Raw genomic sequence first — 54069 nt, 5'->3', positions numbered from 1 at the left:
CTGCAGCCGCCCATTGCCCCCGACGATGCGCCCGTGCGGCGCCTCGGCGAAGAGGATGCCCACCGGCACCGAGTCGAGCACGGCGCGCAGCGAGGCCTCGCTCGCGAACAGCGCCGCTTCGGCCCGCCGCAGCGAGGTGAGGTCGAGCATCGCCCCGATCATCCGGGTCGCGCGGCCCTCCGCGTCGCGGGCGACGTAGCCGCGGTCGTAGACCGGGGCGTAGCTGCCGTCGGCGCGCCGGAAGCGGTACTCGTCCGCCCAGACGCTGCCGGTCCCGTCGACCACCGCGTGGATCGAGGCGTCGATGCGCGCCCGGTCGTCCGGATGGATCTGGCCGATCCACCACGCGCTCGTCGGCTCGACATCCTGCGGCGTGTGGCCGTAGGCTGCCGTCAGCGCCTCGTTCCAGAGCACCTGGCCGGTGGCGATGGTCCAGTCCCAGATCGCGTCGGTGGTGGCCCGCGCCGCCAGCCGGTAGCGCTCCTCGGTGCTCCGCAGGGCGCGCTCGGCCGCCTTGTCGGCGCTGACGTCCCGGACCGTGCCGACCAGCCGGACAGTCCGGCCCGCCTCGACGACCGCCTGGCCGCGGGCGGCGAGCCAGCGCTCCGCGCCCGTATCGGCGGCGATCACCCGGTAGAGCGCGTCGAACCGGCCCGGTCCGGCGGGATCGAGGGCGCTGCGCAGGTCCGCATCGGCCCGGGCGCGGTCATCCGGATGGAGGTTGGGGAGGACGCCGCCGGCGTCGGTCGCCGGCCCGGGCTCGGACAGGCCGAACAGCGCGCGCGTGCGGGCATCCCAGCCCAGCGACCCGGTCTCCGGATCGTAATCGAACACCCCGATCCCGGTCGCCTCGACGGCGAGCCGCAGGCGCTCCTCGGCCCGCGCCCGCGCGGCGAGCGCCTGATCGCGGTTCTCCAGGGCCCGCCGCAGCTCGAGCAGGCTCATCACCTGCCGGGCCAGCGCCTGAAGGCCTGTGCGCTCCTGCGGGGTCAGCCCCTCGGGCCGCGGCTCGGTGTCGATGACGCAGAGGGTGCCCAGGCCGACGCCCTGCGGGTCGCGCAGCGGCGCGCCGGCGTAGAAGCGGATGGCCGGGGGCTCGGTCACGAGGCGGTTGCGGGCGGTGCGCGGGTCGCGCGTCAGGTCGGGGATGACGAGCATGTCCTCGCCCGCGAGGGCGTGGGCGCAGACCGACTGGTCGAGGGAGGTCTGGCAGAGGTCGAACCCGATCCGGGCCTTGAACCATTGCCGGTCGCGGGCGACGAGGCTGACCAGGGCGATCGGCGTGCGGCAGAGCTGGGTCGCGAGCAGCACGGCGTCGTCGAAGCCCTGCTCGGGCTCGGTGTCGAGGATGCCGTAGGCGTCGAGGGCTGCTAGCCGCAGGGCCTCGTCCTGCTCCGGCAGGCCGTCCGGATCCGCGCTCATCGGCCTGTGAGGAAGCATGGGAGGGGGCAGGTCCAGGGCCAGGTGCGGGGGCATGTCCGGGATGCGCGGAAGCCGGACCCGCGTCCGGACATCCCGCGGCCCGGGCCGGGCCGCGTCCTCCACTGGTCCTCGCTTGTCAAAGACCCCCGGTCCCTTCGCTCGCCCGTTCGGCCCGCCCGCGCCGGCCGGGGCCCGACCGATAGCGCAAAGCGCGTGCGGGTTGTGTCCGCACGCGGGGCCTCCGCGACGTTCTCACTCGATTGTTACGGCGCCCCGATGCCGGTCAGGCGGGTTCCGAGAGCGCGGCCGCCTCCGCGGGCGCCGGCCGGCGCCGGGCGCGCAGGGCGGCGGCGTAGCCCGACAGCACATCGTGCCCCATCCGCTCCATCGAGAAGCGCTCGCGCACGCTGGCGCTGAGGGCCGCGAACCGGGCGCGGCAGCGCTCCGGATCCTCGTCCAGCACACCCGCGATCGCCCGCTGCAGCGCAACGGGGTCGCGGGCGGGCACGAGGTCGCCCGCGGCGTCGCCGAAGATCTCCGGGATGCCCCCGACATTCGTGGCGACCATCGGGCAGGCGGCGGCGGCGGCTTCCAGCACCACGTAGGGCAGCGATTCGGCGAAGGAGGGCACCACCATCACCCGCCCGCGGGCGAGGACCGGGCGGATCGGCTGGGCCGGCTCGAAGGCGACGGCGCCCGTCAGCCCGAGCGCGGCGGCACGGGCCTTCAGGGCCTCGGTATCGGGGCCGGATCCCACCATCAGGAGCCGCAGGGCGCGGCCCTCGGCGCGCAGGCGGGCCAGGGCCTCGAGGAGAACCGGCAGGCCCTTGGCCTCGCGCAGCTCGCCCACGTAGAGCAGGTCGTAGGGGTCGGCGGCCTGCGCGACCGGCGCGAACTCAGCCGCGCCGATCCCGTTATGGACGATCCGGGTGACCGCGCCGGCCGCGCCCACATAGGCGCGGTGGCGCCCGGCCACGTACTCGCTCTCGAACAGGAACACGTCGGTGCGGCGGGCGAGAAGCCCCTCGGCGGCCATGTAGAGGCGGTGCAGCGGCGTGCCCGGCTTGTAATTGTAGCTGCCGCCGTGCGGCGTGTAGGCGCGCACCAGCGGCCGGGCCGCGGGGGCGAGGCGGGCGTAGACGCCGCCCTTGGCCCCGTGCCCGTGCAGGACGTCGGCGCCGACGCGGTGCGCCTGCCGCGCCACCGCGCGCAGCGCCGCGAGGTCGCCCGGATGGGGGTTGCGCCGCATCGGCACCCGGATCACCCCGAGGGAGAGGCAGCTCCCGAGCTCGGCCAGCGCCGCCTCGGCGCGCTCGCCCCCGGTGGTCGAGTCGCAGACGATGCCGACGGCGTGGCCTGCCGCGGCCTGGAGCCGGGTCAGGTCCACCACGTGCCGGAACAGGCCGCCGACGGGGGCCCGGAACACGTGCAGGATGCGGCGGGGCGCGGCGGCGTCGAGGGGACTGGCGGCGACCACGGGCGGACTCCAGGTAGGCGGCGCGACGGCCGGACCCCGCGGTTCTCGCGCGTCTTCGGTGGGCGCCCGGTTAATCCGCGGGGACGCCCCGCCTCCGCGCGGAGGGTTTTCGGAACAAGGGTAAGCGGCAGGCTAACGCCGCGCGGCGATTCCGGCCCGGCGCCTCACGGCGGCGCCCGCGCCCCGCTCGGGCTCGCGGCCGTGCCGGGGACCGGCGCCCGTCAGGGCGTTCCGCTGCGCGCGGGCGGCGTCGCCGGTTGGGGCGATGGCTGATTCGCCGTCGGCCCGGTCCGCAGGAAGGTGATGATGATTCCGGCGACCGCGAGAAACAGCGCGGCGGCGAAGAGAGCGAACATCCAGCGTGGCATGGGCCTCAGCTAGCGCGCGCCGTGCGGAAGGGGATGGCGGCCGTCGGCGAATTCGGCGTCCGGGCGGTTTTCACGCGGGGCCGCGCGCTGGCTCGTCCCCGAAGGCGCTGCCCGGCCGCGGGGGCCATCCCCGCGGGCCGGGCCTGCCCCGGTCAGGCGGCCTCGCGCCGGCCCTTCGCGGGTTCGCGGCCCGCATCCTTCGTCGCGGCCTGCTGCTCCTGCCGCTCGGCGAGGGCGCCGGGACGGCCGAGGCCGATCTGCTTGGCGAGGGCCGAGCGCTGCGCGGCGTAGCCGGGCGCCACCATCGGGTAGTCGTCCGGCAGGCCGAAGCGCTCGCGATAGCTGCGCGGATCGAGGCCGTGCGTGGTGAGGTGGCGCTTCAGCGTCTTGTAGGTCTTGCCGTCGAGGAAGCTGACGATGCCGGAATCGCTCACCGAGCGCCGGATCTGGGCCGCGCTCGGCTTCTCGACCTCCACGACCGGGGCGGCGGGCGCCGTCCCGCTGCCGAGACCCGTGAGCGCGGCATGCACGCTGCGGATCAGGACAGGAAGCTCATTGGCCGGCACGGAGTTGTTCGAGACGTAGGCGGAGACGATATCGCCCGCAAGCTCGACCATATCGGGGTCCAGGCCCGAGGTGTTTTCTGTCATTGTTGGTTTCCGAAACGATGCCCCTCACGACTAGAAAACACAGATCCTGTGCGAAGATCAAGTGTGTAGGGTAGCAGTGCATACGCACGCTGCGTCCACAACATGAAGTTCTATAAAAGCCGCGCGCAATATGCAGAAACATGGGGCGCCCCTGCGGGCTTCCACCGACGCGTCCGGCCCGCAACCCGGCCTGTCCGGTCCCCTCGGCAGGCGCGGATGTCGAAAGCGTGAGGACCGCCCGGCCGTGTCGCCGGCCCTGTCTTAAGCATTCGGATAGCTCGGTCTGGGAGAGTCGCCGCAGCGTCGGCGAGAGCCGGATTCCCGCAGGGGCTGTGGCGTTCGATGAGTGCGTTCGATGTCCGCGATGTTCTGAAGGCCGCCGGAGGTCCCGGGGCGGCGGACGCCAAAGCCGCGATCCCGGTCGCGCCGGCGCGCGCGCCCCTGGCCGAGACCACCGTCCCGGTGGCGGCCGGTCCGATCTCCCCGGTGGTGGTCGCCGGGCTGGTGCGGATCGGGGAGTTCGGGCTGATCTGCGGCCTCGGCGCCGGCCTCCACCTGATGATGCTGCGCGGGATCGTGCCGCTGGGCGCCCGCTACGGCCTCGCCATCGCCGGGGTGGCGCTCGTCTCCGTCGCCCTGTTCCAGGCCGCCGGCGCCTACCGGATCACCGCGTTCAGGAGCTTCTTCAAGACGGCGATCAAGCTGAGCGCCGGCTGGTCCCTGAGCTTCCTGGCCGTCGCCACCGTGCTGGTGATGGCCAAGATCGCCGACAACTACTCGCGGCTCTGGCTCAGCGTCTTCTTCGCGGCGGGCCTCGGCGGCCTCCTCGTCGGGCGCTACGCCCTGATGCTCGCGATCCAGGCGCAGACGCGCAAGGGCCGGTTCGACCGGCTCACCGCCATCGTCGGCGGCGGACAGGCGGGCGAGGAGCTGATCGCCGCCCTGGAGACCCAGGCCGAGGGCGGCATCCGCATCGTCGGCGTGTTCGACGACCGCAACGACGACCGCTCCAGCACCGTGGTGGCCGGCTACCCGAAGCTCGGCACGGTGAGCGACCTCGTGGCCTATGCCCGCCACACCCGGCTCGACCTGATCGTCTTCACGATCCCGATCTCGGCGGAGGGCCGCATCCTGGAGATGCTCTCGAAGCTCTGGGTGCTGCCGATCGACATCCGGCTCTCGGCCCACGCCACCAAGCTGAAGCTGCGCCCGCGCAGCTACTCCTATCTCGGCTCGGTGCCGGTGCTCGACGTGTTCGACAAGCCGATCGCCGACTGGGACGTGGTGACCAAGGCCCTGTTCGACCGCTGCGTCGGCGCCCTGATGCTGATCGGCCTCGCGCCCGTGATGATCGCGGTGGCGCTGGCGGTGCGGCTGACCTCGCGCGGGCCGGTGCTGTTCCGGCAGAAGCGGCACGGCTTCAACAACGAGCTGATCGAGGTCTACAAGTTCCGCTCGATGTATGTCGATCAGTGCGACGCCACGGCCAACCGCATGGTGACCAAGGGCGATCCCCGCGTCACGCCCGTCGGGCGCTTCATCCGCAAGACCTCCCTGGACGAGCTGCCGCAGCTCTTCAACGTGCTGAAGGGCGACCTCTCCCTCGTGGGGCCCCGCCCGCACGCGCTCCAGGCCAAGGCCGCCAACACCCTCTACGACCAAGTGGTCGACGGCTATTTCGCCCGCCACAAGGTCAAGCCCGGGATCACCGGCTGGGCCCAGATCAACGGCTGGCGCGGCGAGACGGACACCAGCGAGAAGCTCCAGCGCCGGGTCGAGCACGACCTCTACTACATCGAGAACTGGTCGGTCCTGCTCGACCTCCAGATCCTGATCACCACGCCCTTCGCCCTGCTGAAGACCGAGAACGCCTACTGATCGGGCCGCTGACGGGGACGGCGCGGCGGCGGGTTCCGCATCCGGGACCCGCCGCGCGACCGATCAATCCTTGAGGTCGGCCGGCACCTTGCCGCCGTTCTCCTCGAGCTTCTTGATCACCTGCTTGTGCAGCCAGACGTTCATCGTGGCCGAATCGTCCTTGTCGCCGGTGTAGTGCAGCTCGTCGGCGAGCTGCTTGCGGGCGGTGAGGCTCGAATCGAGGTCGAGGAGCTTCATCAGGTCGACGATCGAGGTGCGCCAGTTCAGCTTCTGGCCGTTCTTCGACGCCATGTCGTTGAGCACCTTCTCGACGTCGACCGGGCCGCCCGCCGGGGCGGCGGACCCGCCGGAGGCCGGGCTGCCGGTCGTGGCGGTGGAGGTCGGGTTGCTCGAATCCGACGTCCCCGAGGTGGTCGACGGCGCGGCTTCCGCGCTGCCGCCGCCGAACGGGTGCAGGATCTTGCTGACGATGCTGCCGAGCAGGCTCATGGGACACTTCCTTCCTGTGCGTCGCCGCCCCCCGGAGGTTGCGACCGCCTGACAACGGAAGCCGCGCGCGAGACGTTCCCGGCCCCGGCCGACGGGCGCGGCCGATCCTCAGCGCCCGCGCAGGGCGAAGCCGAGGAGCCCGAGCCCGGCGATCAGGCAGAAGCCGCTCCAGCGCTCGAGCGCCGCGGCCTGCCGGGCCGGATGGCGCAGCGAGAGCGCCGCCAGACCAATGCCGGCGCTCAGGGACGAGAGACTGATCAGGGCAAGCATGCCGGTCCGCGGGACTGAATTGGTGTGACGCCCATACAGGCGATGCTCTCCGATCGGAACGCAGTCCCGATCGAATCCTGACGATAACATACAGGATGCCACATTCGTGATGATTTCGGCCCGACCGGTTTGCGATCGGCGCGGGCTGTGGCATGGGGGCGCTCTCCGTCCCCCCGATCCGTCCCGGGCCCGCTCCCCGGTCCGGCGTCCCGGGGGTCTCCCGATGCCGCGCCCCTCCCGCCCCGTGCCGGCCGGGCGCCTCCCCGGATCAGACCATGCGCCCGGCGCTCACCGCCCTCGCCACGCTCGTCGCGGCCGCCCTCGTCTCGGCCGCCGCCGCCCTGTTGCCGGCCGACGCGCGCGCCCAGACCCCCGTGCCGGTGCGCATCGGGGTGATCCCGGTGATCGGGGCGGCGCCGATCTTCGTCGCCGACCGCGAGGGCGGGCTGAAGCAGGCGGGGCTGAGCCCGACCTTCACCACCTTCGAATCCGGTCCGAACATGATCCAGGCTTTGGCCTCGGGCACGATCGACGTCTACGTCGCCGGCATCGCGCCGCTGGCGGTGGCGCGCTCGAAGGGCATCGACGTGCGGGTGGTGGCCGCCACCGCCGTCGAGGAGATGGTGTTCGTGGCCGGGCCGAAGCTCGCCCCCTACCTCGCGGCCGCGCCCGACAAGGCCGAGGCGTTCCGCCAGTTCAAGGCCAAGGAGGGCCGGGCCGCGCGCCTCGCCACCCAGCCCCTCGGCTCCGTGCCCAACACCACCCTGCAGCACTGGCTCTGGCAGGTGGCCAAGGCGGAGAAGGCCGACGCGCAGGTGGTGCCGATGGGCATCGACGCGACCCAGCAGGCCCTGCTCGCGGGCGCGGTCGACGGCGCCTCGATCCGCGAGCCCGCGCTCACCATCGTGCAGGGCCGCAACCCGGCGATCCGCCTGATCGCCACCGGCGCCGAGATGTTCCCCGACCAGCCGGGCACGGTGGTGGCGGTGTCGGGCGCCTTCGCCGACCGCAACCCGGCCGCGACCCAGGGCCTCGTCGACGCCCTCGTCAGCGCGACCGCCCTCCTCAAGACCGATCCCGACCGGGCCGCCCCCGCGGTCGAGCAGGCCCTCGGCAAGGGCATCACCGATCTCGCCACCATCCGGCGCGCCCTCACCTCGCCCGCCGCCAAGTTCACCGCGGACCCGCGCGTCATCGTCGAGGCGACCAAGGCGATGCAGGCCTACCAGCTCAGCATCGGCGCCCTCGACAAGGCGGTGCCGATCGACGGCCTGTTCGTGCCGACCTATTACGAGAAGGCCGAGAAGCGCTGAGCCGGCCCGTCCCGACCCCATGACCCGCGTCCGCTCCACGCTGCTCGCCGCCGCGGGGCTCGCCGCCTTCCTGGCGATCTGGGAGGCCGCGCCCCGGCTCGGCCTCGTCAACCCCGCCTTCCTGCCGCCGCCGAGCACGATCCCGGCGGCCTTCCTGCGCGAGATCACGCTCGGCGTCTGGGGCGAGGCGGTGCTCTCCAGCCTCGGCCACTACGTCGCGGGCCTCGCCTGCGGCGCCGGGATCGGCATCGGCCTGGGGCTCCTCGCCGGCATGTCGCGCGGCTTCGAGGCCCTGACGGCCTGGGTGGTGCGGCTGCTGCGGCCGATCCCGGGCCTCGCCTGGGTGCCCTTCGCCATCATCTGGTTCGGGGTCGATTCGCCGGCCGCCGTGTTCATCATCGCGATCGGGGTGTTCTGGATCGTGTTCTTCGCGACGCAAGGGGCGGTGCGCGGGGTCGACCGCGACCTGATCGAAGTGGCCCAGGCCTTCGGCTTCCGCTCGGGGCCGGCGCGCCTCGCCAAGATCGTCCTGCCGGCGGCGACGCCCGGCATCCTGGTGGGGCTGCGCACCGCGCTCGGCCAGGCCTGGATGGCGGTGGTCGCCGCCGAGATCTTCGGCGTGCAGGGCGTCGGCCAGCGCATGATGCAGGCCTCCTCGCTGCTCTCCACCGACATCGTGGTGGTCTACATGCTGACCATGGCGGGCCTCTACGGCCTGTTCGACACCGCCTTCGTCGCCCTTCAGGGCCGTCTCCTGCGCTGGCGCCCGTGACCCGCATGACCCCCGAGACGGACGGGACGGCGCCGGCCGGGCCGATCATCGCGATCCGCGGCCTCAGCCTCGCCTACGGGTCGGGCGACGGCCGCACGGTCATCCTCGACGCCCTCGACCTCGACATCGCCCGCGGCGAGGTCGTGGTGATCGTGGGCGAGTCCGGCGTCGGCAAGTCGACGCTGCTGCGGGTGCTGATGGATCTCGCCCGCCCGAGCGCGGGCACCGTCCGCATCGCGGCGCGGCCGGAATGCCGCACGCCGGTGGCGATGGTGTTCCAGGACGCGCGCCTGCTGCCCTGGCGCCGGGTGGTCGACAACGTCGCCTTCGGCCTGGAGGGCTCGGGCCTGTCCCGCGCCGAGCGCCGGGCCCGGGCCCGCGCGATGCTGGCGCTCGTCGGCCTGCAGGAATTCGGGCAGCGCTGGCCGCACCAGCTCTCCGGCGGCCAGCGCCAGCGCGTCGCCATCGCCCGGGCGCTCGCGGTCGAGCCCGACGTCCTGCTGATGGACGAGCCGTTCTCGGCCCTCGACAGCTTCACCCGCGAGGGCCTCCAGGACGAGGTCCAGCGCATCACCCTGGAGACGGGCAAGACGGTGCTGTTCGTCACCCACGACATCGACGAGGCGGTGACGATCGCCGACCGGGTGGTGGTGCTGGCCGGCCCTCCGGGGCGCATCGCCGCCGAGATGCGGATCGACCTGCCCCGTCCCCGCACCCGCCGCGACGCCGCCCTCCAGGCGATCGCCCGGCAATTGCGGGCCGAGCTGTCCCGGCGCTCGTCGGACCTGTAGGGCCCGTCGCCTCGGCTCTCCGCGCTCGGAGGCGCGAGGCGCGCGGCCGGAGGCATCCGTCCACCCTATCCCGACCTGCGGTTGTCCAAGCGGTCACCCGGAGGCATCCGGCCGGGTCGGCGCGGATATTGATCCCTCCGGCGCTGGCTCCTATCGTCGCGGATCCGGGGCCGCTGTCGCGGGGGCGCGGGCATGTTCACGCGGGACTTGGTCGAGCGGCTGCTCAGGGCCTCCGAGGGCGCCGTCTCCCTGGCGGGCGGCAGGGCGAGGACCGGGCATACCGGCGAGCGGCACAGCGCCATCACGAATGCGGACCTCGCCCTGAGATCCGGCGGCGACTTCATGCCCACCGCCTTCGTCGACTTCAAGCAGGCCGTCGATGTCGGGCTGAAGCTCTTCAACGTTCTCGGATACGCGGGCATCGATCAGGCGCGGAGCAAGCGGACCGGCGAATCCACCGCCTTCACGGCGGTCGATATCGGGTGCGCCTACGACGTCCGGCTCGCCAACCACCGCGGCACCGTGAAATGCGCGCATTTCACGATCGTCTTCGTGAAGAATCCGGCCATGCCCCACAACCTCATGGTGCTCACCTTCTTCCCGTGCGGCATGGACAAGGCCAGGGGGGAAGCCTACCTGCGGCTCCCCTGATCCGCGCCGGCAGGCGAAGGCGAGCCCGGCGCCGGGCTCCCCGCCTCAAGGGGCCGCGAGCCAGCGCAGCGCCGCGAGCCAGAGCCCGCCCGCCAGCACCGCGCCGCCGAGGAAGCGGCGCCAGGGGTTCACCCCGCGCAGCACCTCGTCGAGGGACCACCACGCGAGGCTGAGCGCGGCGCCGAGCCGGACCACGCGGCCGGGCGTGCCGTCCGGATCGAGCACCCAGCCCGCCGCCGTGAAGGCGAGGAACAGCCAGAGCGGCAGGTTCGGCCATTGCCCGATCGTGATCGCGCCGGTCTCGCGGCTGCGGAAGGTCCAGTCGATGGCGCGGCGGAGCCCGCCGCCCGTCTCAGAGCCGGTCGCCATCGGCTCGCCGGATCGGGGCGCAGAGCTGCGGGCTGATCCGGTCGAGATGCGCGCAGGCATTGTCGCGGTACCACGCCCGCAGGCCGGGCTGGTTCGGCGCCACGTACATCCCGACGAGCAGGAAGCCCGCCCCGCACAGGACGATCAGGAGGAGGAGGTTGCGCATCGTCTCGGCCGGGTCTCGCCGGGCGCCACGCGCCCGCTTGCCCGAAGGCAACGCGGCTCGGCCCCAACCGCTCCGCCGCTCCGCCGGCCCGCCACCGGCATCAGCCCGCCGGGAACACCCGTTGCAGGGCGAGGAGGGCCGCGCTCGGCGGCGCGTCCTCCGGCCCGGTCCGGTCGCGAACGGCGTCCCGCTGCGCCCGGGGCACCATCCGGATCGCTTCCCGCGATTCCCAGGCGCGCAGCGGCGCGGCCAGGATCCGCAGCGGCCGGCCCCACCACCGGGGCGGCGCCCGGCGCGGTTCGACCGGGCCCGCGCGCAGGACGGTCTTCAGGCCGCTGGTCCGGGCGCGCTCCTCCGCGTGCAGCCGCCACAGGCCGGCGCCGCGGCACAGCAGGCCCAGCCCCGTGAGCCAGAGGGCGATCTCGTAACCCGGTGCCATCTCGGACCTCTGGGGTGCCTTCGCGGGTGGTCTGCGGGGCGCGCCGTCGCGCGCATCCGGGCCGGGCCCGCGCCGGGCGGCGCGGTCCGGACAGGCGTGCGGGCGGTCGTGCCGTGCGGGCGACGCGCGGGGCCCGTCCGCGCGGAGGGCCGGGACGGATGTCGCGCCCGAGGAGTATGCGGCGCGGCATGGTTACCGACGCGTTAACGGGCGGCACCCCGCCGGGAGCGGCGGGATGACACGGCCCCGAGAGGCGCTATCGTCGGGCGCCGTCGAGTCGCGAGGCTTTCCGGATCGCCGAAGGCCTGACGGCTGCCAAGTCCCGGCGATCGCAAAACCAGCCCGTGAGGTGCGCCCCATGAGCCACGATTCCGAGAGCCCTCCGGGCGCCGTCCCGGTCAAGGGCGGCCTTGTCACCTATCTGCAGGTCGACGGCGCGCTGGAGGCGGCGGCCTTCTACGGCCGGGCCTTCGGGGCGGAGATCGCCGCCGCCTTCCCGCCGGACGCCCAGGGACGCACCATGCACGTCCATCTCTACCTCAACGGCAGTTCGCTGATGCTGGGCGACGCCTATCCCGAGCACGGCCACGCGCTCCGGGCGCCGCAGGGCTTCACCCTGACCCTGACGGTCGACGACATCGACGCCCGATATGCCCGCGCGGTCGAGGCCGGCGCGACCGCCGTGATGGCGCCCGCCGAGATGTTCTGGGGCGACCGCTACGCGCAGCTGCGCGACCCCTACGGCATCCTCTGGGCCATGAACCAGCCCAAGGTCCGGGCATGAGCGGGCCCCCGGATGCCGGTGCGCCGGAGGCGGATCGCGATCTCGTCCTCACCCGGTGGATCCCCGCCCCGCCCGACCGCCTCTACCGGGCCTGGACCGAGCCGGACCTGCTCGCGCGCTGGTTCGCGCCCGCGCCCTTCACCGTCTCCGCCGTCGACCTGGACCTGCGGCCGGGCGGCGCGAACTGCATCGTGATGCGGGCGCCGGACGGCACCGAGTACCCGAACGCGGGCGTCTATCTGGAGATCGTGCCGGGGGCGCGGCTGGTGTTCACCGACGCCTACCGCGCGGGCTGGGAGCCGGGCCCGAAGCCGTTCATGACGGTGATCGTCACTTTCGAGCCGGAGCAGGGCGGCACCCGCTACACGGCGCGGGTCCGCCACTGGACGGCGGAGGACCGCGACACCCACCTGCGTATGGGCTTCCATGCGGGCTGGGGCCTCTGCACGGACCAGCTCGCCGCCCTCGTCGCGGATCTCTGATCCGCCCTCCCCGCGATCGACGCGGATGGCGGGCCCGACGAGGCTGCCCGGCGCCCGGGCCGCGCACGGATCCACCCGCCCGCAGGGATCGGCCGGATCCGGGATGACGGAGTCCGGGCGCGCCGTGCGGGCGTGCCCGGACCCGAGCGGATCAGCGCATCCGGCGGTGGTGGCGGCGCTTCTTCATCGGGCGGCTGCGCATCGGGGCGGCCATCGCCGCGTCGCCGGCGCCGGGCGCCATCGAGGGAGCGCCGCCGGGAGCGCCGGCCCTGCGCGCCTGCCCCGCCAGCGGGCCGCCCGCCTGCGACCCGGAGGTGTTGTAGGGCGAGCCGCCCTGGGCGAGGGCGGTCCCGGCCGTCAGCAGGGTCAGCGAGGCGGCGATCAGAAAGGCTTTGGTCACGGGAAGATCCTCGGTCGAGAGCGTGCAGGTGGAGCCCGCGGAGGCGACATCGTCCCCGGGGGCTCAACCGAGAAAGGAACCGTTTCTCAAGGCGCAAGTTCCGCGTGTGGGATCGGTCCCGATCCCGGCCGCGACGGGTCGCGCTGAACCCGGTCGCCGCCCGAGCGTTCTCGAACCCGGCGGATCCGGCTACCCTGGAGACCGACCCGCAGCCCGGACGCTCCCGTGACCCCCTCGCCGCCCGTTACCGCCCCCGCCCCGTCCCATCCGACGTCCGCCCCGGCTCCGGCCCTCGCGGGCGCCTATCTCCTGCTCGACGTGGCGGGCACCCCCTGCGCCCTGGCGCGCGCGGAGGCGGCCGAGATCCTGCCCCTGCCGGACCTGTTCCGGCCCCCGGCCTGCGGGGCCTGGCTCGCGGGATTCCTCAACCTCGGCGGCGACGCGATTCCGGTGATCGACCTCGCCCAGCTGCTCGGCCTGCGGGACGCCCTGCCCGAGACCCTGTCGCCCGGGACGGACCGCGCCGAGATCACCCGCGCGGCGCTCCACGCTCATCTCGTCCTCGTCGCGGACCGGTCGCTCGCCTACCGCGTCGACCGCGTCACCGACGTCGTCGCGGTGGCCGCCGCGGCCCTGCGGCCGGTCGGGCCGGGCCACAGCCTCAACGGCTGCGTCTCCGCCGAGATCGAGCGGGCGGGCGCCCTCGTCCACGTTCTCGATCCGGCGCGGCTCCTGGGCACCGAGGAGCGGATGCGGGTGGAGGCGGCGCGGCGGGCGGCCGAGGCGCGTCTCGCCGCCCTGCCCGACTCCTCGCCCGAGTCCGTTCCGGAGCCTCCTGCCGAGTCTCTCGCCGCGTCCCGGCCCGCGCCCGGCGCGACCGCCGCCTGACGCCCGGGATGCGCCGACCGGCCACGACCCTGCGCGACGATCCGGGCTACGCGGCGCTGAAGGCCCGCCTCATCGCCCGCACGGGCCACCATTACTACGCCGACAAGGACGACCTCCTCGCCGACCGCCTGCGCCGCCGCTTCCGGGCGCGCGGCGTTCCGGGCGCCGAGGCCTACGCGGCGCTCCTCGCGGCGGACCCGGCGGAGTGGACGGCGCTGGAGGCCGAGATCACCATCGGGGAGACCTTCTTCTTCCGCTACGCCGAGCAGTTCGCCGCGCTCCGCCGGATCATCCTGCCGGACCTGATCGCCGCGCGCGGCGGGGAGCGCACCCTGCGGATCTGGAGCGCCGGCTGCTCCACGGGGGCCGAGCCCTATTCGCTGGCGATCCTCGCCCACGAGCTGCTCGGGCCGGCGCTGCCCGACTGGCAGGTCGGCATCCTGGGCAGCGACATCAGCGCGTCGGCCCTCGCCGCGGCCCGGGCGGCGGAATACGGGCCCTGGGCCCTGCGCACCTCGCCGCCCGAGGAACGGGCCCGCTACTTCCGCCGGGTGCCGCCCCCGCCCGGCGAGACCCGCGAGGCGGCCTACGCGCTGCGTCCCGAATATCGCCGCCTCGTCCGCTTCGAGCGGCGCAACCTGCTCGAGCTCGTGGACGGCCGCGCCCCGCCCCATCTCGACGGCTTCGACCTGATCCTCTGCCGCAACGTGCTGATCTACTTCGAGGCCGAGACCGTGGCGGCGATCATGCGCGGCCTCGGGCGGCGCCTGCGCCCGGGCGGGTGGCTGCTGATCGGCCATGCCGAGCCGAACCCGGCCTTCGCCGGCTGGCTCGATCCGGTCGCCCTGCCCGGCACCGTCGCCTACCGCCTGCCCGGCGAGGGCGGCGGAACGCCCGCGCCCGCCGCCGGGCCGTGGCGCCCGCTGGTACCGGACGCGGCCGATGCGGAGGCCGCGCCCCTCGCGGGACTGCCGGGATCGGGCTCGGCCCTGGCGCCCGCGAGCCTCCCGCTTCCCGCCGCGGCGCCCCGGCCCGACCGGGCGCCCGCGCCGCCCGTCCTCGCGGAGGCGGACGAAGCGGCCCCGCGCGCGATCGCGGTCGCCGGCCCGTCCGACATCGCGGCCGCCGCCGGCCCGTCCGACGCGGAGATCGTCGACCGGGTGCGCAGCCTCGCGGATGCGGGCGAGACCGGGGAGGCGTGGCGCGCCCTGCGCGACGGGCTCGCCGCCCGGCCGACCGATCCGACGCTGCGCTTCTACGAAGGGCTGATCGCCGGCAGTCTCGGGCGCGAGGCGGAGGCGGAGCGGGCCCTGCGCGCCGCGCTCTATCTCGAGCCCGGCTTCGTGATGGCCCACCAGCATCTCGGACTGCTCCTGGCCGGGCTCGGCCGCGGTGCCGAGGCGCGGCGGGCCCTCGACAACGCGCTCCGCCTGAGCCAAGCCCTGCCGCCGCAGACGATCCTGCGCGAGGGCGGCGGCGCCACGGCCGCCGAGATCGCGCGCGGCGCCGCCGCGGCGCGCGACGGGATCGGGTCCGGCGGCCGAGGGGACGGATGAGCGCGCGGATGGCCCGGACGACACCCGAGGGACAGGCGCCGGCCGCGTCCGGCAACACAGCCGGCGAGACAGCCGACAAGGCCGCCGCGCGCGCGCGCGCCCTGCGCGCAGCCCGCACGGCCGCGCTCGCCCGGCGGGGCGGCGGCGCGGTTGCGGCGCCGGGCCGGGCCTACCTCGTCTGCGCCTGCGGCGAGGACCGCTACGGCATCGCGCTGGAGGCCGCGCAGGAGGTTCTGCCGATGCGGCCCTGCACGCCGGTGCCGGGCGCCGTGCCGGCCCTCGTCGGCCTCGCCGCCCTCTCCGGCCGGATCGTCAGCGTGCTCGACCTCGCCCGCGCCTTGAACCGCCGGCCGGGCGGCCCCCGCGACGGCGAGAGCGGCCATCTCGTGGTGCTGCGGGCGGGCGGCTCCGCCTCCGGTCCGGTGGCGCTGGCCGTCGACCGGGTGCTCGGCCTCGCCCATCGCCCGGATGCGGAGGCCGGGGATCCGGTATCGGGCGGGATGGGCGACGCGGCCGTTTCGGGCTATGCCCCGGCCGGGTCCGATTCCGCTGCCGACGGCGGCTTCGTCGTCCTCGACCTCCCGCGCCTGCTGCGGCGCGCGCTGCCCTGACGCCCGCTGCCCCGACGCGCGCCCGGCGCCCGCCGGAATCCGCCCCGTCCCCCGAGGAGCCCGAACCCGCCTTGCCGCTCTCGCTGTCGCTCTCGATCGGAAAACGGATCCTGCTCGGCTTCGTCGCCGTCACGGTGGTGATCGTCGCCATGGGGCTCTACGCCATCGGGCAGATCGGCGCGGTGCGCGACACCACCGACGCCATCGTGGCCCGCGACCTTGCCATCGCGCGCCAGTTCGACGATCTCGCCAACAAGGCCCGCGACATGGGCCTCCTGCGCCGGAACGCGGTGATCGGGGTGCTCGCCCGCCGCACCGACGCCCAGGAGATCGCCCGCTCCCTCGACGGCTGGCGCGTCGCCGCCGCCGATTTCGAGACGATCATCACCACCCTGATCCGTTCGGCCGGCGAGTATTCCGAGGCCGCGACCTCGCCCGCGCGGGCGGCGATCTGGAAGCGGCTGAGCCTGAACGCCGGCGAGACCGCCAACCTGTTCCGCCAGCTGCGCAGCGCCAGCGAGGCGCAGATCACCGCGATCTCCGCCCGGGACACCGATGCCGTGGAGGCGCGCAACGACGACATCAACCGGATGCAGGCGAGCGTGATCCGGGGGATCGAGCAGGGCCGCAATGTCCTCGACGAGGGCATCGTGGCCGGCCAGCGCGCGGTGCAGGGCGTCTACGACGCCAGCCGCCTCTCGATCCTGCTGACGCTCGCCGCCTGCGTGCTGCTCAGCGTCCTCGTCACGGTGCTGATCAGCCGCGCGGTGGTGCGCCCGCTGGAGACCGTGATGGCCTTCGTCGAGCAGGTCGGCGCGGGCGACCTGTCGGGGTCGCTGACCGAGCGCGGCAACGACGAGATCGCCCGCCTCGGCCGCACCCTCAACCGGATGGTGGCGGGACTGGCCGAACTCGCCCGGACCAACCGGGCCGCCACCGCCGACCTCAACGCCGCCGCCGCCGAGATCCGCGCCTCCGCGCAGGAGCAGGCCGCCTCGGTGGAGGAGCAGTTCGCCGCCGTGCAGGAGACCGCCGCGACGGTCGACGAGATCACGCATTCGGGCGCGCAGATCTCGAAGCGGGCGGGCGAGGTGATCGCTACCGCCCAGGCCACCGCCCAGACCTCGCGCCAGGGCCTGCGCGCGGTCGCCGACACCGCCAAGGCGATGGACGCGATCCGCGAGCAGGCCGAGGCGGTGGCCGGCAACATCGTGTCGCTCTCGGAGAAGACCCAGACGATCGGCGACATCATCGAGACCGTCAACGACATCTCGGAGCGCACCCACCTGCTGGCGCTCAACGCCGCGATCGAGGCGGCGGCGGCGGGCGAGGCCGGGCGCAGCTTCGCGGTGGTCGCCGCCGAGATGAAGCAGCTCGCCGACCAAGCCAAGGCCGCCACCGTGCAGGTGCGGGCGATCCTCGGCGAGATCCAGCGCGGCATCAACACCTCGGTGATGCTGACCGAGGAGGCGGTGAAGCGGGCCGCCACCGGCAAGGCGCGCTCCGACACCACCCACCGCACCATCGAGGAGATCTCGGCGCGGGTGGAGGAGAACGTGCAGACCTTCCAGCAGATCGTCGCCTCGACGAACCAGCAGCAGCTCGGGATCGAGCAGGTGATGGGCGCCCTCCAGAACATCCGGCAGGCGAGCCAGCAGACCGCCGTGGGCACCCGCGAGGTCGAGACCGCCTCCGCGAACCTCACCGAGCTCGCCCAGGCCCTGATGGCCCTGGCCGAGCGCTACCGGCACTGAGCCGGTTCCGGATCCCGTGGCCGACATCCGCCAGCTCCTGCTCGCGGCCTTCGAGGTCGAGCACCGCGAGCACATCGAGGCGATCCGTGCCGCCCTCGGCGCGGCGATCGAGGGCGGTTCGCCCGCCCGGGCGCCGGACTGGAACGACATCTTCCGCCGCGCCCACAGCCTGAAGGGCGCCGCCCGCGCGGTCGACCTGCCGGCCGTCGAGGCGCTCGCCCATCGCCTGGAGACCCTGTTCGAGCGGGTGAGCCAGGGGGCCGGCCTCGGGCGCGAGGCGGCCAGCGCCACCCAGCTCGCCCTCGACCGGATCGAGGCCTACGTCGCCGCCATCAAGGCGGCCCCCGACGCCGCGATGCCGGGCGACGCGCTGTCGGCCCTCGATCGCGCCCTCGGGCGGGCGGATCCGTCTGAGGCTCAGGCGGCGCTCGCGGGCCAAGGGCTGCCTCCGGGCCAAGGGCCGCCCCCGGGCGAAGGGCCGCCGCCGGGCTCGGAACCGGCGCCCGGGGAGGCCCCGCGCCGGCGGCCGGGGAACGCCCCGGCTGCCCGGTCCGAGCCGCCCGCCCCGTCCGAGCCCGTCCCGGAGACCGCCCCCGAAGTCGCCCCGGAGGCCGCCCCGGACATGGCGCACGCGCTCCTGCGCGTCCCGGCCGAGGCGGTCGCCGCGCTGGCGCGGGCGAGCCACGATCTCGCCAGCACGCTGGGTGCCGGCGCGCCGGTGGCCGAGGGCCTCGCCCGGGTCGCCCACCTGTCGGAGGACCTGCGGCGCCGCGCCACCGCCGTCGCCTCCGGGCTCGGCGGCGCGCGCAGCGAGGGCGCGCAAGCCGAGCGCGGACGCGGCCCGGTGGGCGCCGCCCGGGCGGAGGCGGCGCGCCAGGAGGTGCTCGGGCTGGAGGCGGCGCTCGCCGGCCTCGCCCGCGAGCTGGGCGATCTCGCCCGGCGCCACGCCGCCGCCGCCGGCGCCGTCGAGGGGGCGGCGGCGCGGGTCCGGTCCGAGGCCGAGCGCCTCGCCCTGGTCCCGGCCGAATCCATGCTCGGGCTGCTGGCCCGGACCCTGCGCGAGACCGCGCGGGAGCAGGGCCGCGAGATCGCGGTGAGCCTGCGCGGCCTCGACGTGCCGGTCGACCGCTTCCTGCTGCAGACCCTCAAGGACCCGGTGCTGCACGCCCTGCGCAACGCCCTCAGCCACGGCTACGAGCCGCCGGAGGCGCGCCTCGCCGCGGGCAAGGCCGAGACGCCGACCGTCGGCCTCGAGGTGGCGGTGCGCGGCGGGCGCCTCCTCGTCACGGTCTGGGACGACGGGCCGGGGCCGGACCTCGCGGCGATCGAGGCGCAGGCGCGCCGCCGGGGGCTGCTCGCGCCCGAGCCGGAGGGCGGGACGCCCGAGGCCGCCGCCCTGCTCGACCTCGTCTTCGAGCCCGGCTTCTCGACGGCCGGCAGCGTCGACACCCTGTCGGGCCGCGGCTTCGGGCTCTCGGTCGTGGCCGACGCGGTCCGCGCCCTCCAGGGGGTCGTGCGGCTCGGCCCCCGCGACCCGCACGGCACCGCGCTCGCCATGAGCCTGCCGCTCTCGGCCGCCCGCCGCTCCCTGGTGCTGGTCGAGGCGGGGGGCGCCACCTACGCCCTGCCGGGGGCGGGCGTCGAGCGGCTGGTCCGCGCCGACCGGGCCGCGCTGCCGCTGGCGATGGGCCGCCTGCTCCTGCCGGTCCCCGGGACGGATGGGGCGGCGGCGAACCTGCCGGTGGCCGCGCTCGGGGAGATCCTGGGCCTCGCCGCGCCCGCCCCGAGCCCGGTCCTGACGGCGGTGGTGGTGCGGACGGCCGGCGGGCGCCTCGCCGTCGCGGTCGACCGCCTGCACGACGTGCGGACCCTGCTCGTCCTGCCGGTGCCGGCCGTCGGGGCCGATCCCGATCTCGTCGCCGGGACCGCGATCCTGCCCGGCGACGTGCCCGTGCTGGTGCTCGATCCCGAGGGCCTCGCCGCCCGCGCCGCCGGCACGGCCGGGAGCGCGGCCCGGCCCTTGGCGGAATCGGCAATGGCACCGGGCGGAACGATGCCCGATACGCGACGTTCGATGCAGCGCGCGACGATCCTCGTCGTCGACGATTCGATCACGACCCGCACATTGGAGAAGGGCATCTTGGAAGCGGCCGGCTACCGCGTGGTCGTCTGCGTGGACGGCCAGGACGCCCTCGATCGCCTGCGCGCCGAGATCGAGCCGGTGGACCTCGTCCTCGCCGACGTGGAGATGCCGCGCCTCGACGGCTACGGCCTGCTGCGCGCGCTGCGCGCCGACGCGCGCTTCCGCCGGCTGCCCACGGTGCTGATGACCTCCCGGGGCGAGGCCGAGGACGTGGCCCGCGGCCTCGAACTCGGCGCCGACGCCTACCTGACCAAGCAGAGCTTCGACCAGCGCGCCCTGCTCGACACGATCGGGCAGCTCCTGTGAGCGGTGGCGGCACGGCGCCGGTGCGTGTGATGCTCGTCGAGGACAGTCTCGTGGTGCGCGAGCTGCTGCGCCACATCGTCTCGCGCGATCCTCGCCTGCAGGTCGTGGCCGCGGCCGCCTCCGGCGAGGAGGCGCTGAGCCTGATCGGCGTGGTCCGCCCCGACGTGATCTCGATGGACATCCGCCTGCCCGGCATCGACGGGCTGGAGACGACCCGGCGGATCATGGCCGAGCACCCGACCCCGATCGTGGTGATCGCCGATTCGGTCGAGGATTCCTCCCTGCGCATCTCGATGAACGCGCTGCGCGCGGGCGCGCTCTCGGTGGTCGAGAAGCCCGTCGCCACCACGCATGCCGGCTACGAGGGCGTGGCCGGGGAGATCTGCACCCAGCTCCGGATCATGGCCCAGGTCCCGGTGATCCGCCGCCGCCCGATCGGCACCGGATGGGCCGACCGCAGCGCCCGCCCCGCTCCGCCGGCCCTCTCGGCGCAGGCGCCGACCGTGCTCGGCATCGCCGCCTCCACCGGGGGCCCCCCGGCGCTCGCCCGGGTCCTCGGCGCCCTGCCGGCCGATTTCCCCCTCCCCGTCCTCCTCGTCCAGCACATGGGCGCGGCCTTCATGGACGGCTTCGCCGGCTGGCTCGACGGCGTGGTGCCGCTCTCCGTCGGCGTCGCCCGCGACGGCGAGCAGGCCCAGGGCGGGCGCGTCTACGTGGCGCCCGGCGATCGCCACCTGGAACTCGGCGCGAACCGGACGCTGCGCGTCCTCGACAGCCTGCCGGTGGCCGGCCAGCGGCCGGCCGCGACCGTGCTGTTCCGCTCCATCGCCCGGCAATGCGGCGCCTCGGGCATCGGCGTGCTGCTCACCGGCATGGGCGAGGACGGGGCGCTCGGCCTGCTCGACATGGCGCGCGCCGGCGCCGCCACGGTGGCCGAGCACGAGAGCACGGCCGTCGTCTACGGCATGCCCGCAGCGGCCGTCCGCCTCGGCGCCGCGCGCAGCGTGCTGCCCCTCGACCGGGTCGCCGGCCACGTCCTGCGCCTCGCCGATCCCGAGGGCGCGGGGGGTTGAGCGCGGAGGCGGGATCGCCCGAGCCGCGGGCGCGCATCCTCCTGGTGGAGGATTCGGAGACGCAGGCCCTCGAGCTGCGCCTGCTGCTCGAGGCCGCCGGCTTCGCGGTGGAGCGCTGCCCGACCGCCGAGCTCGCCCTCGACCATCTCAACCGCGAATTGCCCGACCTCGTCGTCGCCGACTACCACCTGCCGGGCATGAACGGCGACGAGCTGACCCGTCAGCTGCGGCTGTCGCTGCGCACCCGGGCCCTGCCCCTCCTGATGCTCACGGGCGCCCGCGACGGCGAGCGCCAGGGGCTGGAGAGCGGCGCCGACGCCTACGTGGCGAAATCCGACGACCGCGATCTCCTCGTGCTGCGCATCCGGGCCCTGCTGCGCGAGCGCGGCAAGAGCGCGGATGCCGCCGAGACGCCGGGCGCGGCGGGCTTCCGGCGGGCCCGCGTCCTCGTCATCGACGGCAGCGCCACCTACCGGACCTTCCTGGCCGGCCTGCTCGGGCAGGAGGGCCACGCCGTCACCGTCGCGGACGGGCCCGAGGCCGCGATCGGCGCGCTGGACGCGGGCGGGGCGCCGTTCGATTGCGTCACCCTCGACCTGCTGAGCCCCGCCTATGACGGGCTCGGCCTCTGCCGCGCGGTGAACGAGCGCCGCGGGGCGCGGGCCGGCGGAGCGGGCTTCCACCTCGTCGGCATCTCGGGAAGCGCGCCCGCCAAGGATTTCCTGATGCAGGCCTACGCGGCCGGCGCGGACGACGTGGTCGCCAAGGCCGATGCCGAGGTGCTGGCGCTGCGGGTGCGTGGGCTCGTGCGCCGCCGGCTGCTGGAGGAGGACGACCGCCGCATCGCCGGGGAGTTCGGCGCCCGCGAGCAGGCGGTGGAGCGCGCCCGCGCCGAGGCCGAGGCCGCCGCCGCCCGCGCCCGCCTCGCCGACGCCCTGGAGCAGGCCAACAGCGACCTCGCCACCGCCAACCGGCGCCTGACCGACGCCCAGGCCAAGCTCGTCCAGGCCGCCAAGATGGCCTCGCTGGGCGAGCTCGTCGCCGGCATCGCCCACGAGATCAACAATCCCCTGGCCTTCATCCTGGCCCATCAGGGCACGGTGGAGCGGCTGCTCGGCGAGATGCCCGTCCCCGCGGGCGACGAGCGGGGCGCCCGCGCCCTCGCCAAGGCGCGCGACCGGGTCGGCGCCATGCGGATGGGGCTCACCCGCATCCAGGACCTCGTCCTGAACCTGCGCAAGTTCTCCCGCCTCGACGAGGGGGAGCGGGCCCTCGTCAACGCCCCGGAGGCGATCGAGACGGTGCTGGCGCTGATCCAGCACAAGCTCGGCACGGCGATCGCGATCGAGCGCGATTTCGCCGGCCGGCCCGAGATCCGCTGCACCCCGGCGCTGCTGAACCAGGTGGTGATGAACATCCTCTCGAACGCCGCCGACGCGATGCCGGGCGGCGGCACGATCCGGATCAGCACCCGCGCCAGCGAGGACCTCGACGAGATCCGCATCTGCGACACCGGCCCCGGCATCCCCGAGGATCTGCGCGAGAAGATCTTCGAGCCGTTCTTCACGACGAAGCCCGTCGGCGCCGGCACCGGCCTCGGCCTCGCGATTGCCTACAGCGTCGTTCAGGCGCATAGCGGCTCCCTTACCGTGGAGACGGCCCCGGAGGGCGGTGCCTGCTTCGTCATCGGCATTCCGCGGCAGGCAGTGGCACATGATTGAGGGCACGGACGGCGGGGGGACGGGCCCGCTGGACACCATCCTGGCCGTCGACGACGAGCCCGACATCCTGGTCGCCCTCGAGGACCTGTTCGAGGACAGGTACCGGGTCCTGACCACGTCGCGGCCCGCCGAGGCCCTCGAGATCCTCCGCGCCGAGCCGGACATCGCCGTCGTCCTCTCCGACCAGCGCATGCCCGGCATGACCGGCGACGCGCTGCTCGCCGAGGCCCGCGCCTTCCACGAGGCCCAGGCGATCCTGCTCACGGGCTATGCCGACATCACCGCGGTGATCGCCGCGCTCAACCGCGGCGGCATCGTCGGCTACGTCACCAAGCCCTGGGACGCCGACCTGCTGCGCGGCACCGTGCGCAATGCCGTCGAGCGCTACCGCCTCGGCCGCGACCTCGCCACCGAGCGGGCGCTGCTGCTCGGCCTGCTCGACCACGCCGAGGACGCGATCTCGTTCAAGGACGCGCAGGGCCGCTTCGTGCGCCTCAACGGGCGCAAGGCCGCCCGCCTCGGGCGCGACGTGGCGGCCTGCCTCGGCCGGCGCGAGGACGAGCTCCGCTCCGACCCGGCCGGAGCCGAGGCCGATCGCGCGGCGATCCGCACGGGCGAGGTCGGCGAGAGCCTGGTGGCCGAGGGGCCGACGGGCGCCGAGCGCTGGAGCAACGTCGTCCGGGTGCCGATCCGCGACGCCGCGGGCACCGTCGCCCATCTCGCCACCATCGAGCGCGACGTCACCGAGCAGCGGAGCCTGGAGGCGCGGCTCCGGCAATCGGACAAGATGCAGGCGCTCGGCACCCTCGCGGGGGGCATCGCGCACGATTTCAACAACCTGCTCACCGCAATCCTCGGCAGCCTCGAGCTGGCGGTGCCGAAGGTGCAGGACCAGCCGCGCGTCCAGCGCCTGATCGAGAACGCCCGCGGCGCGGCCGAGCGCGGCGCCTCGCTGACGAAGCGCCTGCTCAGCTTCAGCCGCACCCACGACCTCAACGCCCGCGCCATCGACGTGAACGCCCTGATCGAGGGGATGAGCGACCTGTTCCGGCGCAGCCTCGGCGGCCTCGTCGAGGTGCGGACTGACCTGGCGCCCGGCCTGCCCCCGGCCCAGGTCGATCCCGACCAGCTCGAACTCGCCGTGCTCAACCTCTGCATCAACGCCCGGGACGCCATGCCGGAGGGCGGCGCCATCGTGGTGGCGACGGAGCGCCTGCACGTCGCCGGGGATCCCGACCTCGCCCCGGGGGAGTACGTGACCCTCACGGTCGCGGATTCGGGCAGCGGCATCCCGCCGGAGATCCTCAAGCGCGTCTGCGAGCCGTTCTTCACCACCAAGGCGGTGGGCCAGGGCACCGGGCTCGGCCTCGCCATGGTGTTCGGCCTCGCCCAGCAATCGAAGGGCCGGCTCCAGATCGAGAGCGAGGTCGGCCGCGGCACCCGCGTCCTCCTCGCCCTCCCCTGCGCCGAGCGCCCGGCCGAGACCGCGGCGGCCGACGAGGCCGCGGCGACGCAGGCGGTGCGCCCGGCCCGGATCCTCGTGGTGGACGACGACCCCGAGGTCCGGCACGTCACCGCCTCGTTCCTCGACGATTTCGGCTATCGCCAGACCGAGGCCGCGGGCGGCGCCGACGCCCTCGCCCTGCTGGAGCGCGAGCGCTTCGACCTCGTGGTCGCCGACCTCGCCATGCCGGGCATGAGCGGCATCGACCTCTCCGCCGCGCTCCGCGCGCGCTGGCCGCACCTGCCGGTGCTGATCCTCACCGGTCACGCGGACGCGATGGAGATCCCCGCCGACCTCCCGGTCCTCGCCAAGCCGTTCCGCGCCGCGGACCTCGCCGGGCGGATCTCCGCGCTGCTGGAGCCGGCGGCGTCGGCCTAGCGCCGGCCGGGCCGATGCGCGGGCCGCGGGGCCCGTCCCCGTCAGGCTCACCGAAAGATCGGAGCGCGCACGAAAAAGGCGGCCCCTCGCGGGACCGCCTCGATCGGTGTCGGATCGGCAGGCGCCGGTCTGTATCAGGCCGCTTCGGCCTGAAGAACCGGGCCCGAATCCTTGCCGCGGGCGTCGACGTCGCGGTCGACGAACTCGATCACGGCCATCGGTGCGTTGTCGCCGTGGCGGAAGCCCGCCTTCATGATGCGGCAATAGCCGCCGGGGCGGCCCTTGTAGCGCGGGCCCAGCACCGTGAAGAGCTTCTTGACCATGTCCGCGTCGCGGATCTGAGCCATCGCCAGACGGCGGGTGTGGACGCTGTCGATGCGGCCGAGCGAGATCAGCTTCTCGACGACCGGACGCAGGTCCTTGGCCTTCGGCAGGGTGGTGATGATCTGCTCGTGCTTGATGAGCGCGGCGGACATGTTGGCGAACATCGCCTTGCGATGCTCGGTGGTGCGATTGAAGCGGCGACCGCGATAGCCGTGACGCATGGTGGCTCGTCCTGTCTCTGTTGACCGCCGTGCCAAGGGTCGGCCAGGCCCGCACGATTGCGGGTTCTTCGTTTCCGCATGACCCCGCGGCGGGATTCTCTCTCTGTCTTGCCGACCCGGACGCTCAGGCCCGGATCGGGATCGGCCGGACAGGGGGCGCCGCGCGGCGCCGCCCCGTCATGCCGGAGGCGCGCTCGCCGCTCAGTAATGCTCCTCGAAGCGCTTGGCGAGATCCTCGATGTTCTCCGGCGGCCAGCCGGGAACGTCCATGCCAAGGTGCAGGCCCATGCCGGCCAGCACTTCCTTGATCTCGTTGAGCGACTTGCGGCCGAAGTTCGGGGTGCGCAGCATCTCGCCCTCCGACTTCTGGATGAGGTCGCCGATATAGACGATGTTGTCGTTCTTCAGGCAGTTCGCCGAGCGGACCGAGAGCTCCAGCTCGTCGACCTTCTTGAGCAGCGCCGGGTTGAAGGGCAGCTGCGGCGCGAGCGGCGCGGCCTCTTCCTTGCGCGGATCCTCGAAGTTCACGAAGACCTGGAGCTGGTCCTGGATGATGCGCGCGGCGTAGGCCAGCGCATCCTCCGGCGAGACCGCGCCGTTGGTCTCGATCGTCATGGTCAGCTTGTCCTTGTCGAGATCCTGGCCCTCGCGGGTGGTCTCGATGCGGTAGCTGACCTTGGTCACGGGCGAGAACAGGGCGTCGACCGGGATCAGGCCGATCGGCGCGTCCTCGGGCCGGTTGCGCTCGGCCGGGACGTAGCCCTTGCCGGTGGCGACCGTGAACTCCATCCGGATCTCGGCGCCGTCGTCGAGGGTGCAGATCGGCAGCTCGGGGTTGAGGATCTGGATGTCGCCCGTCACCGCGATGTCGCCGGCCGTGACGAGGCCCGGGCCGGTCTTGCGCAGGGTCATGCGCTTCGGGGTGTCGGATTGCGAGCGGATCGCGATGGTCTTGATGTTGAGGACGATGTCGGTCACGTCCTCGCGCACGCCCGGGATCGACGAGAACTCGTGCAGGACGCCGTCGATCTGGACGGAGGTGACGGCCGCGCCCTGCAGCGAGGACAGCAGGACGCGCCGCAGCGAGTTGCCGAGCGTCGTACCGAAGCCGCGCTCCAGCGGCTCGGCCACGACGGTCGCGACGCGCTTCGGGTCGTCGCCGGTCGTCACCTGCAGCTTGTTCGGCTTGATCAGCTCTTGCCAGTTCTTCTGAATGACCACGGTCCTACCTCTCGCCTGTCCGCGCGGGCTCGCGTACCCCGTCCCGCGCTCCGGCCGGTGCGGTGCTGCCCCCCAGCGCCGACCGGTCCCTGAATGAAGAATCGTCGGGCGCCCCTGTCAGACGCCCTGCCCCGCGACCCAGAGGGCCGGTACGAAGCTGTAGCCCTGCTTGTCCCGGGCCACGTATCCGAGGGCGGGGAATTCCAGGTGGTTGCCCGCGATGAAGCTGCCGTCGGATGCGACCTCGTCGAAGATGCGGGCCCGCGTCGCCCGGGCCTGATCGCCGTCGGTGTCGAACACCATGCCGGCTTCCGGCCGCTTGAACTGGATCGCCGGTAGATGCACCACGTCGGTCCAGCTCAGGAGGGACGCGCCGCCCGAGACGATGCGGAAACCGCAATGGCCCGGCGTGTGGCCGGGCAGGTGGACGGCCGTGATGCCCGGCGCGACCTCGCCGCCCGCGTGCTCGCGCACGCGGCCCGCATAGGCCGAGACCGCCTTGCGGGCGGCCTCGAAATAGGAGCGCGCACCCTCCGGCGCCCGCGACAGCGCCTCGTCGGGCAGCCAATGCCGCGCCTCGTCCGCGTGCAGCACGATCTCGGCATTCGGGAAGGCCCGTCCACCGTCATCCGCGAGCAGGCCGCCGATGTGGTCGGGATGCAGGTGGCTGATCAGGACGGTCTCGATCTCCTCCGGACGGGTGCCGGTCGCCGCGAGGGCGGCGGGCAGGCGCCCGAGCGTGGCGGGGCCGAGCCGGCCGTAGCCCGTGTCGATCAGGGCCGGCTTGCGGCCCGGGCCCGTGATCAGGAAGGCGTTGAGCGTGATGACCGGCTGCTCGGGCCGGAAGCCGGCCCGCTGCAGCGCGCCGGCCTCTTCCCGGTCGATGCCCGTGACGAGATCGAGGGATCCCTGAAACCAGCCGTCATTGAGCGCGGTGACCGTGAGGTCGCCGAGGTTCCAACGCAGCACGCCTGGTAAAGGGGTCGATCCGTCCGCCACGGGCATCTCCGTCTCGAGGGTGGTTGCCGTCCCGTCCGCCGATCAGACGCGGCGGCGCTTGCGCGGCCGGCAGCCGTTGTGCGGGATCGAGGTGACGTCGCGGATCGAGGTCACGGTGAAGCCCGCGGCCTGGAGCGCGCGGAGCGCCGATTCGCGGCCGGAGCCGGGACCCGAGACCTCGACCTCGAGGGTGCGCATGCCGTGCTCGGCGGCCTTGCGGGCGGCGTCCTCGGCGGCGACCTGCGCGGCGTAGGGCGTCGACTTGCGCGAGCCCTTGAAGCCCATCGCACCCGAGGAGGACCACGAGATCGTGTTGCCCTGCGCGTCGGTGATCGTGACCATCGTGTTGTTGAACGAGGCGTTCACGTGCGCGACGCCCGAGACGATGTTCTTGCGTTCGCGCCGGCGGACGCGTGTCGGTTCCTTGGCCATGTTCTGCTCGTCAGTCCTTCAGGCACGCCCGTAATTCCAGGCGCTCGGGATTCTTCTGGAAGGTTCGGCGGCGCGGGTCGGAGAGGACCCCGCCGCCACGCTGGGACCCCCGGAGCGGGGCGCCCGACGCGACGGAGGGAGGCCGCGCGGGGTGCGCGGCCTCCCGAAACCGGATGCTTACTTCTTCTTGCCGGCGATCGGCTTCGCCTTGCCCTTGCGGGTGCGGGCGTTGGTGTGCGTGCGCTGGCCGCGGACCGGCAGCTGCTTGCGGTGGCGCAGGCCGCGGTAGCAGGCCAGATCCATCAGGCGCTTGATGTTCATCGAGACTTCGCGGCGCAGATCGCCCTCGACGAGATAGTCGCGGTCGATCGTCTCGCGGATCGAGAGCACCTCGGCGTCGGTCAGCTGGTTGACGCGGCGCTCGGCCGGGATGCCGACCTTCTCGGTGATCTCCTCGGCCTTCTTGGAGCCGATGCCGTGGATGTACTGAAGCGCGATGACGACGCGCTTGTTGGTCGGGATGTTGACGCCTGCGATACGGGCCAAGATAACGCTCCATGTGATGCCGGGACGAGGCCCGGTCTTCGATTCCGCGCGTCCGGTGGAGGCCGGCCCTTGCGCGCCCGTCAACGACGACGTGGCCCGCGGCCGCCCTGAACGAGCGCACCCCGGACCATGGTTCGAATGAACGAAGACCGGCCTGCTAGCGCGGGCCGGTCTCGATGTCAACCACCCGACGAACGGCGCGGCCGCCTCAGGTCTCGGCGGTCTCGGCGTGCCGTTGCAGGATGTCCATCAGCTCCCGGGTCACCGTGTCGATCGGCTGCATGCCGTCGACGGTCTCCAGCATGCCGGCCTCGGCATAGTAGTGCGAGAGCGGCGCGGTGAGGGTCCGGTAGGCCTCGAGACGGGACTTGAACACCTCCGGGGTGTCGTCCTTGCGCACCGGCAGGCCGCGGGCCTCGGTCTCGGCGGCGCGGGTCTTGATCCGGTCGACGAGGGCCTCCTCGTCCACCTTCAGCTCGATCACGGTGGAGAGCGCGAGGCCCTTCTGCTTCAGCATCGCGTCGAGCGCCTTGGCCTGGTCCACGGTGCGCGGGAAGCCGTCGAGGATGAAGCCACCCTTGGCGTCGGACTCCTCGATCCGGTCGGCGACGATGCCGACGACGATGGCGTCGGAGACGAGGCCGCCGGCCTCCATCACCGCCTTGGCCTGGAGCCCGACCGGCGTCCCGGCGGCCACCGCGGCGCGCAGCATGTCCCCGGTGGAGAGCTGTGGGACGCCGAACCGCGCCACGATCCGCTCGGACTGAGTGCCCTTCCCCGCCCCGGGCGGTCCAAGCAGAATGATACGCATGGCGTCTGTCCTCGTCCTTACCCGCGCGTCCGGGGCGAACGGCGAAGCCTCCCCGGCATCGCCTTGGATCACGTCTTGTAGCCGGTCCGGCCGCGATGTGGAGTCGGACCAATGACGGGGGGCATCACTTCCCCCCGGGTGTTGCGCCTCAGCGCCGGCGCTGGCTCGTCGAGGCGCCGCGCAGCTTGGCCTTCTTCACGAGGCCCTCGTACTGGTGCGCCATCAGGTGGCCGTGGATCTGGGCCACCGTGTCCATCGTCACCGAGACCACGATGAGGAGCGAGGTGCCGCCGAAGGCGAGGCTCTGCGAGGACAACGCCAGCGCCATAATCTCGGGGGCGAGGCAGACGAAGGTGAGGTAGAGCGCCCCGATCAGGGTGATCCGGGTCAGCACCTTGTCGATGAAGGCGGCGGTGCGCTCGCCCGGACGGATGCCCGGGATGAAGCCGCCATGCTTCTTCAGGTTGTCGGCCGTCTCCTGCGGGTTGAAGACCACCGCGGTGTAGAAGAACGTGAAGAAGATGATCAGGGCGGCGTAGAGCGCCATGTAGACCGGCTGGCCGTGGCCGAGGAGCGTCGTCACGGTGCCGAGGAAGCCCGACGAGCCCTGGCTCGCCGAGAAGCTCGCTACGGTGGCGGGCAGCAGCAGCAGCGACGAAGCGAAGATCGGCGGGATCACGCCCGAGGTGTTGAGCTTGAGCGGCAGGAACGAGGTCTGGCCCTCGTACATGCGGTTGCCGACCTGGCGCTTGGGATAGTTGATCAGCAGCCGGCGCTGCGCCCGCTCCATGAACACGATGAAGTAGATCAGCGCCACGGCGCCGACCGCCGAGCCCAGCAGCGTGGCGGGCGACATCGCGCCCGTGCGGCTCAGCTCCAGCGCGCCCGCGATCGCCACCGGCAGGTGGGCGACGATGCCCGCGAAGATGATGAGCGAGGAGCCGTTGCCGATGCCGCGCGAGGTGATCTGCTCGCCGATCCACATCAGGAAGAGCGTGCCGCCCGTCAGGGTGATCACGGTCGAGGCGAGGAAGAACGGTCCGGGATCGATCGCGGCGGACGAGCTCTGCAGCCCGACGGCGATGCCCCAGGACTGCACCAGCGCCAGCACCACCGTGAGGTAGCGGGTGTACTGGTTGATCACCTTGCGGCCGGACTCGCCCTCCTTCTTCAGCGTCTCCAGGCTCGGGATCACCGAGGTGAGGAGCTGGATGATGATCGAGGCCGAGATGTAGGGCATGATGTTGAGCGCGAAGATCGCCATGCGCTCGACGGCACCGCCGGAGAACATGTTGAACAGGCCCAGCACGCCGCCCGCCTGCTGCTGGAAGTTGCGCGCGAACTGCTCCGGGTCGATGCCGGGGATCGGCACGTAGGTGCCGAGCCGGAACACCACGAGGGCGCCGAGCGTGAACCAGATGCGCTTCTTCAGCTCATCGGCCTTCGCGATCGCTCCGAAATTGAGGTTGGCGGCTAGCTGCTCGGCGGCTGAGGCCATGGCGCTCGATCCTGAAACCTGTCGCCGGGGCGCGCGGCGCCGGCTGAAACGAGAAACGGCGGCCGGTGCGAGGTCGCACGGGCCGCCGCTTGAGGCTCCGACTTAAGGGCTTCGCGACCGGCGTGCAACGCGTTGCACGCCGGCCATAGCGAGGCCTCAGGCGGTGGCGGACGCCGCGCCGGCGGCGTTTCCGCCCCCGCGGGTCGAGACGCCCGCCGCGTACACGACGGTGACGCTGCCGCCGGCCTTCTCGACCGCCTCGACCGCCGACTTCGACGCGCGAGTGACCTCGAAGGCGAGCTTGGCGGTGAGTTCGCCGACGCCGAGCAGCTTCACGCCGTCGCGGGGACGGGCGAGGATGCCGGCGGCGACCAGCGCCTGGACGGTGACCGGCGCCGAGGCGTCGAGCTTGCCCGCATCCACGGCGGCCTGGACGCGACCGAGGTTCACCTCGTTCAGGTCGGCGGCGTGGATGTTGTTGAAGCCGCGCTTCGGCAGGCGACGATGCAGCGGCATCTGGCCGCCCTCGAAGCCCTTGATGGACACGCCGGTCCGGGCCTTCTGGCCCTTCACGCCGCGTCCCGCGGTCTTGCCCTTGCCGGAGCCGATGCCCCGGCCGACGCGCATCCGGTTCTTGGTGGCGCCGACGTTGTCGCGGATTTCGTTGAGCTTCATGGTGCCCTCCTCAAGCCGCGCCGTCGAGGACGCGCACGAGGTGCTGCACCTTGCGGATCATGCCGCGCACGGAGGGGGTATCCTCCAGCTCGGAGACCCGGTGCAGCTTGTTCAGCTTCAGGCCGACCAGCGTCGCGCGCTGGGAGGCCTCGCGGCGGATCGGCGAACCGATCTGCTCGACACGGAGAGTCTTGGTAGCCATTCAACCCTCCCCTTACGCGACCGCGGCTTCGGACTGATCGTTCGGATCGGCATCGCGGCGGCGCGCCTGGAGCGCGGACACCTTGAGGCCGCGGCGAGCCGCCACCGAGCGCGGGCTGTCCTCGTTCTTGAGCGCCTCGAAGGTGGCGCGCACGAGGTTGTAGGGGTTGGAGGAGCCGAGGCTCTTGGCCACCACGTCCTGCATGCCCAGCGTCTCGAACACGGCGCGCATCGGGCCGCCCGCGATGATGCCGGTGCCCTGGGGCGCGGCGCGCAGGATGACCTTGCCGGCGCCGTGGCGCCCGTTGACGTCGTGGTGCAGCGTCCGGCCCTCGCGCAGCGAGACCCGGATCAGGCCGCGCTTGGCGGCCTCGGTCGCCTTGCGGATGGCCTCAGGCACCTCGCGGGCCTTGCCGTGGCCGAAGCCGACGCGGCCCTTCTGGTCGCCGACGACGACGAGGGCCGCGAAGCCGAAGCGACGGCCGCCCTTCACCACCTTGGCGACGCGGTTGATGTGGACGAGCTTGTCCACGAACTCGCTGTCGCGCTCCTCGCGATCATCGCGGCGGCCGCGGCCCCCGCCTTCCCGTTCACGTGCCATTGTCTACCTGTTGATCTCACTGGCGCGGGCGGCGGGCCCGCTCGCTTGATGATTCCTCGAGGAGCGGCAAGCCGCCGCTCCCCTCCGCCGTATGGTCGTGCGCGTCGTGCCCACGCGCTCCCGGACGATCGGTCCGGGGCCCGCGGGCGAGGTCCGCGCTCAGAAGTCGAGACCACCCTCGCGGGCGGCGTCGGCGAGCGCCTTGACGCGGCCGTGATAGATGTAGCCCGAGCGGTCGAAGATCACCTTGGTGACACCGGCCGCCTTGGCCCGCTCGGCGACGAGCTTGCCGACGGCCTGGGCCGCCGCGACGTCCGCGCCGGTCTTCAGGTCGGCCCGCAGCGCCTTGTCGATCGACGACGCGGCGGCGAGCGTACGCCCTTCGGCGTCGTCGATGACCTGGACGTAGATCTGCTTCGAGGAGCGGAACACCGTCAGCCGCGGGCGGCCGTTGGCCGCCGCGCGCAGAGCCCGGCGGACGCGCACCTTGCGCCGCTGGAGGGCGACTAGCTTGTTAGACATTCTCAGCCCTCCTTACTTCTTCTTGCCTTCCTTGCGGAAGATGAACTCGCCCGCGTACTTCACGCCCTTGCCCTTGTAGGGCTCGGGACCGCGATACTCGCGGATCTCGGCGGCGACCTGACCGACGCGCTGCCGGTCGATGCCCGAGATCACGATCTCCGTGGGCTTGGGCGTCACGATGGTGATGCCGGCCGGGATCTCGTACTCGATGTCGTGGCTGTAGCCGAGCGACAGCTTGAGGGCCTTGCCGGCCATCGCGGCGCGGTAGCCCACGCCCGTGATCTCCAGCTTCTTCTCGAAGCCCTTGGAGACGCCCTCGACGAGGTTCGCCACCTGGGCCCGGGAGGTGCCCCACAGCGAGCGGGCCTCCTTGGACTGGTTCTTCGGCTGGACGCTGACCGCGCCGTCCTCGAAGGCCACATCCACCAGGCTCGGAACGACGAACTGCAGCTCGCCCTTCGAACCCTTCATCTTCACGGTCTGACCGGTCACGGTCGCCGTCACGCCGGCCGGGACGGCGACGGGCTTCTTGCCTACGCGAGACATCTGCCTTCCTCCTCTCGTCCGATCAGAACACCTGGCAGAGCACTTCGCCGCCGACGTTGCGCTCGCGCGCCTCGTGGTCGGCCATGACGCCCTGCGGGGTGGACACGATGGTGACGCCGAGACCGTCGGCGACGCGGGGGAGCTCGCCCACCGACGAGTAGACCCGGCGACCCGGCTTCGACACGCGCTGGATCGAGCGGATGACGGGCTTGCCGTCGTAGTACTTGAGCTCGATCGCGAACTCGGTGCGGCCGTTGCCGAGATCCTGCACCGCGTAGTCGCGGATGTAGCCCTCGGACTTCAGCACGTTCAGCACGCTGGCGCGCAGGCGCGAGCCGGGCGTCTGAACGACGTTGCGACGGCGCTGCTGGCCGTTGCGGATGCGGGTGAGCATATCGCCCACGGGATCGTTGACCATGGCGATACCTCCTTACCAGCTGGACTTGACGAGGCCGGGGATCAGCCCCCGGTTGCCAAGCTCACGCAGGGCCACGCGCGAGATGCCCATCTTGCGATAGACGGCGCGGGGACGGCCGGTCATCGCGCAGCGGTTGCGGATGCGGGTGGCCGAGGAGTTGCGCGGCAGCTCCGCGAGCTTGAGGCGCGCCTCGAAGCGCTCCTCCATCTCGAGGGACTCGTTGTTGGCGATCGCGAGCAGGGCCTTGCGCTTCTCGGCGAAGCGCTTGACCAGCTCCTTGCGGTGGTTGTTCTTCTCGACTGAGCTCTTCTTAGCCATGTCTGTTCTCTCCGGTGTCCGCGTCTGAGGCCCTAGGGCCTCACTGCCGGAACGGGAATTGGAAGGCGGCGAGAAGGGCCTTGGCCTCCTCGTCGGTCTTGGCGGAGGTGGCCACCACGATGTCCATGCCCCAGGTCTGCTCCGCCTTGTCGTAGGAGATCTCCGGGAACACGAGGTGCTCCTTGAGGCCCAGGGCGTAGTTGCCGCGGCCGTCGAAGGAGCGCGGGTTCAGGCCGCGGAAGTCACGCACGCGGGGCAGCGCGATGGTGATCAGCCGGTCCATGAACTCGTACATGCGCTGCTTGCGCAGGGTCACCTTGCAGCCGATCGGCATCCCCTCGCGGACCTTGAAGGTCGCGATGGCCTTGCGGGCGCGGGTGATGACGGGCTTCTGGCCGGCGATGAGGGCGAGGTCGCCCGCGGCGACCGTCGCCTTCTTCGAATCGGCGGTGGACTCGCCGACGCCCATGTTGATGACGATCTTCTCGATCTGCGGCACCTGCATGGGGTTCGCGTAGCCGAACTGCTCGATGAGCTTCTGGCGGACGACCTCCTCGTAGTGCTTGCGCAGACGCGGGGTGTAGGCGTTCTTGTCGGCCTCAGCCATCGATCTGATCCCCCGTGCTCTTGGCGAACCGGACCTTGCGGCCGTCCTCGAGGATGCGGAAACCAACCCGGGTCGGCTTGCCGTTGGCATCCGCGACCGCGATGTTGGACAGGTGGATGGCGGCCTCCTTGGAGATGATCCCGCCTTCCTGCGACTGCGTCTGCTTCTGGTGACGCTTCACCAGGTTGATGCCGCGCACGAGAGCCTTCTCGTCCTTCGGCATGACCTGGATGACCTCGCCGGAGCGACCCGCGTCGCGGCCGGTGAGAACGACGACGGTGTCGCCCTTCTTGATCTTGGCGGCCATCACAGCACCTCCGGAGCGAGCGAGATGATCTTCATGTGATTGCGCGCGCGGAGCTCGCGGGGAACGGGCCCGAAGATGCGGGTGCCGATCGGCTCCTTCTGATTGTTGATCAGGACGGCCGCGTTCTTGTCGAAGCGGATCACCGAGCCGTCGGCCCGCTTCACGTCCTTGGCGGTGCGCACGACGACCGCCTTCATGACGTCGCCCTTCTTGACGCGACCGCGCGGGATCGCCTCCTTGACGGAGACGACGATCACGTCGCCCACGCCCGCATACTTGCGCTTCGACCCGCCGAGCACCTTGATGCACATCACGCGGCGTGCACCCGAATTGTCGGCGACGTCCAGATTCGTCTGCATCTGGATCACGAGAGTGACCTTTCCTTGTTTCAGGCGGGTTTCCGCACGCGGGCGGTATTGCCCGGCGGACGACGCCTGATGGGGATCTGTTGTCCCCGGCTCATATGACGAACCGCGCAAACGGCGTGGGATGCGCCGGCGCGGTCACCGCGTGCGAGGGGTGCGAACACCCCGTGGACTGTCGCGAAGGTCGGTCCGATACACCGGTTCGGTCGGGAGTTCAAGCGTGAAGGTGGGACGGCACAGGGCGATCGGGTGGACCCGATCGCCCCGGTCTCGTCGTCCGCCTCGGGCGCCGGCGGCGGCCTCCGCGGCCTCCGCGGCCTCCGCGGTCTTGCCCGTCGCTCCACTCGACGCTTCTCAGGACGGACGGCCCGCAGGACAAACGGCCTGAAAGACCCACTTCGCGCCCGGCCATCGACGATCGGGCCTCACCCGATTGCCCTGGGGGCCAGCGCTGCGGCGCGGATCTTGCCGGCCGTCGCGGGCCTGCGGAGATGCACGGGCCGGAACGCCCCCGTGCCGGGGCTGTCGGCGCCCGGGCCGGCGGGCGGATCCGGAGCGGATGGGGACGGAGATCGCATGAAGCCACGGATCGCGCTCGGCCTTCAGGGAGGCGGGGCCTACGGCGCCTACGGCTGGGGCGTCATCGACCGGCTCCTGGAAGAGCATATCTGGATCTCGGCGGTGAGCGGGGCGAGCGCGGGCGCCCTCAATGGGGCCGCCCTGGTCTCCGGCCTCGCCAGCGGCAGCGACGACGGCGCGCGCGATGCGCTCGCCCGCCTCTGGCGCGCGACCGCCGACCGTTCGCCGCTGCGGGCCTGGGACTGGGCCGGATCCGGCGCCTCCTCCTGGATGCCGCCTTGGACGGCGCCGTGGATGGAACCGTGGCAGCAATCCTGGAAGACCACCTGGGTGGAGCCCTGGGTGGAGGGCTCGCTGGCCTTCACCCGGCTCTACGGCGGCCATGTCACGCCCTTCTTCCCCGCCTTCCGGGCGATGCGGCCGTGGCGCGAGGCGGTGGCCGCGAGCGTCGATTTCGAGGCGATCACGGCGCCGCGCGCGATCCCGTTCTACGTCTCCGCGACGGACGTGCTCACGGGGGCCGCCCGCCTCTTCACCGGCGGGCAGATCACCGAGGACGCGCTGATGGCCTCCTGCTGCCTGCCGGAGCTGTTCTCGGCGGTCGAGATCGACGGGCGGCGCTACTGGGACGGGGGCTACGTCGCCAACCCGGCCCTCGACCCCCTGGTCTTCGGCGGCCACGGCGCGACCGACCTCATCGTGGTCCAGCTCACGCCCTTCGTCACCGACGCGGTCGGCGCGCGGACGGGGGCGGTGATGCGGCGGGCGAGCGACATCAGCTTCAACGCCTGCCTGATGCGCGAGTTGAAGATACTGACCGAGCTGCAATCCGCGGTGCGCCTGGCGGCCTCCCCCTCCCCGCGGCTGCGCCCGATCCTCGACATCAACATCCACCTGCTGCGCGCGCCGGCCGAGCTCGCCTCCGGCTGCGCCGACAAGTACGACACGCGCTGGTCGACGCTCTGCGCGCTGCGCGATCTCGGCCGGGCGACGGCGGAAGCGTGGCTCGCCGAGCGCGGCCACACGATCGGGGCGGCCTCAAGCCTGACGACCCTCGAAGAGGCCCTGACGGAGCACGCGCCGCGCGCCCGGGCGGCCCCGGCCTGAGGTGAGCCGAAACGCGAAAGAGGCGGGGGCCCCCGGGGGGCCCCCCGCTTTAGCTGACCTGGAAGGCCCGGGACGGACCTCCTATCCAATCTCACAGGTCATGACCCGTGAGGTCCGGCGGATGAAAGCCGCCCCGCGGTCGCGGGGTCGACTTCAAGGAGTCCGAACCGGAGGCACCCAGTCTCAGGCCTCGGCGGCGACCGGGGCGGACTCGCCCTCGACCAGCTTCCAGGTCTTGGTCTTCGAGTAGGGCCGGCACTCCTCGATGAACACCGTCTGGCCGACATGGGCGGCGTTGCCCTCGTCATGCGCATGGTAGTTCTTGGAACGGCGGACGGTCTTCTTCATGACCGGGTGGGTGAAGCGGCGCTCCACCTTGACCACGATGGTCTTCTCGCCCTTGTCGCTGACGACGACGCCCTGCAGAACGCGCTTCGGCATGGTCTTTGACTCCTCAGGCCTTCGCCGTCTGCAGCGTCTTCTGACGCTGCAGCGTGCGGACGCGGGCGATGTCGCGGCGGACTTCGCGGACGCGGGCGACGTTCTCGAGCTGGCCGGTGGCCCCCTGGAAGCGCAGGTTGAACTGCTCCTTCTTGAGGTTCAGCAACTCGTCGTTGAGCTGATCTGCCGACAGGGCCTTCAGATCAGACAGTCGGTTGGACGACTTCACGGATCCCTCCCTCAGTCGGCGATGCGGGTGACGATGCGGGTCCGCACCGACAGCTTGGCGGCCCCGAGGCGGAGCGCCTCCCGGGCGATGTCCTCGGCGACGCCGTCGACCTCGAACATGATCCGGCCGGGATGGACGCGGGCGGCCCAGTAATCGGGGGCGCCCTTGCCCGAGCCCATGCGGACTTCGGTCGGCTTCGAGGTCACCGGCACGTCCGGGAACACGCGGATCCAGACGCGGCCCTGGCGCTTCATCTCGCGTGTGATCGCGCGGCGGGCCGCCTCGATCTGCCGCGCGGTGACGCGCTCGGGCTCCACGGCCTTCAGGCCGAAGGTGCCGAAGTTCAGGTCGAAGCCGCCCTTGGCCGCACCGTGGATGCGGCCCTTGAACTGCTTGCGGAACTTGGTCTTCTTAGGTTGCAGCATGGCAGCCTCTCAACTCCTGTGGCCGGCTCACGCGTGGGACGGCTCGCGACGACCGCGGTCACCGCGGCCACCCTCGCCATCCCGCTCGCGACGGCCGCCCGAACGGCCACCCTCTTCCTGAGCCTTCTTGTCCTGGGCCATCGGGTCGTGCTCGAGGATCTCGCCCTTGAACACCCAGACCTTGATGCCGCAGGTCCCGTAGGTCGTGAACGCGGTGGCCGTGCCGTAATCGACGTCGGCGCGCAGCGTGTGCAGCGGAACCCGGCCCTCGCGGTACCATTCCGTGCGGGCGATCTCGGCGCCGCCGAGACGGCCCGAGCAGGTGATGCGGATGCCCTCGGCGCCGAGACGCATCGCCGACTGCACGGCGCGCTTCATGGCGCGCCGGAAGGCGACGCGGCGCTCGAGCTGCTGGGCGATCGAGTCGGCCACCAGGGTGGCGTCGATCTCGGGCTTGCGCACCTCGACGATGTTGATCGTCACGTCGGCCTTGGTCATCGTGCCGACGAGCTTGCGCAGCTTCTCGATGTCGGCGCCCTTCTTGCCGATCACCACGCCCGGACGGCCCGAGTGGATGGTGACGCGGCACTTCCGGTGCGGACGCTCGATGACGATCTTGGAGACCGCCGCCTGCTTGAGCTGCTTCATCAGGGCGGCGCGGATCGCGACGTCCTCGTGCATGAGCTTGGCATACTCGCCCTTCTGGGCGAACCAGCGGGAGTCCCAGGTCCGGTTGATTCCGAGCCGGAGACCGATCGGGTTGACTTTCTGACCCATCAGATCCTCCTCAGGCCGCTTCGGCCCGAACTTCCCGAACCACGATGGTGAGGTTCGAGAAGGGCTTCAGGATGCGTGCGCCGCGGCCGCGGGCACGTGCGTGGAAGCGCTTCAGGACCAGCGCCTTGCCCACGAAGGCCTGGGAGACGACGAGATCGTCGACGTCCAGGTCGTGGTTGTTCTCGGCGTTGGCGATGGCGCTCTCGAGGCACTTCTTGACCTCGGTGGCGATGCGCTTGCGGGAGAACTGGAGATCGGCGAGCGCCGTCTCGACCTTCTTGCCGCGGATCAGCTGCGCCACGAGATTGAGCTTCTGGGGGGAGACGCGGATCATCCGCGCCACCGCCTTGGCCTCGTTCTCGGGAAGCGCGCGGGGTGTGGCCTGCTTGCCCATCTCAGCGCCTCTTCGCCTTCTTGTCGGCCGCGTGGCCCGGGAAGGTGCGGGTCGGCGAGAACTCGCCGAACTTGTGGCCGACCATTTCCTCGGAGACGTAGACCGGGATGTGCTTCTGCCCGTTGTGCACACCGAAGGTGAGCCCGACGAACTGCGGGAGGATCGTGGAGCGGCGGCTCCAGATCTTGATGACCTCGTTGCGGCTCGCCCCGCGAGCCGCCTCGGCCTTCTTGAAGAGGTAGCCGTCGACGAACGGCCCCTTCCAGAGTGAACGTGCCATGGCGATTACTTCTTGCGGTTGTGGCGGCTGGACAGGATGAAGACGTCGGTCCGCTTGTTGGAGCGGGTCTTCTTCCCCTTGGTCGGCACGCCCCAGGGCGTCACCGGGTTACGGCCGCCCGAGGTGCGTCCCTCGCCGCCGCCGTGCGGGTGGTCGACCGGGTTCATCGCCACGCCGCGGTTGTGCGGGCGCTTGCCGAGCCAGCGGTTGCGCCCGGCCTTGCCGAGCGAGATGTTCATGTGGTCCGGGTTCGAGACCGCGCCGACGCTGGCGAAGCACTGGCCGTGGACCAGGCGCTGCTCGCCCGAGTTGAGGCGGAGCGTGACGTAGCCCTGGTCGCGCCCGACGATCTGAGCGTAGTTGCCGGCCGAGCGGGCGATCGCGCCGCCCTTGCCGATCTTCAGCTCGACGTTGTGCACGATCGTGCCCACCGGCATGTTGCCGATCGGCCCGGCATTGCCCGGCTTGATGTCGACGCTCTCGCCCGACACCACCTTGTCGCCCGGCTGCAGGCGCTGCGGAGCCAGGATGTAGCTCTGCTTGCCGTCCGGGAAGTTGATCAGGGCGATGAACGCGGTGCGGTTCGGATCGTACTCGATCCGCTCCACGGTCGCGGCGACGTCGAGCTGCTCGCGCCGCTTGAAGTCCACGTTGCGGAGCGAGCGCTTGTGCCCGCCGCCGCGGAAGCGGACGGTGATGCGACCGAGGTTGTTGCGGCCGCCCGAGGACGACTTGCCCTCGGTCAGCGCCTTCACCGGCTTGCCCTTGTAGAGCTCACGGCGGTCGACCAGGACGAGCTGGCGCAGGCTCGGCGTGACCGGTTTGAATGTCTTCAAGGCCATCGGCTTGGATCCCTAACCCGTCCTCAGAGCCCGGTCGTGACGTCGATCGTGTCGCCCTCGGCGAGGGTGACGATCGCCTTCTTCACGTCCGAACGCTGTCCGCGCTGACCGCGGAAGATCTTCTTCTTGCCCTTGGTCACCAGGGTGTTCACCGCGGTGACCTTGACGTCGAACAGCTTCTCCACCGCGTCCTTGATCTGCGGCTTGGTGGCCTTCGGGGCGACCCGGAAGACGACCTTGTTCTGCTCGGTGAGGTTGGTCGCCTTCTCGGTGATGACCGGGGAGACGATGATGTCGTAGTGGCGCGGATCGGCACTCATTTGAAACGCTCCTCGAGGGCGTCGATCGCCGCCTTCGTCAGCACGAGCGTGTCGCGACGCAGGATGTCGTAGACGTTGATGCCCTGGACGGGCAGCACGTCGATCTGCGGGATGGCGCGGGCGGCCCGGCCGAAGTTCACGTCGACTTCCGCACCGCCGATGATCAGCGCGTTGGAGAGGCCGAGCTTGCCGAAGCGCTCCACCAGACCCTTGGTCTTGTGGTCGTCGATGCTGATGTCGTCGACGACGATCAGCGTCGCCGCCTTGGCCTTCGACGAGAGGGCGTGGCGCAGCGCCAGGGCGCGGACCTTCTTGGGAAGGTCGTGGCTGTGGTCGCGCACCACCGGGCCGAAGGCCCGGCCGCCGCCGCGGAACTGCGGCGCCGAGGCCGCGCCGTGGCGGGCGTTACCGGTGCCCTTCTGCTTGTAGGCCTTCTTGCGGGTGCGGTTCACGTCCGAGCGGTTCTGCACGGCGTGGGTTCCGGCCCGGCGCTTGGCGAGCTGGTAGCGCACCATGCGCTGCAGCAGGTCGGGGCGGGGCTCGAGGCCGAAGATGGCCTCGTTGAGCTCGACCGAACCGGCGCCGGCGCCGTCGAGCGTGGTGACATCGAGCTTCATCACGCGTTCTCCTCGGTCGCGGCAGCCTCGGGAGCCGGGGCAGGCGTCTCGGCGGCGGACTCGGCGGAGCCGGTCTCGCGGAACTTGCCCGGCAGCGGAACGTCGGCGGGGAGCTTGCGCTTCACCGCGTCGCGGATCTGGATCCAGCCCCCGGCGACGCCCGGGACAGCACCCTCGACCAGGATCAGGCCGCGCTCGGGATCCGTGCGCACGACGCGCAGGTTCTGCGTGGTGACCCGCTCGACGCCGAGGTGACCCGGCATCTTCTTGTTCTTGAAGGTCTTGCCCGGATCCTGGCGACCGCCGGTCGAACCGATCGAGCGGTGCGAGATCGACACGCCGTGGGTGGCGCGCAGACCGCCAAAGTTCCAGCGCTTGATGCCGCCGGCGAAGCCCTTACCCGTGGTGGTGCCCGTCACGTCGACGAATTGGCCCGGGATGAAGTGGTCCGCGGTGATCTCCGCGCCGACCGGGATCAGCGCGTCCTCGGACACGCGGAACTCGGCGAGCTTCTTCTTCGGCTCGACCTTGGCGACCGCGAAGCGGCCCCGCTCGGCGGCCGAGACGTTCTTGACCTTGGCCTTGCCGACGCCGACCTGCAGCGCGACGTAGCCGTCCTTCTCGGTGGTGCGATGCGCGACCACCTGGCATTGATCGATCTTGAGCACGGTGACCGGCACATGCTCGCCGGCCTCCGTGAAGACCCGGGTCATGCCGACCTTCTGTGCGATGACGCCTGAGCGCATAGGTCTCTCCCTCGCGCGATGAAACGGTAAGCTCTAAGCCCCGCGGGGGCTCAGAGCTTGATCTCCACGTCCACGCCAGCGGCGAGGTCGAGCTTCATCAGCGCGTCCACGGTCTGGGGGGTCGGATCGACGATATCGAGCACCCGCTTGTGCGTGCGCATCTCGAACTGCTCGCGCGACTTCTTGTCGATGTGCGGCGAGCGGTTCACGGTGAACTTCTCGATATGCGTCGGGAGCGGGATCGGGCCACGGATGGTGGCGCCGGTGCGCTTGGCCGTCGAGACGATCTCGCGGGTCGACGCATCGAGGATGCGGTGATCGAACGCCTTGAGGCGGATACGGATATTCTGACCGTTCATGACCTGCTGCCTTCAGCGGGAGGTGGATAGGGGCGGGCGTGGGGGCCCGCCCCTCTACCGATCCCTCTGGGGATTGCGCTCTCGATTACTCGTTGATGGCGGCGACGACGCCGGCGCCGACGGTACGACCGCCCTCGCGGATGGCGAAGCGCAGCTTCTCTTCCATGGCCACCGGGACGATCAGGGTGACGTCCATGGTCACGTTGTCGCCCGGCATCACCATCTCGGTGCCCTCGGGCAGGGTGCACACGCCCGTCACGTCCGTGGTGCGGAAGTAGAATTGCGGCCGGTAGTTGGTGAAGAACGGCGTGTGGCGCCCGCCCTCCTCCTTGGTCAGGATGTAGGCCTCGGCCTTGAACTTGGTGTGGGGCTTCACCGAGCCCGGCTTGCACACCACCTGGCCCCGCTCCACGTCCTCGCGCTTGGTCCCGCGCAGCAGCACGCCGACGTTGTCGCCCGCCTGACCCTGGTCGAGCAGCTTGCGGAACATCTCCACGCCCGTCACCGTCGTCGAGCTCGTCGCCCGGATGCCGACGATCTCCACCGTCTCGCCCACCTTGACGATGCCGCGCTCGACGCGACCCGTCACCACCGTGCCGCGGCCCGAGATCGAGAACACGTCCTCGATCGGCATCAGGAACGGCATGTCGATCGGACGCTCCGGCTGCGGGATGTACTCGTCCACCGTCTTCATCAGCGCCAGCACCGCGTCGTGCCCGACCGCCTTGTCGCCGTTGTCGAGCGCCACCTTGGCCGAGCCCTTGGTGATCGGGATGTCGTCACCCGGGAAGTCGTACTTCGAGAGAAGCTCGCGCACCTCCATCTCGACGAGTTCGAGCAGCTCGGCGTCGTCCACCAGATCGACCTTGTTGAGGAACACCACCAGCGCCGGCACGCCGACCTGACGGGCCAGCAGGATGTGCTCGCGCGTCTGCGGCATCGGGCCGTCGGCGGCCGAGACCACCAGGATGGCCCCGTCCATCTGCGCCGCGCCCGTGATCATGTTCTTCACGTAGTCGGCGTGGCCGGGGCAGTCGACGTGCGCGTAGTGCCGGTTCGTGGTCTCGTACTCCACGTGCGCCGTCGAGATCGTGATCCCGCGCGCCTTCTCCTCCGGCGCCTTGTCGATCTGGTCGTAGGCCGTGAACGTCGCCCCGCCCGTCTCCGCCAGCACCTTCGTGATCGCCGCCGTCAGCGACGTCTTGCCGTGATCAACGTGGCCAATCGTGCCAATGTTGCAGTGCGGCTTGGTGCGGGAGAACTTTTCCTTGCCCATCAGAGCCTCCTAGATTCGAATTGCTGTTGCGGTTGAAGCGGTGCGGTCGGGCCCGGGGGCCTTAGGCGTACTTGGCGATGACCTTGTCGGCCTCGCCGCGCGGCACCTCTTCGTAATGGTCGAACTGCATCGTGAAGTTGGCGCGGCCCTGGCTGAAGGAGCGCAGCTGGTTCACGTAGCCGAACATGTTGGCCAGCGGCACCATCGCGTTGATGACGTTGGCGTTGCCGCGCATGTCCTGGCCCTGGATCTGGCCGCGGCGGGAGTTCAGGTCGCCGATGACCGAGCCGGTATACTCTTCCGGCGAGACGACCTCGACCTTCATCACCGGCTCGAGCAGCACCGAGCCGCCCTTCTGGAGGGCTTCGCGGAGCGCCGCGCGGGAGGCGATCTCGAAGGCCAGCGCCGAGGAATCGACGTCGTGGTAGGCGCCGTCGATCAGCTCCACCTTGATGTCGACCACCGGGAAGCCCGCGAGCACGCCGGCGCCGAGGACGGAGTTCAGGCCCTTCTCGACGCCCGGGATGTACTCCTTGGGCACCGAGCCGCCGACCACCTTCGACTCGAACGAGAAGCCTGCGCCCGGCTCGTTCGGCTCGACGATGAACTTCACCCGGGCGAACTGACCGGTGCCGCCGGTCTGCTTCTTGTGGGTGTAGTCGATCTCCTGACGGCGGGTCAGCTTCTCGCGGTAGGCCACCTGCGGCTGGCCGATATTCGCGTCGACCTTGTAGGTGCGGCGCAGGATGTCGACCTTGATGTCGAGGTGGAGCTCGCCCATCCCCTTGAGGATGGTCTGGCCCGATTCCTGGTCCGTCGAAACCCGGAAGGACGGATCCTCGGCGGCCAGCTTCGCCAGGGCGATGCCCAGCTTCTCCTGGTCGGCCTTGGACTTCGGCTCGACGGCGATTTCGATGACGGGCTCGGGGAACTCCATCTTCTCGAGGATCACGGCCTTGACCGGGTCGCACAGGGTGTCGCCGGTGCGGGTGTCCTTGAGGCCGGCGAGCGCCACGATGTCGCCCGCGAAGGCTTCCTTGATGTCCTCGCGGTTGTTGGCGTGCATCAGGAGCATGCGGCCGACGCGCTCCTTCTTGTCGCGCGTCGAGTTGATGACGTTGGCGCCCGAGTCGATCTTGCCCGAGTAGACGCGGCAGAAGGTGATCGTGCCGACGTGGGGATCGTCCATGATCTTGAAGGCGAGCATGGAGAAGGGATCCGTATCCGTCGGGTGACGGACGGTCTCTTCCTCGGTCTTGAAGTCGATGCCCTTGATCTCGCCGCGGTCGGCGGGGGACGGCAGGTAGTCGACGACGGCGTCGAGGAGCGGCTGCACGCCCTTGTTCTTGAAGGCCGAGCCGCACAGCACCGGGTGGAAGGCGCGCAGCTGCACGGCCCTACGGACGAGACGGTGCATCGTCTCGATGTCCGGCTCGGTGCCGTCGAGGTAGGCCGACATCGCCTCGTCGTCGAGCTCGACGCAGGCCTCGACCAGCTTGGTGCGGTACTCCACGGCCTGGTCCTGCAGGTCGGCCGGGATGTCGGTCTCGTTGAAGTTCGCGCCGAGCGCCTCGCCCGTCCAGACGATCGCCTTCATCTTGATGAGGTCGATGACGCCCTGGAAGTTCGACTCGGAGCCGATCGGCAGCTGCAGGCAGACGGGCTTGCCGGCGACGCGATCGATGATGTCGGCGACGCACTTGAAGAAGTCGGCGCCGACCTTGTCCATCTTGTTGACGAAGACCACGCGCGGCACGTCGTACTTGTCGGCCTGGCGCCACACGGTCTCGGTCTGGGGCTCGACGCCCTGGTTGCCGTCGAGCACGCACACGGCGCCGTCGAGCACGCGGAGCGAGCGCTCCACCTCGATCGTGAAGTCGACGTGGCCGGGGGTGTCGATGATGTTCAGGCGCTTCTCGCGCCAGAAGCACGTCGTCGCGGCGGACGTGATCGTGATGCCGCGCTCCTGCTCCTGCTCCATCCAGTCCATCGTGGCGGCGCCCTCATGGACCTCGCCGATCTTGTGGGACTTTCCGGTGTAGTAGAGGATCCGCTCGGTGGTCGTGGTCTTGCCGGCATCGATGTGGGCCATGATGCCGAAGTTGCGGTAGTCCTCGATCGCATGCGTGCGGGGCATCGGGATCTCTCCGGAGAAAGGCTTCGGGGCCGCTTACCAGCGGTAGTGCGAGAAGGCGCGGTTGGCTTCCGCCATCCGGTGCGTGTCTTCCCGCTTCTTGACGGCGTTGCCGCGGTTGTTGGCGGCGTCCAGGAGCTCGGCGGACAGGCGCTCGACCATGGTGCGGTCGTTGCGGGCGCGGGCGGCCTGGATCAGCCAGCGGATGGCCAGGGCCTGACGGCGCTCGGTGCGCACCTCGACGGGGACCTGGTAGGTCGCGCCGCCGACGCGGCGGGAGCGGACCTCGATCGCCGGGGCGACGTTCTCGAGCGCGGCGCGGAACACCTCGATCGGGTTGGCGCGGGCACGGTTCTCGACGATGTCGAAGGCGCCGTAGACGATCCGCTCGGCGGTCGACTTCTTGCCCTCGTACATGATCGAATTCATGAACTTCGTCAGGACGATATCCCCGTACTTCGGGTCGGGGATGATCTCACGCTTCTCGGCCGAGTGACGACGGGACATGGGAGACTCTCGAAAAGTATCGACTTGAGCACCTCACGCAGGCCGCCTTGAGCGGGAACCGCCGGCGACATCCTTGTGAGGCAGTGGAAACCCGGCCGGAGCTCGAAAACCTTGCTTCGGCCGTCTTGCGTGGGCGCCCGGTTTCCGGGCCCCCGCGCGGTCGTCCGGCGCGTCGCGCCGCCGGTCTTACTTCGGGCGCTTGGCGCCGTACTTGGAGCGGCGCTGCTTGCGGTTCTTGACGCCCTGGGTGTCGAGCACGCCGCGCAGGATGTGGTAGCGCACGCCCGGCAGATCCTTCACGCGGCCGCCGCGGATCATCACCACGGAGTGCTCCTGAAGGTTGTGGCCCTCGCCCGGGATGTAGCCGATCACCTCGAAGCCGTTGGTCAGGCGGACCTTGGCCACCTTGCGGAGCGCCGAGTTCGGCTTCTTCGGGGTCGTCGTGTAGACGCGGGTGCAGACGCCGCGCTTCTGCGGGCAGGCGTTGAGCGCCGGCACCTTGTTGCGGGCCTTCTGAGCCTTGCGCGGCTGAGCGATCAGCTGGTTGATCGTCGGCATCCTGTGCCCTCTTCCTCCGGATCGCCGTGCTGCCGCGATCCTGTCCACGTCGTTGAGCGTCCCTCTCGGGGCGCGGGCTGCGCCGCGTCCCCGAGAGGGCAGCGTCGCAAAACGAATATGCGCCAGGGGTCGGTCAGGACCCGTGGCGCGCTGTCGGCAGAGGAGCACTCCCGGTACAGGCGCGCTCGTACCTACTGATCTGACGAGACGTCAGGCGATGTGAGCCTTCGGTATCATGCGGGCGCGCTAGCGAGGCTTGCCAGTCTAGCGAGGCTTGCGATTCACGCCCGCGGCAGCCCAGGGCCGACCGAAGTGGCGCGCTTCTAGACGCCCTGGCGGCCCGCGTCAATGCCGAACCGGCACAAATCCCGGCCCGGACGGAGGTTAACGCGCGGTTTCCGGCGACGTCCTGCGAGCGGGTCCGCGCCTCGTCCGCGGGCGGGGCCGTGCTCCCTTCCGGGCGTCGCTGGCCAAGGCGGGGACAGGGTGCCCGGGCGTCGCTCACGGAAGATTAAACCGGTTCGTCGAATTGTCCGCATCTCCGGCGGGGCTCGCCCGGCCGGATCTGCGGTTCGCGTACCAGGGTGATGCGTATGGGTAGCGTCTCGACGGCGTCCGACAACGTGGTTCCGTTCCGGCGCGCGCCGGCGCGACTCGCCCCGGGCGAGGGGGATGTGCGCGAGGGCCAGATCCGGCGCCGGGGCGAGCAGCGCAGCCTGATGGACGCGGTCTACGCCACCGGCAGCCTCGCGGTCGCGGCGGGCGACCGCGAGACCAAGCTCACCGCCTCGCGGCTGCAGGTCTACGGCTTCCTCGCCATCGAGGAGGTGACGGACGCGGGCACCCTGCGCCGCCTGCGCCCCTCGGAGGCGATCCGGGCCCGCACCGATCGGCCCTGGCGCCTGTCGCGCCCGCTCCAGGGCGGCCTCGGGGTCAGCATCCCGCGCATCGACGACTTCCTGTTCGAGCCGACCGGCCACCACGGCTGAGGCGGCGCCTCCCGAGACGCCGAAAGGGCGCCGGACCTGCCTGGTCCGGCGCCCTTTCGCGTTCGTGATCCTCTGCGCGGCGGGACCGTCCGGCCCGCCCGCGTTCTAGGCCTCGCCCTCGTCGAGCTCGTCGTCGGTCGGCTTGGCGTTCTCCAGGATCTTCTCGGCGACGAGGCCCGAGTTCTGGCGGATCGAGGATTCGATCTTGGCGGCGATCTCGGGATTGTCGCGCAGGAACCCCTTGGCGTTCTCGCGGCCCTGGCCGAGGCGCTGGCTCGAGTAGGAGAACCACGCTCCCGACTTCTCGACGATGCCGGCCTTCACCCCGAGATCGACGAGCTCGCCCACCTTCGAGATGCCCTCGCCGAACATGATGTCGAACTCGACCTGCTTGAAGGGCGGCGCGACCTTGTTCTTGACGACCTTGACGCGGACCTGGTTGCCGATCGCCTCGTCGCGGTCCTTCAGGGTCGAGATGCGGCGGATGTCGAGGCGCACCGAGGCGTAGAACTTCAGCGCGTTGCCGCCCGTGGTGGTCTCCGGGCTGCCGTACATCACGCCGATCTTCATCCGGATCTGGTTGATGAAGATCACCATGCACTTCGAGCGCGAGATCGAGCCGGTGAGCTTGCGCAGCGCCTGGCTCATCAGGCGGGCCTGGAGGCCGGGCTGGCTCTCGCCCATCTCGCCCTCGATCTCGGCCCGCGGCGTCAGCGCGGCCACCGAATCGACCACCAGCACGTCGATGGCGCCCGAGCGCACCAGGGTGTCGGTGATCTCCAGGGCCTGCTCGCCGGTATCGGGCTGCGAGATCAGCAGGTCGTCGAGGTTGACGCCGAGCTTGCGCGCGTAGACCGGGTCGAGGGCGTGCTCCGCGTCCACGAAGGCGCAGACGCCGCCCTTCTTCTGGGCCTCGGCGATCGTGTGGAGCGCCAGCGTGGTCTTGCCCGAGGATTCCGGCCCGTAGACCTCGATCACCCGGCCCCGCGGCAGGCCGCCGACGCCGAGGGCGATGTCGAGCCCGAGCGAGCCCGTCGAGACCGTCTCGACCTCGGCGACCTTGTCGTTCTTGCCGAGCCGCATGATCGAGCCCTTGCCGAAGGCGCGCTCGATCTGGGACAAAGCGGCGTCGATCGCCTTCGACTTGTCCTTGTCCATGCTGGGCGTATCCACGGCTTTCAGGGCGGGCTGGGCCATCGCGGCGGCATCCTTATGCGGGGGTTGGGCGCCGTTCGCAATCGCGCCCCGGCTGTCGTTTATGTACTCTTTTTGTTCTCATTGCGCAAGGGTGGCGCCCCCGGGGCGAGGGCCGGCATCCACCGGATCCGCATTCCCTCCGGCCGGCCCTGGCCTGGGCCGGGACCCGCTCGGCCGGGCGCGCCGCGCCGTATTCGGAGCGCGTCCGCAGCTGCCGGCGGGCTGTCCGGCCGATCGTGCGTGCCTGTTGCAGGTGGCTTGAGGCTGCAACTTCCGGGAAAGACTTTATAACTATTCGCATTCGAGGGTGTTGAGTCTCGGATACGGGTGTCTCCAAACGCGCGTCGGGCGAAGATCACTCGATCGTCGGCGCTTGTCTTCTCACGTCTTCGCGCGCTCAACGGTCCGACGGCGCGGCCCCCGGCCCCGGCGAACCTGATCGGAGACGCGGCGATGACGAGAACGGGCAGGGGCGGGCCGGCAGGCGCCGCGATGGTGCTCGGCGGCCTCGCGCCGCTCTGGCTGTCGGCGGTGCAGGCGCAGCCGGTCGAGTCGGAGGTGGTGCTCTCGGAACTCTCCGTCACCGGGACGGGCGAGGCCGCGACCGGGCCGGTGGCGGGCTACCGGGCCGGCCGCTCCGGCACCGCCACCCGCACCGACACGGCGATCCGCGACGTGCCCCAGTCGATCCAGGTGGTGCCGCGCGAGGTGCTGGTCGACCAGCAGGACGTGCGGCTCGCCGACGCGATCCAGAACGTCAGCAACGTGCAGTCCGGCGGCACCATCCAGGGCCGCTCCGACACCTTCGTGATCCGCGGCTTCCGCACCCAGACCTACGCCATCGACGGCGTGCTCCTGAGCCAGGCCAACACCTTCAACACCACGCAGCGCGACCTCGCCGACGTCGAGCGGATCGAGGTGCTCAAAGGACCGGCCTCCGTGCTCTACGGGCGCGGCGATCCCGGCGGCCTCGTCAACATCGTCACCCGGCGGCCCACGGCGGAGCCCACGGGCGACCTCACGCTCCAGGGCGGCAGCTTCGGCTTCGCCCGCCTCCAGGGCTCCGTGTCGAGCGCCCTGCCGGCGGCGGAGGGGCTGGCCGCGCGGGTCAGCTTCGCGGCCCAGGACGACCCGACCTTCCGCAACTTCGGCGACGGGCGCACCAACACCCGGTACTTCGTCGCCCCCGCCTTCACCTGGACGCCCGCCCCCGATACCCGCGTCGAGCTCCTCGCCGAGGTGACCCGGCAGGATTCGCAGTACGACGAGGGCCTGATCGCCCGGAACGGCCGGGTGCCGCGGGACGACGTCGCGCGCTACTACGGCACCCCGAACTCCCGCTACAACGGCGAATCGAACTTCGTGACGCTCAGGGCCGAGCACGACCTCAACGCGGCCGTGACCCTGCGGCAGGTCGTCAATGTGCAGTCGGGCGGCTTCGACGCCTTCGCGGTGCGCTCCACCGCCGTCAACGCCGCCGGCACCCAGGTCACGCGCCGGAGCACGGCGACCGACACCACCTTCGCGGCGATCGACACCCAGTCCGAACTGGTGGCGAAGTTCGACGTGCTGGGCCTGCGCAACACGCTGCTGGCCGGCTTCGAGTACACCAACGGCTTCCGCAAGTCGTACTCGGTGCAGTCGAGCTTCAGCGGCACGAGCTTCTTCGACCCGGCACCGCGGGGCACCTACGGCCCCTTCACCTTCCAGAACGCGATCCAGCAGCGGACCGCCCTGTACGGGCTCTACCTGCAGGATCAGATCGACCTCGGCGCCGGCCTGCAGCTCCTGCTCGGGGCGCGGGCGGATTTCGGCAGCCAGTTCTACGTCAGCCGGACCAGCGCGACGCAGGCGACGCCCCCGGACCAGGAGCTGTTCGGGATCTCGCCGCGTGTCGGCCTCGTCTACCGCCCGGTCGAGCCGCTGACGCTCTACGCGAGCTACACGACCTCGTTCAAGCCGCAGACCGACAACGTGCTGGGCGCCACGAACCCGCCGCCCGAGACCGGCGTGCAGTACGAGGTCGGCGCCCGCTACGACCTGATCCCATCCACCCTCACCCTGAGCGCCGCCGCCTTCCGGATCGACCGCCAGAACGTCTCGGCGGCCGACCCCGTCAACACGGGCTTCTCGGTGATCACGGGCGCGCAACGCTCGGAGGGCGTCGAGTTCGACATCGCGGGCGAGATCCTGCCCGGCTGGAAAATCATCGGCGGGCTCGGCTATCTCGACGCCCGGATCACGAAGGACACCACCTACGCGATCGGCAACCGGCTGATCGGCGCGCCGGAGTTCAGCGCCAGCGTCTGGTCGACCTACCAGATCCAGGACGGCCCCTGGCGCGGTCTCGGCTTCGGCGCGGGCCTCACCCATGTGGGCAACCGCTTCGGCGACCTCAACAACAGCTTCACGGTGGGCAGCTACAACCGCCTCGACGCGGCCGTGTTCTACGATGTCGAGCGCTACCGCTTCGCCGTCAACGCCCGCAACCTGACGGATGCCCGCTACATCGAGCAGCCGTTCAACCAGTTCAACAACCTGCCGGGCGCGCCGCTGACGGTGCTGGCGACGATCACCGCGCGGATGTGAGCGCGGGGCTCGCATCCGCCCGATCGAGGCGCCGGCCGCTCCGGCGCGGGCGCGCCGGTGATCCGCGCGGGCGCCGCGGACGGCCCCGGATCCCCGGGGGGCGTCCGCCGCGCCGGTGCGGCCCCACGGCCGCGCTTCGCCCGGCGGGACCAGGAAAACATACCGAAGCGGCTCGGAATTATGGGCGAATCCGCCTCCGGCCCGGCCGGCACGGTGAAAAATTTCCGGCCGTTTAACCAAGCTCCGATAGGGTCTGCGCGCACGTTCCACCCCCCGGACCACGATCATGACCCTCCTCGGCCACACCAAGATCCTGATCAAGGCTGCCCTCCCGCTCCTGATCGTCGCCGCCGTGGCGGGGGGGCTCGTGCTCTACGCCCGCTCCAGCCTCGCCGATCTGGCCGCGCAGACGCGCCAGCTGGTCGAGGTGCAGATGGCCCGCCTGGAGGGCATCCTGACCGTCCGCATCAACGTGAACGAGGCCGCCGTCCAGAGCCGCAATCTCGTGCTTGAGACCCGCGCGCACGAGATGACCGGCTACAAGGTCCGCTACGAGGCCGCCGCCAAGGCCGCGCTCGACAGCGCCGACCGGCTGATCGCCCTGTCCGACACGCCGCAGCGCAAGGCCGCGAACCAGGGCCTGCGCCAGGCCCTCGTCGACTTCTTCGCGGTCTCCGAGCGCGGCAACGCCCTGGCCCTGAAGAACGACCCCGCCGCCACGCCGGTCCTCCTCGTCGAGGCCGCGCCGCTGCGGATGAAGCTGCGCGAGATCATACAGCCGCGCATCGACCTGCTGACGGCCGAGCTCAAGCAGGCGAGCGTCGGCGCCGACGAGGCCTCGGCCCGTGCCGGCACGGTTCTGGTCGCCGCGGCGGCGACCGGCCTGCTCGCCGCCCTGGCCCTCGCCGCATTCATCGTCGTCGCCGGCATCACCCGCCCGATCGCGAGCCTGGTCGGGGTGCTGCAGCGCATGGCCCAGGGCGATGTCGCGGCCGAGATCAAGGAGGCGGCGCGCGGCGACGAGATCGGCGCCGTCGGCCGCGCGGTCGCGGGCATCAAGGCCATGGTCGCCCAGAAGGCGGCCGAGCAGGCGGAGGTCCAGCGCCTCGCCGACGCGGCCGCCGCGAGCGAGCGCAAGCGCACGATGGTGGAGCTCGCCGACGGCTTCGAGCGCGCCGTGGGCGGCATCGTCGGAACGGTGTCGTCCTCGGCCGCCGAGCTGCAGGCCACCGCCAGCACGATGACCGCGACCGCGACGGAGACGGCCTCGCAATCCACCACGGTCGCGGCCGCGGCCGAGGAGGCGGCCTCCAACGTCAACACCGTGGCGGCCGCGGCCGAGGAACTCGGCACCTCGGTCACCGAGATCAGCCGGCAGGTGCAGGGCTCGGCCAGCCTCGCCCAGGCGGCGGTCGGCGAGGCGGACCGGACCGGCCAGCTCGTCCAGGCGCTGAAGACCACCTCCGCCCGGATCGGCGACATGGTCGGGCTGATCTCCTCGATCGCCGGTCAGACCAACCTGCTGGCGCTCAACGCGACCATCGAGGCGGCGCGCGCGGGCGAGGCGGGCCGCGGCTTCGCGGTGGTGGCCTCCGAGGTCAAGGAGCTGGCCTCGCAGACGGCCAAGGCCACCGAGGCGATCGCGTCGCAGATCGGCGAGATCCAGGGCGTGACCGATCAGGCGGTGCAGGCGATCGACGGGATCACGCAGCGGATCAGCGAGATCAACGCCGTGGCCGCCTCGATCGCGGCGGCGGTGGAGGAGCAGGGGGCGGCGACCCAGGAGATCGTGCGCAACGTCGCCCAGGCCGCCACCGGGGCGGGCGAGGTCACGAGCAACATCTCGGGCGTGGCGCGGGCCTCCGAGGAGACCGGCTCCGCCGCCGCCCAGGTGTTCGCCGCCGCCTCCGGCCTGTCGCGCCAGTCCGACCAGCTCGGCGCCGAGGTCGCCCGCTTCCTCGCAACCGTCCGGGCGGCCTGAGCCGGCCCGGACGCGCACGGGAGCCTGCCGCCCCGGCGGGCGGCTCCCGTGCGCACCGCATCCTGCGGCTCGCGCCGCGCAGCGCGTCCGAGCCGGACCGGAACCCCTGCGCGGGTGCGGGCGCCTGCGGCGGGGACGGGACGCGCGGCCTCTGTCGGCGGCCGGTGTCGGCGGCCCATGAAGCGGGCGGTCTCGCGGAGGCAGCGGCGAACCGCACGCCCCGCCTCAAGCTAAGACATTATTCTTGACACATAGGAACAAAGCGGGTACATGGCTGTCCACGCGCTGTCCCGTCGGCGCGGCGGGTCTCCCATCCGCCGCGCCGACGCGCAGGGAGCCTGGACCGGATGACCGCCGGGGCGGGTGCGAGGACAGCGCGGCGGTTCCCGCGTCGCCGGCCGGTCAGCCGGCGCCCCGGGCGCCTCTGCGCGACGCCGAGCCGCGCTCGGCCTGGA

The 54069-nt window shown here is 71.7% G+C and carries 62 protein-coding genes (1 of these 62 only partly in view); 19 read left to right on the top strand and 43 right to left on the bottom strand.

Going from position 1 to position 54069, the window contains the following annotated elements; all coding sequences use genetic code 11:
* The 4 genes from ACS5RC_RS24475 to ACS5RC_RS24460 all read right to left on the bottom strand — a co-directional run.
* On the bottom strand, positions 1 to 1422 hold the 5' portion of the coding sequence (locus tag ACS5RC_RS24475; protein WP_478346589.1) for a PAS domain-containing protein. Its footprint begins 888 nt before the window's first position; the window shows 1422 of its 2310 coding nt (coding positions 1-1422); its start codon is at positions 1420 to 1422; its stop codon lies off the left edge, out of view.
* 283 nt (positions 1423 to 1705) lie between these two features.
* Complete coding sequence (locus ACS5RC_RS24470) at positions 1706 to 2899, bottom strand: glycosyltransferase family 4 protein (RefSeq protein ID WP_478346532.1); 1194 nt, start codon at positions 2897 to 2899, stop codon at positions 1706 to 1708.
* A 221-nt stretch (positions 2900 to 3120) separates the two neighbouring features.
* Entirely contained in the window at positions 3121 to 3267 is a 147-nt protein-coding gene (locus ACS5RC_RS24465) for a hypothetical protein (protein ID WP_478346531.1), read from the bottom strand.
* A gap of 152 nt (positions 3268 to 3419) precedes the next feature.
* Positions 3420 to 3917 carry a Ros/MucR family transcriptional regulator gene (locus tag ACS5RC_RS24460; RefSeq protein ID WP_478346530.1) on the bottom strand — a complete coding sequence of 166 codons (498 nt, stop codon included), beginning with the start codon at positions 3915 to 3917 and terminating at the stop codon, positions 3420 to 3422.
* Between the two features lie 342 nt (positions 3918 to 4259).
* Between ACS5RC_RS24460 and ACS5RC_RS24455 the strand changes: the two genes are divergently transcribed.
* Complete coding sequence (locus tag ACS5RC_RS24455) at positions 4260 to 5795, top strand: undecaprenyl-phosphate glucose phosphotransferase (protein ID WP_478346529.1); 1536 nt, start codon at positions 4260 to 4262, stop codon at positions 5793 to 5795.
* Between the two features lie 63 nt (positions 5796 to 5858).
* Here the strand turns inward: ACS5RC_RS24455 and ACS5RC_RS24450 are convergent, their stop codons facing one another.
* Together ACS5RC_RS24450 and ACS5RC_RS24445 are read right to left on the bottom strand one after the other, a co-directional pair.
* Positions 5859 to 6284 carry a DUF3597 domain-containing protein gene (locus ACS5RC_RS24450; protein WP_478346528.1) on the bottom strand — a complete coding sequence of 142 codons (426 nt, stop codon included), beginning with the start codon at positions 6282 to 6284 and terminating at the stop codon, positions 5859 to 5861.
* Between the two features lie 108 nt (positions 6285 to 6392).
* Positions 6393 to 6554 (bottom strand): hypothetical protein, encoded by a 162-nt coding sequence (locus ACS5RC_RS24445; protein ID WP_478346527.1) that lies wholly within the window; start codon positions 6552 to 6554, stop codon positions 6393 to 6395.
* A gap of 275 nt (positions 6555 to 6829) precedes the next feature.
* Between ACS5RC_RS24445 and ACS5RC_RS24440 the strand changes: the two genes are divergently transcribed.
* The 4 genes from ACS5RC_RS24440 to ACS5RC_RS24425 all read left to right on the top strand — a co-directional run bounded on the left by ACS5RC_RS24440 (position 6830) and on the right by ACS5RC_RS24425 (position 10081).
* Positions 6830 to 7867, top strand: coding sequence for an ABC transporter substrate-binding protein (locus ACS5RC_RS24440; protein WP_478346526.1), 1038 nt, complete (start codon positions 6830 to 6832; stop codon positions 7865 to 7867).
* Between the two features lie 19 nt (positions 7868 to 7886).
* Positions 7887 to 8639 carry an ABC transporter permease gene (locus ACS5RC_RS24435; RefSeq protein ID WP_478346525.1) on the top strand — a complete coding sequence of 251 codons (753 nt, stop codon included), beginning with the start codon at positions 7887 to 7889 and terminating at the stop codon, positions 8637 to 8639.
* Between the two features lie 5 nt (positions 8640 to 8644).
* Positions 8645 to 9430 carry an ABC transporter ATP-binding protein gene (locus tag ACS5RC_RS24430; protein WP_478346524.1) on the top strand — a complete coding sequence of 262 codons (786 nt, stop codon included), beginning with the start codon at positions 8645 to 8647 and terminating at the stop codon, positions 9428 to 9430.
* A 192-nt stretch (positions 9431 to 9622) separates the two neighbouring features.
* Complete coding sequence (locus ACS5RC_RS24425) at positions 9623 to 10081, top strand: hypothetical protein (protein WP_478346523.1); 459 nt, start codon at positions 9623 to 9625, stop codon at positions 10079 to 10081.
* A gap of 45 nt (positions 10082 to 10126) precedes the next feature.
* Here ACS5RC_RS24425 and ACS5RC_RS24420 read toward each other — a convergent pair whose 3' ends face one another.
* From ACS5RC_RS24420 to ACS5RC_RS24410, 3 genes are all read right to left on the bottom strand, one after another.
* Positions 10127 to 10450 (bottom strand): hypothetical protein, encoded by a 324-nt coding sequence (locus ACS5RC_RS24420; protein ID WP_478346522.1) that lies wholly within the window; start codon positions 10448 to 10450, stop codon positions 10127 to 10129.
* Complete coding sequence (locus ACS5RC_RS24415; protein WP_478346521.1) at positions 10434 to 10616, bottom strand: hypothetical protein; 183 nt, start codon at positions 10614 to 10616, stop codon at positions 10434 to 10436. Before ACS5RC_RS24415 ends, ACS5RC_RS24420 begins: the two co-directional genes overlap by 17 nt.
* Positions 10617 to 10716: 100 nt before the next feature.
* Entirely contained in the window at positions 10717 to 11055 is a 339-nt protein-coding gene (locus ACS5RC_RS24410) for a hypothetical protein (protein WP_478346520.1), read from the bottom strand.
* A 358-nt stretch (positions 11056 to 11413) separates the two neighbouring features.
* Here ACS5RC_RS24410 and ACS5RC_RS24405 point away from each other — a divergent pair, with 358 nt between their 5' ends.
* Together ACS5RC_RS24405 and ACS5RC_RS24400 are read left to right on the top strand one after the other, a co-directional pair.
* Entirely contained in the window at positions 11414 to 11839 is a 426-nt protein-coding gene (locus ACS5RC_RS24405; protein WP_478346519.1) for a VOC family protein, read from the top strand.
* The gene (locus ACS5RC_RS24400; protein ID WP_478346518.1) at positions 11836 to 12321 is read left to right on the top strand and encodes an SRPBCC family protein; all 486 of its coding nucleotides are present in this window, start codon (positions 11836 to 11838) and stop codon (positions 12319 to 12321) included. The genes ACS5RC_RS24405 and ACS5RC_RS24400 overlap by 4 nt, the downstream gene beginning before the upstream one ends.
* Before the next feature lie 151 nt (positions 12322 to 12472).
* Here ACS5RC_RS24400 and ACS5RC_RS24395 read toward each other — a convergent pair whose 3' ends face one another.
* On the bottom strand, positions 12473 to 12721 hold the full coding sequence (locus ACS5RC_RS24395) for a hypothetical protein (RefSeq protein WP_478346517.1): 249 nt from the start codon (positions 12719 to 12721) through the stop codon (positions 12473 to 12475).
* Positions 12722 to 12946: 225 nt separating this feature from the next.
* On the opposite strand from ACS5RC_RS24395, the gene ACS5RC_RS24390 reads away from it, so the two are divergent.
* From ACS5RC_RS24390 to ACS5RC_RS24355, 8 genes are all read left to right on the top strand, one after another.
* A complete protein-coding gene (locus ACS5RC_RS24390; protein WP_478346516.1) occupies positions 12947 to 13609 on the top strand; it encodes a chemotaxis protein CheW in 663 nt (220 codons plus the stop codon).
* A gap of 8 nt (positions 13610 to 13617) precedes the next feature.
* The gene (locus tag ACS5RC_RS24385) at positions 13618 to 15165 is read left to right on the top strand and encodes a CheR family methyltransferase (protein ID WP_478346515.1); all 1548 of its coding nucleotides are present in this window, start codon (positions 13618 to 13620) and stop codon (positions 15163 to 15165) included.
* Positions 15162 to 15776: a chemotaxis protein CheW gene (locus ACS5RC_RS24380; RefSeq protein WP_478346514.1), complete on the top strand. Its 615-nt coding sequence runs from the start codon at positions 15162 to 15164 to the stop codon at positions 15774 to 15776. Before ACS5RC_RS24385 ends, ACS5RC_RS24380 begins: the two co-directional genes overlap by 4 nt.
* Before the next feature lie 83 nt (positions 15777 to 15859).
* Positions 15860 to 17530 (top strand): methyl-accepting chemotaxis protein, encoded by a 1671-nt coding sequence (locus ACS5RC_RS24375; RefSeq protein WP_478346588.1) that lies wholly within the window; start codon positions 15860 to 15862, stop codon positions 17528 to 17530.
* Positions 17531 to 17546: 16 nt separating this feature from the next.
* Entirely contained in the window at positions 17547 to 19979 is a 2433-nt protein-coding gene (locus ACS5RC_RS24370; protein WP_478346513.1) for a hybrid sensor histidine kinase/response regulator, read from the top strand.
* A 29-nt stretch (positions 19980 to 20008) separates the two neighbouring features.
* Complete coding sequence (cheB, locus tag ACS5RC_RS24365; protein WP_478346512.1) at positions 20009 to 21052, top strand: chemotaxis-specific protein-glutamate methyltransferase CheB; 1044 nt, start codon at positions 20009 to 20011, stop codon at positions 21050 to 21052.
* Entirely contained in the window at positions 21049 to 22773 is a 1725-nt protein-coding gene (locus tag ACS5RC_RS24360) for a response regulator (protein WP_478346511.1), read from the top strand. The genes cheB and ACS5RC_RS24360 overlap by 4 nt, the downstream gene beginning before the upstream one ends.
* The gene (locus tag ACS5RC_RS24355) at positions 22766 to 24655 is read left to right on the top strand and encodes a response regulator (RefSeq protein WP_478346510.1); all 1890 of its coding nucleotides are present in this window, start codon (positions 22766 to 22768) and stop codon (positions 24653 to 24655) included. Before ACS5RC_RS24360 ends, ACS5RC_RS24355 begins: the two co-directional genes overlap by 8 nt.
* Before the next feature lie 134 nt (positions 24656 to 24789).
* On the opposite strand, the gene rplQ is transcribed toward ACS5RC_RS24355, so the two are convergent.
* The 17 genes from rplQ to rplN form a co-directional block, all read right to left on the bottom strand.
* The gene (gene rplQ, locus ACS5RC_RS24350) at positions 24790 to 25200 is read right to left on the bottom strand and encodes a 50S ribosomal protein L17 (RefSeq protein WP_478346509.1); all 411 of its coding nucleotides are present in this window, start codon (positions 25198 to 25200) and stop codon (positions 24790 to 24792) included.
* 201 nt (positions 25201 to 25401) lie between these two features.
* Positions 25402 to 26421, bottom strand: a complete 1020-nt coding sequence (locus tag ACS5RC_RS24345; RefSeq protein WP_478346508.1) for a DNA-directed RNA polymerase subunit alpha — start codon at positions 26419 to 26421, stop codon at positions 25402 to 25404.
* A gap of 117 nt (positions 26422 to 26538) precedes the next feature.
* Complete coding sequence (locus tag ACS5RC_RS24340) at positions 26539 to 27420, bottom strand: MBL fold metallo-hydrolase (RefSeq protein ID WP_478346507.1); 882 nt, start codon at positions 27418 to 27420, stop codon at positions 26539 to 26541.
* Between the two features lie 42 nt (positions 27421 to 27462).
* A complete protein-coding gene (gene rpsK, locus ACS5RC_RS24335; protein WP_430911871.1) occupies positions 27463 to 27852 on the bottom strand; it encodes a 30S ribosomal protein S11 in 390 nt (129 codons plus the stop codon).
* A gap of 177 nt (positions 27853 to 28029) precedes the next feature.
* Complete coding sequence (rpsM, locus tag ACS5RC_RS24330) at positions 28030 to 28398, bottom strand: 30S ribosomal protein S13 (protein WP_478346506.1); 369 nt, start codon at positions 28396 to 28398, stop codon at positions 28030 to 28032.
* 208 nt (positions 28399 to 28606) lie between these two features.
* Positions 28607 to 29209 (bottom strand): adenylate kinase, encoded by a 603-nt coding sequence (locus ACS5RC_RS24325; protein ID WP_478346505.1) that lies wholly within the window; start codon positions 29207 to 29209, stop codon positions 28607 to 28609.
* Positions 29210 to 29357: 148 nt separating this feature from the next.
* Positions 29358 to 30707: a preprotein translocase subunit SecY gene (gene secY / locus ACS5RC_RS24320; RefSeq protein WP_478346504.1), complete on the bottom strand. Its 1350-nt coding sequence runs from the start codon at positions 30705 to 30707 to the stop codon at positions 29358 to 29360.
* A gap of 156 nt (positions 30708 to 30863) precedes the next feature.
* Complete coding sequence (gene rplO, locus ACS5RC_RS24315) at positions 30864 to 31382, bottom strand: 50S ribosomal protein L15 (RefSeq protein ID WP_478346503.1); 519 nt, start codon at positions 31380 to 31382, stop codon at positions 30864 to 30866.
* A gap of 10 nt (positions 31383 to 31392) precedes the next feature.
* On the bottom strand, positions 31393 to 31584 hold the full coding sequence (rpmD, locus tag ACS5RC_RS24310; RefSeq protein WP_478346502.1) for a 50S ribosomal protein L30: 192 nt from the start codon (positions 31582 to 31584) through the stop codon (positions 31393 to 31395).
* Positions 31585 to 31596: 12 nt separating this feature from the next.
* Positions 31597 to 32184 carry a 30S ribosomal protein S5 gene (rpsE, locus tag ACS5RC_RS24305; protein ID WP_478346501.1) on the bottom strand — a complete coding sequence of 196 codons (588 nt, stop codon included), beginning with the start codon at positions 32182 to 32184 and terminating at the stop codon, positions 31597 to 31599.
* 159 nt (positions 32185 to 32343) lie between these two features.
* Positions 32344 to 32706 carry a 50S ribosomal protein L18 gene (gene rplR / locus ACS5RC_RS24300; protein ID WP_478346500.1) on the bottom strand — a complete coding sequence of 121 codons (363 nt, stop codon included), beginning with the start codon at positions 32704 to 32706 and terminating at the stop codon, positions 32344 to 32346.
* Positions 32707 to 32718: 12 nt separating this feature from the next.
* Positions 32719 to 33252, bottom strand: a complete 534-nt coding sequence (gene rplF, locus ACS5RC_RS24295; RefSeq protein WP_478346499.1) for a 50S ribosomal protein L6 — start codon at positions 33250 to 33252, stop codon at positions 32719 to 32721.
* A gap of 22 nt (positions 33253 to 33274) precedes the next feature.
* Positions 33275 to 33670, bottom strand: coding sequence for a 30S ribosomal protein S8 (gene rpsH / locus ACS5RC_RS24290; protein WP_478346498.1), 396 nt, complete (start codon positions 33668 to 33670; stop codon positions 33275 to 33277).
* 12 nt (positions 33671 to 33682) lie between these two features.
* A complete protein-coding gene (gene rpsN, locus ACS5RC_RS24285; RefSeq protein ID WP_478346497.1) occupies positions 33683 to 33988 on the bottom strand; it encodes a 30S ribosomal protein S14 in 306 nt (101 codons plus the stop codon).
* 40 nt (positions 33989 to 34028) lie between these two features.
* The gene (gene rplE / locus ACS5RC_RS24280; RefSeq protein ID WP_478346496.1) at positions 34029 to 34595 is read right to left on the bottom strand and encodes a 50S ribosomal protein L5; all 567 of its coding nucleotides are present in this window, start codon (positions 34593 to 34595) and stop codon (positions 34029 to 34031) included.
* Positions 34588 to 34902 carry a 50S ribosomal protein L24 gene (gene rplX, locus ACS5RC_RS24275; RefSeq protein ID WP_478346495.1) on the bottom strand — a complete coding sequence of 105 codons (315 nt, stop codon included), beginning with the start codon at positions 34900 to 34902 and terminating at the stop codon, positions 34588 to 34590. The genes rplE and rplX overlap by 8 nt, the downstream gene beginning before the upstream one ends.
* A complete protein-coding gene (rplN, locus tag ACS5RC_RS24270; protein ID WP_010686182.1) occupies positions 34902 to 35270 on the bottom strand; it encodes a 50S ribosomal protein L14 in 369 nt (122 codons plus the stop codon). The genes rplX and rplN overlap by 1 nt, the downstream gene beginning before the upstream one ends.
* A 573-nt stretch (positions 35271 to 35843) precedes the next feature.
* Between rplN and ACS5RC_RS24265 the strand changes: the two genes are divergently transcribed.
* Complete coding sequence (locus ACS5RC_RS24265; protein WP_478346494.1) at positions 35844 to 36953, top strand: patatin-like phospholipase family protein; 1110 nt, start codon at positions 35844 to 35846, stop codon at positions 36951 to 36953.
* 183 nt (positions 36954 to 37136) lie between these two features.
* Here ACS5RC_RS24265 and rpsQ read toward each other — a convergent pair whose 3' ends face one another.
* The 15 genes from rpsQ to rpsL all read right to left on the bottom strand — a co-directional run bounded on the left by rpsQ (position 37137) and on the right by rpsL (position 46858).
* Positions 37137 to 37394, bottom strand: coding sequence for a 30S ribosomal protein S17 (rpsQ, locus tag ACS5RC_RS24260; RefSeq protein ID WP_478346493.1), 258 nt, complete (start codon positions 37392 to 37394; stop codon positions 37137 to 37139).
* A gap of 13 nt (positions 37395 to 37407) precedes the next feature.
* The gene (gene rpmC / locus ACS5RC_RS24255) at positions 37408 to 37623 is read right to left on the bottom strand and encodes a 50S ribosomal protein L29 (RefSeq protein WP_478346492.1); all 216 of its coding nucleotides are present in this window, start codon (positions 37621 to 37623) and stop codon (positions 37408 to 37410) included.
* Positions 37624 to 37634: 11 nt separating this feature from the next.
* Entirely contained in the window at positions 37635 to 38048 is a 414-nt protein-coding gene (gene rplP / locus ACS5RC_RS24250; RefSeq protein WP_478346491.1) for a 50S ribosomal protein L16, read from the bottom strand.
* A gap of 27 nt (positions 38049 to 38075) precedes the next feature.
* Positions 38076 to 38825, bottom strand: a complete 750-nt coding sequence (rpsC, locus tag ACS5RC_RS24245) for a 30S ribosomal protein S3 (protein ID WP_478346490.1) — start codon at positions 38823 to 38825, stop codon at positions 38076 to 38078.
* Positions 38826 to 38835: 10 nt separating this feature from the next.
* The gene (gene rplV, locus ACS5RC_RS24240) at positions 38836 to 39219 is read right to left on the bottom strand and encodes a 50S ribosomal protein L22 (RefSeq protein WP_478346489.1); all 384 of its coding nucleotides are present in this window, start codon (positions 39217 to 39219) and stop codon (positions 38836 to 38838) included.
* A 1-nt stretch (position 39220) separates the two neighbouring features.
* Positions 39221 to 39499, bottom strand: coding sequence for a 30S ribosomal protein S19 (rpsS, locus tag ACS5RC_RS24235; protein ID WP_478346488.1), 279 nt, complete (start codon positions 39497 to 39499; stop codon positions 39221 to 39223).
* A gap of 5 nt (positions 39500 to 39504) precedes the next feature.
* Positions 39505 to 40341 (bottom strand): 50S ribosomal protein L2, encoded by an 837-nt coding sequence (rplB, locus tag ACS5RC_RS24230; RefSeq protein WP_478346487.1) that lies wholly within the window; start codon positions 40339 to 40341, stop codon positions 39505 to 39507.
* A 23-nt stretch (positions 40342 to 40364) separates the two neighbouring features.
* Complete coding sequence (locus ACS5RC_RS24225) at positions 40365 to 40661, bottom strand: 50S ribosomal protein L23 (protein ID WP_478346486.1); 297 nt, start codon at positions 40659 to 40661, stop codon at positions 40365 to 40367.
* Positions 40658 to 41278 carry a 50S ribosomal protein L4 gene (gene rplD, locus ACS5RC_RS24220; RefSeq protein ID WP_478346587.1) on the bottom strand — a complete coding sequence of 207 codons (621 nt, stop codon included), beginning with the start codon at positions 41276 to 41278 and terminating at the stop codon, positions 40658 to 40660. The genes ACS5RC_RS24225 and rplD overlap by 4 nt, the downstream gene beginning before the upstream one ends.
* Complete coding sequence (gene rplC / locus ACS5RC_RS24215; RefSeq protein ID WP_478346485.1) at positions 41278 to 42024, bottom strand: 50S ribosomal protein L3; 747 nt, start codon at positions 42022 to 42024, stop codon at positions 41278 to 41280. The genes rplD and rplC overlap by 1 nt, the downstream gene beginning before the upstream one ends.
* A gap of 50 nt (positions 42025 to 42074) precedes the next feature.
* Positions 42075 to 42383 carry a 30S ribosomal protein S10 gene (gene rpsJ, locus ACS5RC_RS24210; RefSeq protein WP_018044230.1) on the bottom strand — a complete coding sequence of 103 codons (309 nt, stop codon included), beginning with the start codon at positions 42381 to 42383 and terminating at the stop codon, positions 42075 to 42077.
* Positions 42384 to 42468: 85 nt separating this feature from the next.
* Positions 42469 to 43659, bottom strand: a complete 1191-nt coding sequence (gene tuf, locus ACS5RC_RS24205) for an elongation factor Tu (RefSeq protein ID WP_478346484.1) — start codon at positions 43657 to 43659, stop codon at positions 42469 to 42471.
* 61 nt (positions 43660 to 43720) lie between these two features.
* Entirely contained in the window at positions 43721 to 45796 is a 2076-nt protein-coding gene (fusA, locus tag ACS5RC_RS24200) for an elongation factor G (RefSeq protein ID WP_478346483.1), read from the bottom strand.
* A gap of 33 nt (positions 45797 to 45829) precedes the next feature.
* Positions 45830 to 46300, bottom strand: coding sequence for a 30S ribosomal protein S7 (gene rpsG, locus ACS5RC_RS24195; RefSeq protein WP_478346482.1), 471 nt, complete (start codon positions 46298 to 46300; stop codon positions 45830 to 45832).
* Between the two features lie 186 nt (positions 46301 to 46486).
* Entirely contained in the window at positions 46487 to 46858 is a 372-nt protein-coding gene (gene rpsL / locus ACS5RC_RS24190; protein ID WP_004447775.1) for a 30S ribosomal protein S12, read from the bottom strand.
* A 593-nt stretch (positions 46859 to 47451) separates the two neighbouring features.
* Here rpsL and ACS5RC_RS24185 point away from each other — a divergent pair.
* Positions 47452 to 47847: a hypothetical protein gene (locus ACS5RC_RS24185; RefSeq protein ID WP_478346481.1), complete on the top strand. Its 396-nt coding sequence runs from the start codon at positions 47452 to 47454 to the stop codon at positions 47845 to 47847.
* A 105-nt stretch (positions 47848 to 47952) separates the two neighbouring features.
* On the opposite strand, the gene recA is transcribed toward ACS5RC_RS24185, so the two are convergent.
* Entirely contained in the window at positions 47953 to 49044 is a 1092-nt protein-coding gene (gene recA, locus ACS5RC_RS24180; RefSeq protein ID WP_478346480.1) for a recombinase RecA, read from the bottom strand.
* A 453-nt stretch (positions 49045 to 49497) separates the two neighbouring features.
* Between recA and ACS5RC_RS24175 the strand changes: the two genes are divergently transcribed.
* Together ACS5RC_RS24175 and ACS5RC_RS24170 are read left to right on the top strand one after the other, a co-directional pair.
* Positions 49498 to 51633, top strand: a complete 2136-nt coding sequence (locus ACS5RC_RS24175) for a TonB-dependent siderophore receptor (protein ID WP_478346479.1) — start codon at positions 49498 to 49500, stop codon at positions 51631 to 51633.
* Between the two features lie 286 nt (positions 51634 to 51919).
* Positions 51920 to 53614: a methyl-accepting chemotaxis protein gene (locus tag ACS5RC_RS24170; protein ID WP_478346478.1), complete on the top strand. Its 1695-nt coding sequence runs from the start codon at positions 51920 to 51922 to the stop codon at positions 53612 to 53614.
* The last annotated feature ends 455 nt before the right edge of the window (positions 53615 to 54069 follow it).

The organism is Methylobacterium sp. HJ2, from assembly GCF_056431005.1.
This window is presented reverse-complemented; position numbering and strand designations above follow the sequence as displayed.

Bases quoted from the DNA above. Each gene is read 5' to 3' on its own strand.
- ACS5RC_RS24355 (WP_478346510.1), top strand. From the start codon at position 22,766: ATGATTGAGGGCACGGACGGCGGGGGGACGGGCCCGCTGGACACCATC.
- rpsG (WP_478346482.1), bottom strand. From the start codon at position 46,300: ATGTCCCGTCGTCACTCGGCCGAGAAGCGTGAGATCATCCCCGACCCG.
- ACS5RC_RS24440 (WP_478346526.1), top strand. From the start codon at position 6,830: ATGCGCCCGGCGCTCACCGCCCTCGCCACGCTCGTCGCGGCCGCCCTC.
- tuf (WP_478346484.1), bottom strand. From the start codon at position 43,659: ATGGGCAAGGAAAAGTTCTCCCGCACCAAGCCGCACTGCAACATTGGC.
- rpsS (WP_478346488.1), bottom strand. From the start codon at position 39,499: ATGGCACGTTCACTCTGGAAGGGGCCGTTCGTCGACGGCTACCTCTTC.
- rplC (WP_478346485.1), bottom strand. From the start codon at position 42,024: ATGCGCTCAGGCGTCATCGCACAGAAGGTCGGCATGACCCGGGTCTTC.
- rplE (WP_478346496.1), bottom strand. From the start codon at position 34,595: ATGGCTGAGGCCGACAAGAACGCCTACACCCCGCGTCTGCGCAAGCAC.
- ACS5RC_RS24225 (WP_478346486.1), bottom strand. From the start codon at position 40,661: ATGAGTGCCGATCCGCGCCACTACGACATCATCGTCTCCCCGGTCATC.
- ACS5RC_RS24465 (WP_478346531.1), bottom strand. From the start codon at position 3,267: ATGCCACGCTGGATGTTCGCTCTCTTCGCCGCCGCGCTGTTTCTCGCG.
- ACS5RC_RS24400 (WP_478346518.1), top strand. From the start codon at position 11,836: ATGAGCGGGCCCCCGGATGCCGGTGCGCCGGAGGCGGATCGCGATCTC.
- rplD (WP_478346587.1), bottom strand. From the start codon at position 41,278: ATGAAGCTCGATGTCACCACGCTCGACGGCGCCGGCGCCGGTTCGGTC.
- rpsN (WP_478346497.1), bottom strand. From the start codon at position 33,988: ATGGCTAAGAAGAGCTCAGTCGAGAAGAACAACCACCGCAAGGAGCTG.
- ACS5RC_RS24185 (WP_478346481.1), top strand. From the start codon at position 47,452: ATGGGTAGCGTCTCGACGGCGTCCGACAACGTGGTTCCGTTCCGGCGC.
- ACS5RC_RS24460 (WP_478346530.1), bottom strand. From the start codon at position 3,917: ATGACAGAAAACACCTCGGGCCTGGACCCCGATATGGTCGAGCTTGCG.
- ACS5RC_RS24425 (WP_478346523.1), top strand. From the start codon at position 9,623: ATGTTCACGCGGGACTTGGTCGAGCGGCTGCTCAGGGCCTCCGAGGGC.
- ACS5RC_RS24405 (WP_478346519.1), top strand. From the start codon at position 11,414: ATGAGCCACGATTCCGAGAGCCCTCCGGGCGCCGTCCCGGTCAAGGGC.
- ACS5RC_RS24455 (WP_478346529.1), top strand. From the start codon at position 4,260: ATGAGTGCGTTCGATGTCCGCGATGTTCTGAAGGCCGCCGGAGGTCCC.
- rpsK (WP_430911871.1), bottom strand. From the start codon at position 27,852: ATGGCCAAGGAACCGACACGCGTCCGCCGGCGCGAACGCAAGAACATC.
- ACS5RC_RS24325 (WP_478346505.1), bottom strand. From the start codon at position 29,209: ATGCGTATCATTCTGCTTGGACCGCCCGGGGCGGGGAAGGGCACTCAG.
- ACS5RC_RS24420 (WP_478346522.1), bottom strand. From the start codon at position 10,450: ATGGCGACCGGCTCTGAGACGGGCGGCGGGCTCCGCCGCGCCATCGAC.
- ACS5RC_RS24415 (WP_478346521.1), bottom strand. From the start codon at position 10,616: ATGCGCAACCTCCTCCTCCTGATCGTCCTGTGCGGGGCGGGCTTCCTG.
- rplF (WP_478346499.1), bottom strand. From the start codon at position 33,252: ATGTCTCGCGTAGGCAAGAAGCCCGTCGCCGTCCCGGCCGGCGTGACG.
- rplQ (WP_478346509.1), bottom strand. From the start codon at position 25,200: ATGCGTCACGGCTATCGCGGTCGCCGCTTCAATCGCACCACCGAGCAT.
- ACS5RC_RS24385 (WP_478346515.1), top strand. From the start codon at position 13,618: ATGCGCCGACCGGCCACGACCCTGCGCGACGATCCGGGCTACGCGGCG.
- rpsE (WP_478346501.1), bottom strand. From the start codon at position 32,184: ATGGCACGTGAACGGGAAGGCGGGGGCCGCGGCCGCCGCGATGATCGC.
- rpsQ (WP_478346493.1), bottom strand. From the start codon at position 37,394: ATGCCGAAGCGCGTTCTGCAGGGCGTCGTCGTCAGCGACAAGGGCGAG.
- rplO (WP_478346503.1), bottom strand. From the start codon at position 31,382: ATGAAGCTCAACGAAATCCGCGACAACGTCGGCGCCACCAAGAACCGG.
- recA (WP_478346480.1), bottom strand. From the start codon at position 49,044: ATGGCCCAGCCCGCCCTGAAAGCCGTGGATACGCCCAGCATGGACAAG.
- ACS5RC_RS24435 (WP_478346525.1), top strand. From the start codon at position 7,887: ATGACCCGCGTCCGCTCCACGCTGCTCGCCGCCGCGGGGCTCGCCGCC.
- rplP (WP_478346491.1), bottom strand. From the start codon at position 38,048: ATGCTGCAACCTAAGAAGACCAAGTTCCGCAAGCAGTTCAAGGGCCGC.
- rpmD (WP_478346502.1), bottom strand. From the start codon at position 31,584: ATGGCTACCAAGACTCTCCGTGTCGAGCAGATCGGTTCGCCGATCCGC.
- rpsJ (WP_018044230.1), bottom strand. From the start codon at position 42,383: ATGAACGGTCAGAATATCCGTATCCGCCTCAAGGCGTTCGATCACCGC.
- ACS5RC_RS24265 (WP_478346494.1), top strand. From the start codon at position 35,844: ATGAAGCCACGGATCGCGCTCGGCCTTCAGGGAGGCGGGGCCTACGGC.
- ACS5RC_RS24450 (WP_478346528.1), bottom strand. From the start codon at position 6,284: ATGAGCCTGCTCGGCAGCATCGTCAGCAAGATCCTGCACCCGTTCGGC.
- rpsL (WP_004447775.1), bottom strand. From the start codon at position 46,858: ATGCCGACGATCAACCAGCTGATCGCTCAGCCGCGCAAGGCTCAGAAG.
- ACS5RC_RS24380 (WP_478346514.1), top strand. From the start codon at position 15,162: ATGAGCGCGCGGATGGCCCGGACGACACCCGAGGGACAGGCGCCGGCC.
- ACS5RC_RS24445 (WP_478346527.1), bottom strand. From the start codon at position 6,554: ATGCTTGCCCTGATCAGTCTCTCGTCCCTGAGCGCCGGCATTGGTCTG.
- rpsC (WP_478346490.1), bottom strand. From the start codon at position 38,825: ATGGGTCAGAAAGTCAACCCGATCGGTCTCCGGCTCGGAATCAACCGG.
- ACS5RC_RS24170 (WP_478346478.1), top strand. From the start codon at position 51,920: ATGACCCTCCTCGGCCACACCAAGATCCTGATCAAGGCTGCCCTCCCG.
- cheB (WP_478346512.1), top strand. From the start codon at position 20,009: ATGCTCGTCGAGGACAGTCTCGTGGTGCGCGAGCTGCTGCGCCACATC.
- ACS5RC_RS24175 (WP_478346479.1), top strand. From the start codon at position 49,498: ATGACGAGAACGGGCAGGGGCGGGCCGGCAGGCGCCGCGATGGTGCTC.
- ACS5RC_RS24430 (WP_478346524.1), top strand. From the start codon at position 8,645: ATGACCCCCGAGACGGACGGGACGGCGCCGGCCGGGCCGATCATCGCG.
- rplX (WP_478346495.1), bottom strand. From the start codon at position 34,902: ATGGCCGCCAAGATCAAGAAGGGCGACACCGTCGTCGTTCTCACCGGC.
- rplB (WP_478346487.1), bottom strand. From the start codon at position 40,341: ATGGCCTTGAAGACATTCAAACCGGTCACGCCGAGCCTGCGCCAGCTC.
- fusA (WP_478346483.1), bottom strand. From the start codon at position 45,796: ATGCCCCGCACGCATGCGATCGAGGACTACCGCAACTTCGGCATCATG.
- rplV (WP_478346489.1), bottom strand. From the start codon at position 39,219: ATGGGCAAGCAGGCCACACCCCGCGCGCTTCCCGAGAACGAGGCCAAG.
- ACS5RC_RS24410 (WP_478346520.1), bottom strand. From the start codon at position 11,055: ATGGCACCGGGTTACGAGATCGCCCTCTGGCTCACGGGGCTGGGCCTG.
- secY (WP_478346504.1), bottom strand. From the start codon at position 30,707: ATGGCCTCAGCCGCCGAGCAGCTAGCCGCCAACCTCAATTTCGGAGCG.
- rplR (WP_478346500.1), bottom strand. From the start codon at position 32,706: ATGTCTAACAAGCTAGTCGCCCTCCAGCGGCGCAAGGTGCGCGTCCGC.
- rpsH (WP_478346498.1), bottom strand. From the start codon at position 33,670: ATGGTCAACGATCCCGTGGGCGATATGCTCACCCGCATCCGCAACGGC.